Consider the following 54,194-nt stretch of genomic DNA (forward strand, 5'->3'; position numbering starts at 1 on the left):
CGCGGTGATCGGGAGCTTGATGGTCCTTAGGTCTAGGTTTACAGGTCGTTGGCTTTTCACGGCTTTTTTCACACTGAAGAGCCCCTAGCGAACAGGGCAAAGTTGTTGGTAAGTGTACTGGTCAGGTACCCACCACCCAGGGAACGGCGACCCCCAGCAGTTCGGGCTTGCAAGCCCCTGGCGGTCGGGTGCCGAGTATAGACAGTTAGGCTGCTTATGACAACGTGATGGGGTAGCCCAAATAGCGCATTGCCTTTAGCCAGCAAAAGGCGTAAATGGGCGACAATTTCGAGAAAAATCAGGCCTCGAAGCCCGTTTCAACCAGCCTTTAGGCAAATTGACATCTGAATTTATCCCTCTATAGTGGTGCGGGCCCTGCGTGGGGGGTCTGTCTGATGATTTCAAGCATTAATAGGAGGCCACATGGCTGACAAAAAAGCGCAGTTGGTCATCGAGGGCGCTGCCCCCGTCGAGCTGCCCATTTTAACCGGCACCGTTGGTCCTGATGTAATCGACGTCCGCGGGTTGGGGGCCACAGGTCACTTCACCTTCGACCCTGGTTTCATGGCGACCGCCTCGTGCGAGTCGAAGATCACCTACATCGACGGCGACAAGGGTATTCTGCTGCACCGCGGCTACCCGATCGAACAGCTCGCCGAGCAGTCGGACTACCTCGAAACCTGCTACCTGCTGCTCAACGGCGAATTGCCGAATGCCGAGCAGAAGGCTCAGTTCGTCAGCACCGTGAAGAACCACACCATGGTTCACGAGCAGCTGAAGTCCTTCTTCAACGGTTTCCGCCGCGACGCTCACCCGATGGCGGTGATGTGCGGTGTGGTCGGCGCCCTGTCGGCGTTCTACCACGACTCCCTGGACATCAATAACCCGCAACACCGCGAAATCTCCGCGGTGCGCCTGGTCGCCAAGATGCCGACCCTGGCCGCGATGGTTTACAAGTACTCCATGGGCCAGCCGATGATGTACCCGCGCAACGACCTGTCGTACGCGGAAAACTTCCTGCACATGATGTTCAACACCCCGTGCGAGATCAAACCGATCAGCCCGGTGCTGGCCAAGGCAATGGACCGGATCTTCATCCTCCACGCCGACCACGAGCAGAACGCCTCCACCTCCACCGTGCGCCTGGCCGGCTCGTCGGGTGCCAACCCGTTTGCCTGTATCGCCGCCGGTATCGCCGCACTGTGGGGCCCTGCCCACGGCGGTGCGAACGAAGCCGTACTGACCATGCTCGATGAAATCGGCGATGTCTCGAACATCGACACCTTCATCGCCAAGGCCAAGGACAAGAACGACCCGTTCAAGCTCATGGGCTTCGGTCACCGCGTGTACAAGAACCGCGACCCGCGCGCCACCGTGATGAAGCAGACCTGCGACGAAGTCCTGCGCGAGCTGGGCATCAAGAACGACCCGCAGCTGGAACTGGCCATGCGCCTGGAAGAGATCGCCCTGACCGATCCGTACTTCATCGAGCGCTCGCTGTACCCGAACGTCGACTTCTACTCGGGGATCATCCTCAAGGCGATCGGCATTCCGACCAGCATGTTCACCGTGATCTTCGCCCTGGCACGTACTGTAGGCTGGATCTCGCACTGGAAAGAAATGCTCTCCAGCCCGTACAAGATTGGCCGCCCGCGCCAGCTGTACACCGGCGAGCAGAAGCGCGACATCGCTGCACTGAAGGATCGCAAGTAAGCTCATCGAGCCGAACGCAAAAAGGCTGCCCTCGGGCAGCCTTTTTTATTGCCTCGCAGGCAACCCGACTCATTCAGTTTTTCTCAGCCCGCTCACGCAACGCTTTCAGGGTATTGAACGGCGCATCGACCACGAATTTGTTGGCCACCATCGCCGGCACACTGCCACCCGGCTCGGTGTGCACCTGATAGGTCACTTCCGTGCTGCCCCCCTTGGGTACCAACTTCCAGAAGCCCTCGACCTTTGCCACTCGCACAAAGCCCTTCTCTTCCGGGATATAGGTCGGCTCTCCCTTCAGGTTACGCGTCAGGCTGCCATCCGCACCCTTGACCGTGGTGACATGCAGCACCGAATCGCGCGGCGTCACCGGCCAGGGCGTATTGAACTGGGTGTAGGTCCAGCTCTGGTCGCCTTCGTGCTTGAGTAGCTTCTGCGACTTGCACTCGTGAATCCAGGCACAAGCCCCGACCACGTCTTCTTGCAGCGCCTGGACCTTGGCCAGTGGCGCTTTAATCACGGTGACACCGCGATAGGCCTTGTACTCGGAGCCCGCCACTTCACTGAGGGAGATCTTGATGCCCTCCTCGTCCTTGGCCACCTGCCAGTTCTCGGCCCAGGCGGCGGGCGCCAGCAACACACCCATGCCACACAGCAGTGCAATACGCTTGAACGATCTCATCATCTTTATCCTTGTTGTCGAAGATCCAGCCTGTCACGCCGCCGTCATCTGCTCCCACCAGCCGAGAATCCTGATTGCCTCATCGCGATCACTGCCGCACACCTCGACATCCGCCTTGAAACCGCCGCACACCGCCGGGCGTTCGGGCTTGCCGAACAGGTCGCAGAGGTTGTCGACAGTCAGGTGCAGGCAGCGCTCACCGGCCGGCTTGCCATGCGGCATGCGCGGCATGGCAGAGCTGATGGACGGGGCGATGCAGCAGGCACCACACCCCTCACGGCAATTCATGGCTATTCATCAAAATCAGGTCTCTGTGGAGCAAAACGGGACGAACGCCCCCGGATAGTAACCGCTCAAACGTGCGTTTGAAATTGCTGGCCCGATGAAATCTGCCGTGACCCGGCAGTCAGTTCACTGGCTACTGGCGGTACTCGAATTCGATCGCCGCCCCTTCAACATCGCGGCGGCTTTCATTGCGCAACTGCAGCTGCATTTCATTGCTGATCAATCGGCCATTGAGCTGGAACGGGCTTTCATGGCCCTGGTGTTTTTCGGTAAACATTGCGGGCAGCAACGGTTTGCGCCGCGTGGCCGAACTGCCGACATTCGGCTCAAGGTCATTGACCATTTCGACAGGCAGGCTCAGGTCGAGCTTAGGCTGGGGCAGCGGCTTGGCAACCGCCTTGCTGACCGGCTTGCGCGCAGGCTTTGGCTTGGGCTTAGGCTTGGCTTTGCTGACAGCCTGCTTCGACACAGGCTTGGCAGGGGCCTTCTGCGCAGGCTTGGCCTGGCGAGCCTGTGCCTCGGCAACAGGCTGAGCAGCCTGGGCCACTGCGCCAAAGTGGCAGAGCGGCACAAGGCAAAAACTAAGGGCGATACAGCGCAACAGTTTCATGGACATCGACAGTCAGGCTGGAAAAATGCATATGCTCCCTGTTCCGCCTGCGCCTGGCAAGCCTACAAAAGTGAACCCGTAGGCTCTCTGCACAATTGCTGAGCCAAAAGGCCAAGGGTGATTACCGCCCGCTCGGCCTCTTTATTCCACGGAATCCCGCAGTTAAGCCGGATGCAGTGGTTGAACTGCTCAGTGTTACTGAAGATCAACCCGGGCGCGATACTGATGCCCTGCTCCAGCGCCCGCACATGCAAGTCCTGGGTATTGACCCGCCCCGGCAGGCTCACCCAAAGGATGAAGCCACCGGTAGGCCGGGTCATCTGGGTGCCTTCAGGGAAGTGCTGTTGCACCGCCAACTGGTAGGCACTGAGGTTCTTGCGGTACTCCTGGCGGATGTAGCGCAGATGGCGGTCATAGCCGCCGTTCTCCAGATAGGCGGCCACCCCCATCTGCGTCACGCTGCACGCCGAATGGGTGGTGAACGTCTGCAGCCGCTGGATTTCATCCTGGTAGCGCCCCGCCACCATCCAGCCGACCCGCACACCCGGTGACAACGTCTTGGAAAAACTCGAGCAGTAGATCACCCGGTCGAGCCGATCGAATGCCTTGAGCGCCTTGGTCTTGCCCTGCTCGAACATCAGCTCGCCATAGATGTCGTCTTCGACGATCTGGATGTCGAAGTCCGAGGCCAGGCGTAGCAATTGCTTCTGGCGTTCTTCAGGGATGGTGCCACCCAACGGGTTGCTCAGGCGCGAGGTCAGTACCAGCGCCTTGATCGACCACTGGTTGGCGGCCAACTGCAAGGCCTCGAGGCTGATGCCCGTAGACGGGTCGCTGGGGATCTCGATCACCTTCAGGCCAAGCAAATCGGCCAACTGCAGCAGGCCGTAGTAGGTCGGCGACTCGGCGGCGATCAGGTCGCCTGGACGAGTCAGCACCCGCAGCGACATCTGCAGCGCATCGACACAGCCATGGGTCACGATGACTTCACGCGGGTCTACCAACACGCCGGCATCGCGCATGCGAATGGCAATCTGCCGGCGCAACGGCTCAAAGCCCGGGCTGAACATGTAACTGAACGCGCGCGGGCTGTGAAAGCGAGTTACCTTGGCAATCTGCTGATGCAGGGCGCGCACCGGCAGGTAGTCCACGTGGGGCACCGCTGCGCCGAACGGAAACACGCCATCGCGGCGCGCCTCGGTCAATACCTGCTGGATGATGCTTGCCCGAGTCACCAGGCCCGGGCGCTCCACCCGGGCGATATCCGGCGTTTGCGCGGTGAGGGCCGGGGTCTGGTGAACGTAATAGCCCGACTGGGGGCGCGCGCGGATCAGCCCCTGGTCTTCGAGATTGGCATAGGCCTGCAACACCGTGGCGTGGCTGACATTGAGCTGGGCGCTCATCTTGCGCACCGACGGCACGCGCTCGCCTGGCTGGTAGACACCGCGACGGATGTCATCGGCCAGTTGCTGGGCGATACGCTGATATAGCAGCAGGTTGGTCATGGCGATATCTCGACGCGCGGACGGGCTCGTTATTCTTGTGCGACACACTGACGGCAGAGAATACCGTAACAGTTGCGAAGTGTACGGGGACAGATTGCAGAATAGCCAACAATACAGTTGCGTGACAGCACCCGGCCAATTTCCCAGGATTGCGCGCTTGGTTGTAGGAGCGGCCTTGCGTCGCGAAAGGGCCGCAGCGCGGCCCCAGCGCTTTATGTGTCAGCGCAAAATCCGGAGCCTGCTTCGCCCCCCTTTTCGCGACGCAACGCCGCGCCTACAACTGTTCGCCGATCGTCAAGGGGATCAACGCGCTGGCGCGAGCTTGCCCTTGTCATCAGAGAAGACGATCTCGACCCGGCGATTCTGCGCCCTGCCCCGCTCCGACGCGTTGGCCTCGATCGGGTACTGGTCACCGTAGCCTTCAACCTGCAGACGCTTCTCGTCGATACCCAGGTCCGCCAGCATGTCGGCCACTGCCTGCGCGCGATCACGCGAAAGCTTCAGGTTGTCTTCCGGCGCACCGGTGCTGTCGGTGTACCCCTCGATACGCACCACCCGGCGCGGATTGAGCTGAAGGAACTGCACCAGCTTGAGCACGGTGCGGCTGGCCGAGTTTTTCAGGTCGGCACGCCCGGTATCGAACAGCACGTCACCCAGGGTCATCACCAGGCCACGGTCCGTCTGCTCCGAAGCCAGCGCGGCAATCTGCGATTCGACCCACTTGCCTTGCTGCTGGACGCTGGCCAGCTTCGCCTCACGCAGCGCCAGCTGCAGACGCTGACGCTCAAGGTCGAGCTTGGCCAGGCGCTCCTGGTTCAGCGCGAGCTTGGCGTGCTCGCTGGCGATTTCGCTGTAGCGCTGACTCAGGTAGGCGTAATGGCGTACATCGGTGCCGGTGCCGACATAACTGGAAAGGCGCTCGGCCCGCGCCAGTGATTCACCTGCGCGGATCACGTCGCGGGGCGCGCTGCGCAGCACGTCGGAATCGTCCTTGACCTTCTGGAAGGTTGCACTGGCCTCATCCAGTGCCGCCTCGCTGCGCTGGCTGGCGCAACCCTGCAAGCCTGCGGTCAACGCCAGCAATACCAGCGCGGCCATGGGTGTAGAACGCATCATGGCTGCACCTCCAGCTGTTTGCGCAGGCGCTTGACCCGCGACTGCAGCAGTTGCAGCTGCTCTTCACTCTTCTGGTTCAACACCTGCGCCTCGGCCAGGCGCGCATCCAGCTCAGCCTGCTCGGCACGCATGCGCGCATCGCGAAAGTCTTCGGTGAGCATGTTGGTCTTGGCCCGGGCAAGCTTGTCTTCGGCCAGCTTCAGCGCTTCGACCTGGTCGGTGGCGCCGACAGCCTTGGCCTGTTCCAGCGCCTGCTCGGAAATGCGCAGTTGCTCGTTCGGCGCCGGGTCGTTGGCGCAACCCGCCAGGCCGAGCACGGCCAGAGCAAGGATCAGTGGTTGGATTCTCACGCAATCTTCCTAGTGTTTGGGGGCGTCCAGCGGCACCTGCATCTGCGCCTTCCAGCGCTCGACATTACGTTGCAGCACAGCCTCGGACGCACCGGAGATCGGCAATTCTGTCAGTTTTTTCGCCAATTGCCCACGCAGCCAGCTGTCATTGCATGCCGAGTTGTGTGACACAGCCAGGTACAACCCAGGGCGATCTACCGGCAGGCCGCGGGCAATCAGGTCGTTGCTCATGCCCAGGCTCTGGGTCATGGCCATGCCGGAGTAGCGCCCGGCAAGCACATAGTCCACCTGCCCCAGCACCAGCTTCTGGAACGCCTGGGTCAGGTTCTGCGCCGGCTGCAACTTCAGGTGCGATTTGGCAAAGGCTTCAAAGGCGGGGGTCAGACGTGCGCGCTCGGACAAGCTGCCCTGGTAGTTGGCCAGGTCCGCCGGGCCATCGAAGGCCAGCTCAGCGTCATGACGGGTCCAGACCAGGTATTCGTTCAACTGCAAAGGTGGGTGGATATAGTCCAGCGCCGTCAGTTGCCCGACCTGCAGCGGGGTATCGAGCAGCAGGTCCATACGCCCGCTGCGAACCTCCTCAAGGGCCTGGTCGCGCCGACCGGCACTCAGCACGTCCACCTTGACCCCCAGCTCGCTGGCCACCTGCTGCAAAAGCTCGACATTGGCGCCAATCAGGTGCTTTGGGTCCTTCGGGTCCTGCCAGGAGTAGGGAGGCGCATCAGGGCTGCCGGTCGCCACCAGGCGCTCGCACTTGCCTGCTGCCATTGTCGCCGACGACAGCAACGCCGCCATGCACGCCAGCACCCCGCCTGCTTTGCCAAACCTCATGCTCACTCCTGGCTGTGACACTGAAATCCATAAAAAAACCCGGCCCTCAGTACGAGGGCCGGGCTTCTTTATAAGTGAAGCAGGCGGATCAGACCAGCTTTTCCAGCTCCGGAACCGCTTCGAACAGGTCAGCGACCAGGCCGTAATCGGCAACCTGGAAGATCGGCGCTTCTTCGTCCTTGTTGATCGCAACGATCACTTTGGAGTCTTTCATGCCCGCCAGGTGCTGGATCGCGCCGGAGATACCGACGGCGATGTACAGCTGCGGTGCGACGATCTTGCCGGTCTGGCCGACCTGCATGTCGTTGGGCACAAAACCTGCGTCGACCGCAGCGCGCGAGGCGCCCACAGCAGCGCCGAGCTTGTCGGCGAGGCTGTACAGGTGCTTGAAGTTGTCGCCGTTGCCCATGCCACGGCCGCCGGAAACGACGATCTTGGCTGCAGTCAGCTCTGGGCGGTCGGACTTGGCCAGCTCTTCACCCACGAAGGACGACTTGCCAGCGTCATGGGCGGCAGCGACGGTTTCAACCGAGGCAGAACCGCCTTCGGCCGCGACTGCGTCGAAACCGGTGGTACGCACGGTGATGACCTTGACCGCAGCGCTGGATTGCACAGTGGCAATGGCGTTACCGGCGTAGATCGGGCGCTTGAAGGTGTCGGCCGATTCGACCGCGATGATCTCGGAGATCTGGTCGACGTCCAGCAGTGCGGCAACGCGCGGCAGGATGTTCTTGCCGTTGGTGGTGGCCGGGGCCAGCACGTGGCTATAGCCCTTGGCCAGCTCGACGATCAGCGGCGCTGCGTTTTCTGGCAGCAGATGGGCATAGGCGGCGTTGTCAGCCACCAGCACCTTGGCAACACCGGCGATCTTGGCAGCGGCTTCGGCGACACCACCGACGTTCTGGCCTGCGACCAGCACGTGTACATCACCACCGATTTTGGTGGCAGCGGCGACAGTGTTCAGGGTGGCCGGGGCCACGGCGCCGTTTTCGTATTCAGCGATAACCAGGATAGTCATTTAGATTACCTTCGCCTCGTTCTTCAGTTTCTCGACCAGTTCTGCCACCGACTTGACCTTGATACCCGCGCTGCGTGCAGCAGGCGCTTCGACCTTGAGGGTCTTGTTGGTGGAGGCCAGGGAAACGCCCAGCGCGTCTGGCGTGACGGTTTCCAGCGGCTTTTTCTTGGCCTTCATGATGTTCGGCAGCGACGCGTAGCGCGGCTCGTTCAGGCGCAGGTCGGTGGTGACGATCGCTGGCAGGTTCAGCGATACGGTCTGCAGGCCGCCATCGATTTCACGGGTGACGTTCAGCTTGTCGCCAGCGACTTCCACCTTGGAGGCGAAGGTACCCTGGGCGTAACCGGTCAGCGCGGCCAGCATCTGGCCGGTCTGGTTGTTGTCGCTGTCGATGGCCTGCTTGCCGAGGATGACCAGCTGTGGCTGCTCTTTGTCGACGATAGCCTTGAGCGCCTTGGCCACGGCCAGGGAGTTCAGTTCGTCAGCGGCTTCTACCAGGATGGCGCGATCGGCACCCAGGGCCAGGGCGGTACGCAGTTGCTCCTGGGCGGTGGTCGGGCCGACGGAAACCACGACGATCTCGGTCGCAATACCCTTTTCTTTCAGGCGTACGGCTTCCTCAACGGCGATTTCGCAGAAGGGGTTCATGGACATCTTGACGTTTGCAAGGTCGACGCCGGAGTTGTCCGCTTTGACGCGAACCTTGACGTTGTAGTCGACCACTCGTTTGACAGCTACAAGAACCTTCATGGATTCCTCGTTACTCTCCGGTGAATAGAAAGTCGCCTGGGGACATGCCCGGCGATGCGCGTGGGTACAAGGGCACCTCTAAAAACGTACCGGGTAGAGCAAACTTCAAGGTGACCGAGCAGTCTTGTCATGACGCTTGCGGCAAATACCCGCGGGTCATTTTCTGTGGTGGCGTGTAAACTCCACTACAAACCGTGAATTGGCCGCAAAGCCTTACTCCACACCTGGTTTTTAGAGGTGTACCTGCGCCCGGCGACAAGCCTACGGCGAACGTAAAACCGCTCGTATCTTGACCGCAACACCCAATCCGGTCAATACGGCAAATCGGTCACCCTCCAGCCGCACTCCTGTGATTTTACTGGCCTGCGGCAAATTCAAACAAACGTTTGTATTGGACCCGCCAAGTGGTGTAGATATAATGCGCGGCCAAGACAAAACGGTGTAGTCCATCCTCTGCGCTGCTACAGCTCCGCGCCCGTGAAGCGCGGTGCGCATGATCACCCCACACCCATAAGACCAAGCAACAGCACGAGCCTTGATGAGTAGGAGAGAACCAGTGGAACGCGAATACATGGAATTCGACGTGGTCATCGTCGGCGCCGGCCCGGCGGGGCTGTCCGCCGCCTGCCGCCTGAAGCAGAAGGCCGCCGAAGCCGGTAGCGAGATCAGCGTCTGCGTGGTCGAGAAAGGCTCTGAAGTCGGTGCCCACATCCTCTCCGGCGCGGTATTCGAACCGCGCGCACTGAACGAGTTGTTCCCCGACTGGAAAGAACTCGGCGCACCGCTCAACACTGCGGTAAAGCGCGACGACATCTACGTGCTCAAGGATGGCGGCAGCTCGATCAAGGTCCCGGACCTGTTCGTGCCCAAGACCATGCACAACGAGGGCAACTACATCATCTCGCTGGGCAACCTGTGCCGCTGGCTGGCCCAGCAGGCCGAGAACCTGGGCGTGGAGATCTACCCAGGTTTCGCTGCCCAGGAAGCGCTATTCGATGAAAACGGCGTGGTGCGCGGTATCGTCACCGGCGACCTGGGTGTCGACCGCGAAGGCAACCCGAAAGACGGCCTGTACACCCCTGGCATGGAACTGCGCGCCAAGTACACGCTGTTCGCCGAAGGCTGCCGTGGGCACATCGGCAAGCAGCTGATCAAGCACTTCAACCTCGACAGTGAAGCCGACGTCCAGCATTACGGCATCGGCCTCAAGGAAATCTGGGAAATCGACCCGAGCAAGCACGAACAGGGCCTGGTGGTACACACTGCCGGCTGGCCGCTGGACGTGGTGAGCACCGAGAACACCGGTGGCTCGTTCTTGTATCACCTGGAAAACAACCAGGTGGTGGTCGGCCTGATCGTCGACCTGTCCTATGCCAACCCGTACCTGTCACCGTTCGACGAGTTCCAGCGCCTCAAGCACCACCCGGTGATCAGCCAGTACCTCGAAGGCGGCAAGCGCATCAGCTACGGCGCCCGCGCCCTGGCCAAGGGCGGGATCAACTCGCTGCCGAAGATGGTCTTCAACGGTGGCGCGCTGATCGGTTGCGACCTGGGCACCATGAACGTGGCCAAGATCAAGGGCAGCCACACGGCGATGAAGTCTGGCATGCTCGCCGCCGACGCAGTGGCCGACGCGTTGATTGCCGGCAGCGAGGGTGGCGACGCACTCACTACCTATGTCGACGCCTTCAAGGCCAGCTGGCTGCATGAAGAGCTGTTCGCCAGCCGCAACTTCGGCCCGGCCATGCACAAGTTCGGCCCGTTGTTCGGCGCAGCCTTCAACTATGTCGACCAGAACTGGTTCGGCGGCAAGCTGCCGTTCACCTTGCACGACACCAAGCCGGATTACGCCTGCCTCAAGCTCGCGGCCGATTCGAAAAAAATCGACTACCCGAAACCAGACGGCAAGCTCAGCTTCGACAAGCTCAGCTCGGTATTCCTCTCCAGCACCAACCATGAAGAGGAACAACCCTGCCACCTGAAGCTGACCGACCCGAACGTGCCGATCGCCAGCAACCTGCCACTGTACGACGAGCCGGCCCAACGCTACTGCCCGGCCGGCGTGTACGAAGTGGTCAGCCAGGAAGACGGCAGCAAGCGCTTCCAGATCAACGCGCAGAACTGCGTGCACTGCAAGACCTGCGACATCAAGGACCCGGCCCAGAACATCACCTGGGTTACCCCTGAAGGCGCCGGCGGGCCGAACTACCCGAACATGTAAGGCCATGCCCCTGCAGCAACAAAAGCCCCTGCCTCCGTGGAGTCAGGGGCTTTTTGTTGCCTGCTCGCATCAGGCTGTACGCACTTCCTCGAACAGTTCGGGGTGGCGATCCAGTAGCTTCAGCAGCTTTACCAGCGCCACGGGTGGCGTGGTCTTGCCATTTTCATAACGGGAGAACGCATTGACCCCGCCACCAAAAATTTCCCCCGCTTGCCGCTGATCGAGGTCGAACTTCCTGCGGATGGAGGCAATGAAAGAAGGGTCCACTACAGTTGCATTGACTTGGCGCTCGAATGCCGTCATCAGATCGCTGACACGCATGGCTTGATCATGGCTCAGCACGCACTCACCGCATGCGGAACAATAATCGCCACTTACGTCCGGGATCAGGGTCGTCTCTCCCTTGTAGCGATAAGGCATGCCCTGAGTGTCAGGTGCAAGCTCGGCACCCCCGCAAATTGGACATCTCATGATTACAACTCCTTGAAGGGCACGATAAGCACGTCGTTGACCACGGACACTTTCAGGTAAACGTAGCCAACCGCTGTAAACGGGCGGTACACGTCCTGCCAAACCCGGTGATCAATATGGCTGGTCATGCTTTTGTAGAAATCAGTGCGCTTCACGCTAGTGATTACCTCAAGCATGCCCGGAAAATCCATTCCTAGCGCCTTAGCATCTCTTAATGCAGTGCCCGTAGGGCTGACGCGCCTTGCCGCAGTCAGGGCTTTTATCCGCTCCAGCGGGCAATGAGGCGTTCTCTTTTCCATGAGAATTTAACCTTCCAGGTTAAATTTGGCTAATAGGTTATTCCAATAGCCCCCACCTGGAAGTCTGCCCCACCCCCCACCTGCCTCTAATGCCTCATTTGTCACCACACATGATTGGCATCCGCTCCGCCGCAAACGCCAAAGGCTCACGACGCCCGAAATACAGGGCCGTGAGCAGCCCCACCGCGCCCATGATCAGACAAAAGCCGACACACACCCACGGGCTCCACGGCATCAGAGCGATCAGCGCCAAGGGTGTGGTACTCGCCCACAGGGCATAGGCAATGTTGTAGGTGAAGGAGATGCCCGAAACCCGGATCTGCGCCGGGAACAGCCCGACCATCACCGACGGCACCACGCCCACCACGCCGCAGCACAGCCCCGCCAGCGCATAGGCCAGCCAGGTCGTGCCCCACTGCCCCACCAGGCTCGCATACAACGCCCCGATACCCAGCGGCAGCAGCAGGCTGTAGATCATCAGCGCACGCCAGGCGCCCAGGCGATCGACCAGCAGCCCGGCCAGCACACAGCCGATATTCAGGAACACGATACCTACGCTGCTCAAGGCAAAGGTGTGCGCAGCGGTCATGCCGAAGCGCTGCTGCATCACCGTCGGCGTGATCACCACCAACACCACCACTGCCGACGTCAGCACGCAGGTCAGCAGCGCTGCCGGGAGCAACGCCCCACGATGCTCGCCCAGCACCCGCCGCAGGGGGAACGCCACGGGTTGTTCCTTACGCTCGCGCAAGGCCATGAACACCGGTGTTTCACTTAGCCAGCGGCGCAACCACACGCCGATCACACCAAATACCCCCCCGAGCAGGAAGGGGTAACGCCAGGCGTAATCGAGAATTTCCTGCGCGGTAAACGCCTGGGCCAACAAGGTCGCGGTCAGCGCCCCCAGCAGGTAGCCAAAGGTCAACCCGGCTTGCAGGAAACCCAAGGCATAACCGCGCCGACCTTGCGGCGCGTGCTCGGCAACGAACGTCCAGGCGCTTGGCACCTCCCCGCCGACCGCAGCCCCCTGCAGAATGCGCAGTGCCAGCAAAATCAGTGGCGCCGCGTAGCCGATGTCGGCATAGGTTGGCATCACGCCGATCAGCAGGCACGGCAGGGCCATCATCAGGATGCTCAGGCTGAACACCCGCTTGCGCCCCAAGTGATCGGCGAAATGCGCCATGACGATGCCCCCCAGCGGCCGCGCCAGGTAGCCCGTCACGAATATCCCGAAGCTTTGCAGCAGGCGCAGCCATTCGGGCATTTCCGGCGGGAAGAACAACTTGCTCAGGGTCAGGGCGAAGAACACGAAGATGATGAAATCGTAGATTTCCAGCGCGCCACCCAGCGCCGCCAGGCCCAGGGTCCGGTGGTCGCCACGGCTGAACCGGGGCGGGCGAGCGGTATCGATGGCAGTCATGGCAGGGTCCGCAGATCGGCAAAGGGCAAGAGGATAGCAAATACCTGCCTTGCCCCGCCCGCCTTGGCGCTAGCGGCTGAACACCGTCTGCGCGAAGTTCACCCGCGGGCGCAGTGTGCTGGCCGGAGCTGCCACAGGCAGTGGCAGCTTGCCGACCAGCAGCGGCGCGTCGATGATCGCCATGAACGACTCGAGCGCCTCGTTATCCGGCGCCTGCGGCAGGCTCAGGCTGACGGACTGGCGTTCGGTCTGCGGCACGGCGGGCACTTTCAACTGCGAGGAGTGATAAAGCAGGGCATGCTGGATCTGCGTGCTGACCCGGCAGAAGCGCGCCAGGTCGACGCCAACATGGCTGGCCAGCTCGATGTTGCCCAACAGCAGGTGAAAGGGCTGCAAGGCGCACTGCACCAGGCGCTGCAGCTCCTCGAAGCTGTCCACGGGTGCAATCCGGTAATAGCCAAGGCCATTGAGCAGTTTCTCCAGCTGCAAACGCTGGCAAGGGTGCTCGTCGGCGATGAGGATGCGCAGGGTCTTGTTTGCCATTGTCGGACCTGGGCAGTAGGTGAAAAGGGACACTCCCTGACCATACTGCGCCAGTAACGGCAATCGCCAAAGCTATGCCTGGCTGGGGTCTCTCTTGATAGTTGTCGGGAAACCCGCAGAAATCAAGTGACGGGGTGACGGAATTTTCATCCGCCTTTCACCCGTTTTCAGGATTCCCACTCGCGCATGCGCACACGGCAGTGCTTCATGGCATTGACGATGTGCTTTTCAACCACACTGCGAGACACCCCCAGATGCTCGGCAATCTGCTGATGCGACAGGCCATCGAGCTTGCGCAGCAGGAAGCAGTCGCGACAAACCTTGCCCAGCTCATCCAGGGCGCGCTGCATCAGCGCCAGGCGCTGGTCGAGCTGCATGTCGTGGGTGAGTGCCGGGCTGTGCCAGCGCTCGTCGCTGTCGAGCACCTCCAGCGGTTCGGCCTGACGCACCTGGTGGCGCCGGTGACGATCGACCACCAGGTTGAGCGCTGTGCGGTAGAGAAAGGCACGCGGATGCTCGATCCGTTCGGCATCGGTACGTTCCAGTACCCGCAGATAGGCATCGTGCGCGACGTCTTCGGCAGCCTGACGACTGCCCAGGCGCGCGGAGAGGAAGCCCACCAGTTCGCGATAGTAATGTTCCACGACGTTACCTGAGGTCGTCCTGCCTGCCTTTGCCAGAAAGCCGTTTCGGGCAGCTACGCGGGACTGAGTGATGTCAACGTGCGATAGTACAAACTATAATTATTCTCAGCAACACGGCATCCTCCCCTCCGATCACGCTAAATCCGCACCGTCAGCCTTCGTCTAACTGGGACCTCAGTGCGCGCCGCTTTCTTGGCTGTGCGTGGCCATCACCCCTGGCTGGAAGTCTGCATGAGACGTTTACCCCACACCCGCCGTCGGATACTGCTCGGTGGCTTGGCCCTGCTAAGCCTGGGCAGCTTGCTGGCCTGGAAGACCCTGCCCTTCGGCGCGCAACCGTTCAGCACGGTCGCCGTCACCCGCACCGACATCGAAAGCAGCGTCACCGCCTTGGGCACCCTGCAGCCGCGGCGCTACGTCGACGTGGGTGCCCAGGCTTCCGGGCAGATCCATAAATTGCACGTCGAAGCCGGCGACCCGGTGCGCAAAGGCCAGTTGCTGGTCGAGATCGACCCCTCCACCCAGCAAGCCAGGCTCGACGCCGGGCGCTATTCGATCGACAACCTCAAGGCCCAACTGGCCGAGCAGCGCGCACAGTTTCAACTGGCCAAGCAGCAGCTCAAGCGTCAGCGCGACCTGGCCGCCGCCGGGGCAACCCGCGACGAAGACGTCCAGGCCGCCGATGCCCAACTCAAGGTGACCCAGGCACGCATCGAAATGTTCCAGGCGCAGATCCGCCAGGCCCAGGCCAACCTGCGCAGTGACGAGGCGGAGCTGGGCTATACGCGGATCTATGCGCCCATGGACGGCACCGTGGTGGCGGTCGATGCCCGTGAAGGCCAGACCCTCAACGCGCAACAGCAGACGCCGTTGATCCTGCGCATCGCCAAGCTTTCGCCCATGACCGTCTGGGCCCAGGTATCGGAAGCCGACATCGGCAAGGTCAAACCCGGCATGACCGCCTACTTCACCACCCTGGCCGGCGGCAAACGCCGCTGGACCAGCACGGTGCGGCAGATTCTGCCAATCCCGCCCAAGCCGCTGGACCAGACCAGCCAGGGCGGTGGCAGCCCGGCCAGCGCCGTCAATGGCACCACCGGCAGCCAAGTGGTGCAGTACACCGTGCTGCTGGACGTCGACAACCCGGACGGCGCCCTGATGGCCGAGATGACCACCCAGGTGTTCTTTGTCGCAGGCCAGGCCAGCCAGGTGCTGACCGTGCCACTTGCGGCGCTGGACGACAGCGAAGGCCTGCGCCTCGCCCGGGTACTCAACAGCAAAGGCGAAGTGGAACAGCGCCAGGTGCGTACCGGCCTGAGCGACCGCCTGCGGGTGCAGGTGCTCGACGGCCTCAGCGAAGGCGAACGCCTGGTCATCGGCGCCCCCAGCGTCAGCGGAGGTTGAATGACGACGCCCCTGATCGAACTGATCGACATCCGCAAGTCCTACGGCGGCGTCGATACCCCCAAGGTCGACATCCTCCAGGGCATCAGCCTGAGCATTCACCCTGGCGAATTCGTCGCCATCGTCGGCGCATCCGGTTCAGGCAAATCGACGCTGATGAACATCCTCGGCTGCCTCGACCGGCCAACCGCCGGCAGTTATCACTTTGCCGGCAAGGACGTGGCCGAGCTGGACAGCGACGAGCTGGCCTGGTTGCGCCGCGAAGCCTTTGGCTTCGTGTTCCAGGGCTACCACCTGATCCCCTCGGGCTCGGCGCAGGAGAACGTCGAGATGCCGGCCATTTACGCCGGCATCGCCGCCAGTGAGCGCCACGCGCGCGCAACCGCCCTGCTCACCCGCCTTGGCCTGGCAAGCCGCACCGGCAACCGCCCGCACCAGTTGTCCGGCGGCCAGCAACAACGGGTGTCAATTGCCCGGGCGCTGATGAACGGCGGCCACATCATCCTCGCCGACGAACCCACCGGCGCGCTCGACAGCCACAGCGGCACCGAAGTCATGGCGCTGCTCGACGAACTGGCCAGCCAGGGCCATGTAATCATCCTGATCACCCACGACCGCGAAGTGGCGGCGCGGGCGCAACGGGTCATCGAAATACGTGATGGCCTGATCATCAGCGATTCGGCCGCCGAGCATACCCCCGTCAACACCGACCAAGGGCTGCAGGCCGACGACCTGCGCCAGCGCCTGGACCGCGGCGCGACCCTGCGCGGGGCATGGAAAGGTGAACTGATCGAAGCCCTGCAGGCGGCCTGGCGGGTGATGTGGGTCAACCGCTTTCGCACCGCATTGACGCTGCTCGGCATTGTCATCGGGGTGGCCTCGGTGGTGGTCATGCTGGCCGTCGGCGAAGGCAGCAAGCGTCAGGTCATGGCGCAAATGGCGGCATTCGGCTCGAACATCCTCTACCTCAACGGCAAGCCGGCAACGCTTGGCGAGCAGGCCGGCACCATCACCCTCGACGACGTCGCCGCCATCGGCGAACTGCCCCAGGTCAAACACGTCATGCCTGTGATCGGCGAGAAGATGATGGTGCGCCACGGCAACAACAGCCAGCAGTTCTATGTCGGCGGCAACAACACCTGGTTCCCGGAGATCTTCAACTGGCCAGCGGTCGAGGGCGCCTTCTACACCGAGGCCGACGAAGCCAATGCGGCGGCCGTGGCAGTGATCGGCCAAAAGGTCCGGGAAAAGATGCTCGACCCCGGGCGCGACCCGTTGGGGCAGTACATCCTGATTGGCAACGTGCCGTTCCAGGTCGTCGGCATCCTCGCCGGCAAGGGCGCCAGTTCCGGCGACCAGGACAGCGACGGGCGCATCGCGGTGCCCTACTCCGCCGCGGCGATCCGCCTGTTTGGCCAGCGTGACCCGGACTACATCACCGTTGCCGCCCTCGACTCCACACGGGTCAACGAAGCCGAAGCGGCCATCGATCAGCTGCTGCGCCAGCGCCACCAAGGCCGTCAGGACTTCGAGCTGACCAACGATGCAGCATTGATCCAGGCCGAAGCACGCACGCAGAACAGCCTGTCGCTGATGCTGGGGGCGATCGCCGCAATTTCACTGCTGGTGGGTGGCATCGGAGTGATGAACATCATGCTCATGACCGTGCGCGAACGCACCCGTGAAATTGGCATCCGCATGGCCACCGGCGCGCGTCAGCGCGACATCCTGCGGCAGTTTCTGAGCGAGGCCGTGATGCTGTCGATGGTGGGCGGCATTGCCGGCATCGTCCTGGCCCTGGCCATTGGCGGCGGCCTGATGCTGGCCGAGATCGCCGTGGCCTTTGCCCTGCCTGCCATATTCGGCGCGTTCGCCTGCGCTGTCGTCACCGGCATCGTGTTCGGCTTCATGCCGGCCCGCAAGGCCGCCCGACTCGACCCGGTCAAAGCCCTTACCAGCGAATAACCCATGACTCTGCCAAGCCGTATCAGCCTGTTGACCTTGTGCCTGAGCCTCGCCGCTTGCAGCACGCCCCCTACTCCCGAAAGCGGCATCACTGCACCGCAAGCCTGGCAAGGCGAGGTCGAGCCGTCATCTGCCCAACTGCCGTCAGCACAATGGTGGCGTGCATTCGCCAGTAGCGAGCTGGACCGCCTGGTCGAGCGCGCCCGGCTCAACGCCCACGACCTGGCGGCTGCCACGGCACGGGTGCGCCAAGCCCAGGCCCAGGCTGTTATCGCTGGCGCGCCGTTGCTGCCCGAACTGAACCTGGGCCTGGATGGCAGCCGCCAACGCCTGTTGCATGGCAAAGGCAACGACCAGCTGGACGTCAGCAGCAACGAGCGCACCAGTACCTCCTTCGACCTGAAACTCAGTGCCAGCTACGAGATCGATTTCTGGGGCGGCCTGCGCGCCGCCCGCACCAGCGCGATGCACAGCCTCGACGCCAGCCGCTTCGATCGGCAAACCGTCGAACTGACCCTGGTCAGCGCCGTGGCCGACAGCTATCTGCAAGGCCTTGCCCTGGCAGAACAGTTGAACATCGCCCGGCTCAACCTGCGCAATGCGCGTGATGTACTGGGCCTGGTCGAAGCCCGCCAGCGCGCAGGTTCGGCCACGCGCCTGGAGCTGGCCCAGCAGCGCAGCCTGGTGGCCGCCCAGGAGCGACAGGTGCCGTTGCTTGAACAGAAATGGCAAGACAGCCAGGTCACCTTGGCCACGCTGCTGGGCGACCCGGTCCAGGCCCTGCCGCCCAGCCGTGAAGCGATCGATGCCCTGCAGTGGCCAGCCATTGGCAGTGGCATCCCCAGCGAGCTGCTAAGCCGTCGCCCGGACATCGCCGCAGCCGAAGCACGGCTGGCAGCGGCAAGCGCCGACGTACAGGTGGCCAGGGCCGCCATGCTGCCGAAGCTGACCCTGGGGGCCAATCTGGGCAGCGGCGCCAATACCTTTGCGCGTGTCTTCGACAGCTCGTTCTACACCCTCACTGCGGGGCTGGTCGCGCCGGTCTTCAACAACGGCCGGTTAAGGGCCTCGCGCGACCTGGCGGAAGCCGAACAGGTCGAACTGTTGGAGACTTACCGGGGCAGCATCCTGGCGGGTTTCGCCGATGTCGAAAAAGCGCTCAACGCTATTCATGGCGTGGACCGCCAGCGCCAGTGGCAGGACGAGGAGGTGCAGCAGGCGCGCCTGGCTTTTGACCTGGCCCAGCAGCGTTATGGTGCAGGCGCCGAGACCCTGCTCAGCGTGCTGGAAACCCAGCGCACGTTGTACCTGGCGCAAGATCAGCAGGCGCAGTTACGGCTGGCACGGTTGCAAGGGAGTGTGGCGCTGTACAAGGCGTTGGGGGGTGGGTGGAAGGTTGGGCAGTAGCTGGGCGTAGGGCGCTACAAAATTACCGCCTACGCCCCGAGGCTACCCCCAACCGATATCAACGCCCCCGCACGCCCACCTTCAGATTCCGCGCATACCAAGGCCGCTGTGGCACCTTGGGCCGCAACGTGCCAAACAGGTCCTCATCACTATAGATAATGCGCAAGGCCAGCTTCATCGTTTCCGGGTCCATCTCCACACTGCGCCCCGGCCGCAACCCCGGCACCGTAGAGCACCCGTGCGTATCAGGCCCCAACCAAGGGTCGGCCACTTCAACCCAGCGCCCTGGCGCAAACCAAGGCACACCATTGATCTCAAGGCGCCGCACCTCACCGGGGTGAACCCGCTCATGGGCCCGAAACCAGTCCTCGATGCGGTCGTCGATCCAGCCATGAAACTGCCAGAACACCGGGTTCACGTGGGATGAAAACGGGTCGCCAAGAAAGTCGTTCTCCGCCGCGAACCAGCGCAAGGCGAAATCGTCAGGCGTGCGCGCCGTCGGCACCGGCATGCCGTTGCCAGGGTCACGCGGCACCGAAGCCCAACGCATGTGCAGCCAGTCATGCAGGCCCAGCTCCACTTCCGAACCGAACTGGCCCAAGGTCAACGTGCTCAGGTATTCAGGGTCACTGTAACGCGACTCCCAGACCTGGAAGTTGCCATGGTAGGTATCCGGGCTCTTGATGTCGCGCACCCACTGGGTGTATTGCGCGTCGCCGCTCGCCAGCCAGGTGGGCGGCAAGGCATTGCCGTCGTGGTTGTCGAAATAGCGGGCGAAGCCTGCGCGGTCGCGCTCAAGCTCCGGCTGTGGCTGCGGAAACCGCGCCCATGAAGGCAGGTCCTGCAAGGCTCGCGCGCTGCCGAGCATATGCCGGTGCATGAAAAAGAAGTCTTCGCCCGAGCCGTTGCGGTCCTTGTGCCGGCCACGCGCGTCACGCTCCCGCTCACGCGGCCCCGGCTGCCAGCCCAAGCCGCGCAGGGCGGCATGTTTGTCCTTGTCCAGCTTGTGCCATTTGTCACGCGAGGCATGCCACAACTGGTGAAACAGACGGTGCTCCGGGGTGATCAGCCAGGCCAGCAACTGCGGGCTCAGTGGCGTGCGCTCACGCGCCTCGGGGAAGGTGTGCTTGAGCGCCAGAAAGTGGTTGTCCTGCACTGGCAACGCCAGCGCACGGTCCAGTTGCGCAATGCGCCCATTGAGGGTCGCTGGCCCGGCATTGCCGAAGCGGCCCCAGACCTCGTCGATGACGATATGGCATTCATAGCGGGCCTGCGTTTCACCTGGCTGGGTCGAGAACAAGCGCCAGCGCAAGGTGCCTGGTTTGTCTGCCAGCAGGTCGCCCACCACCCGGTAGCGCGGCTGTTCATCACTGCGCAGACGCTCGGGGGTGTCCAGATAACCACGCAGCGCCCGCCCACTGGGTGCAACATCCAGGAACAACTCCAGTTCGCCGTCAGGCAAGCCTTGCAGGCCCGCGTCCTTACCCTGCAAGGTCCAGCGCCAGATCCCGCGCAAGGTGTCACCCAACTGCTGCAACGGTGTATCGGCCAGTTCGACGACCGCCTCGCCGGGGGTTTCCGGGAACGCTTCGGCGGCCCATTGGCGCTGGGCATACCACGCACCGGGCACCACCGCGCCCGTCAATGCCACACCGGCGATGAACCCACGTCGAGAAATCGTCATTGCAACTACCTGTGCATTGATTGCGGCCATGGAGCACGGCCCGTCCAAGGCTAGAACGTTGTACACAGCGCAAAATTTACCGTTGCTGGCGCAGACGAGCCGCCGTGGCTGGCTAAATTTCCACACGGCAGGCTCGTTCACTCCAGGTAGCGGCGGCCACTGTGCCCATCCCTCGACGGTGAACCTACTGAGACCAAGATGACGACTCCACGCTGGAAGAAAGCCCTGTTTATCAGCCTGGCCGCGGCCGTGACCGCAGGTGCCGGTTTTGCCGCCTGGCACTACTTCAAAACGCCGGCAGGCTACTCCAGAGAAGTGGTGCGCCAGGCCAACGACCTGCAGGAACGCATCATCTCGTTCGACAGCCATGTCACCCTGCCGCTGACCTTCGGCACCGAAGGCAGCGAGGCTGACAAAGACGGCAACGGCCGCTTCGACCTCGCCAAGGCCGCCCGCGGGCGGTTGTCCGGCGCCGCACTGACCATCTTCGCCTGGCCCGAATCCTGGACCGGCGACGATGGCCCGCACCGGCCGACCGCAGGCTTCGTCGAAGCCGCGCGCCACACCCAGGAAGTGCGCTACAACGCCATCGACGCCATGGTCCGCGACTTCCCCGAGCAGGTCGGTATCGCCTACACCCCACAAGACATGCGGCGCCTGCATGGCGAGGGCAAGTTCGCAGTGTTCCTCAGCATGCTCAATGCCTATGCCCTGGGCGACGACATTGATCAGCTGGACCGCTGGGCCGCACGCGGCGTGCGCATGTTCGGCTTCAGCTATGTGGGCAACAACAGCTGGGCCGACTCTTCGCGCCCGCTGCCGTTCTTCAATGACACCGCCGATGCCCTGGACGGCCTTTCGCCGGTCGGCAAACGTGCCGTGCAGCGGCTCAACGACCTGGGCGTGATCATCGATGTGTCGCAGATGTCGAGCAAGGCGCTGGCCCAGGCCATCAGCCTCAGCCGCGCGCCCGTGGTGGCTTCGCATTCGGCCCCGCGGGCCATGGTCGATATCGCCCGTAACCTGTCCGACAAGGAGATGCAACTGATCAAGGACAGCGGTGGCGTGATCCAGCTGGTGGCGTTTTCAACCTATCTCAAGCCGCTGAGCCCCAAGACCCAGGGCAAACTCAACGACCTGCGCGCCCGCTACGACCTGCCGCCACTGGCCAACCTCAACTACGCGTTGATGCCGGGCGACCCGGTCATCGCCGGCTGGCCCGAACAGAAAGTGGGCCAGTACGCCAACGCGCTATACGGGATCCTCGACGAAGAACCACCGGCCACGCTCAAGGACTTTGGCGACGCCATCGACTACACGGTGCGCAAGGTCGGCATCGACCATGTAGGCCTGAGCTCGGACTTCAACGAAGGCGGCGGCATCGACGGCTGGCACGACGCCAGCGAAGCGCGCAACGTGACCGCCGAGCTGATCAGCCGCGGTTATTCCGAGGCCGATATCGCCAAGCTCTGGGGCGGCAACTTCCTGCGCGTGTGGGAACAGGTGCAGCACGCCGCACAACCCGCCACCACCTCGTCCCGATAAGCCTGCGAGTGCCTTCATGAACCATCGCCGTACCTTTCTCAAGCAGGCAGGCCTCCTGGCCGCCGCCCTGCCCTTGGCCAGCCAGTGGCTGCCGGGCGCACACGCCGCCTCGCCAGCTGCAGGTGGCGACGCCTGGGCAGGCTTTCGCAGCCTGTTCGAGCTGGACCCGGAGTACGCGCACTTCGCCAACTTCCTGATCACCTCACACCCAAAGCCCGTGCGCGAAGCCATCGAAGCCCTGCGCGCGAGCTTCGACCGGCACCCGGCACGCATGGTCGACTGGGACAGCCAGTCGGAGTGGAAGCACGAAGCCGCCGTGCGCGAGTGGGCGGGCCGCTACCTGGAAGTGAACCCTCGGCAGATCGCCCTGACCGGCAGCACCACAGAAGGCCTGGGCCTGATCTATGGCGGCCTGAAGCTTGCGCCGGGGCAGGAGATCCTCACCACCGTGCACGAGCATTCGGCGGCGCGCCATACCCTTGGCTTTCGCACCGCGCGCGATGGCACGCCGGTGCGCAGGTTGCGCCTGTTCGAAAACCCCGCGTTGATCAGCACTGACCAGGTACTGGGCACCCTCGCTGCGGCCATCAGCCCCAAGACCCGCGTGCTGGGCATGACCTGGGTGCATTCGGGCAGCGGTGTGAAGCTGCCTGTCGGCGAGATCGGCGCACTGGTGCGCGAGGTCAATCGGCAGCGCGACGAGCGCGATCAAATTATCTATGTGATCGACGGCGTGCATGGCTTCGGCGTCGAGGACATGCGCTTTGCCGACCTGAACTGCGACTACTTCATCGCTGGCACCCACAAGTGGATGTTCGGGCCACGCGGCACCGGGATCATCTGCGCGGCCTCCACCGAGCTCAAGCACCTGAACCCGACCATCGCCACGTTTTCCGAGAATGAAGACTTCGCCACCGTGATGACCCCCGGCGGCTACCATGCCTTCGAGCACCGCTGGGCGCTGGGCAAGGCGTTCGAACTGCACCTGCAGCAGGGTAAGGCGAAGGTCCAGGCGCGTATTCATGGGCTCAACGACTACCTGAAGCAACGCCTTGAGGCGCTTGAGGCGGTCGAGCTGGTGACGCCCCGTAGTGCTCATTACTCGGCAGGTTTCACCTTCTTCAGGGTCAAGGGTCAGGAGGCAGATGACGTGGCTGGGCACCTGAACAGCCAGCGCATTGTCGTCGATGCCGTGTCGCGTGATGCCGGGCCGGTGGTGCGTACCGCGCCTGGGTTGCTCAATACAGAAGCCGAGATCGACCGGCTAGTCGATGTGCTGGGACGGCGGGTGCGCTGAGCTGCAGGAAGGGGCGCAAAGCGCCCCCGGCAATCTCAAGCCTTATCCCCAACCCCCTCCAGCCAACGCCCCACATCCTGGTAGATATCGCCCACCTGCCCAACAATCCCCGACATGCGCAAAAAGTCATGGGTCAGCCCCTCGACCCGGGCAAACGTCACCTCGGTCCCGCCCGCCACCAACCAATCACGGTAGGCAATCCCTTCGTCATGCAACGGATCGTACTCGGCGACGAACAGATAAGCCGGCGCCAACGGCGCGCGCAGCGTCGACAGCAAGGGCGACACGCGCCAGTCCAGGCGCTGCTCTGGCTGCGGCGCATAGTGCTGGTAGAACCACTCCAGGGTAGGCGTTTCCAGCAGGTAGCCCTCGGCATGTTGGCGATGGGACTCGCGCTGGCAGGAAATATCGGTCACCGGGTAGAACAGCAACTGTGCCAGCGGCTTGAACGCCAACGCCTCAGGCTGTTCGACCGCGGTGATGGCCAGTACCGCAGCCAGGCTGGCGCCGACGCTGTCCCCCGCCAGCACCACTCGGCGAGTGTCCAGCCCCAGCGCTGGCGCCTGTTCGGCCAGCCAGTTGGCGGCATCCAGCACATCGTGCAGCGCCACCGGAAACGGCTGTTCCGGTGCCAGTCGGTAGTCCGCCGCCAGCACTGCGAACGCGCCCATGGCTGCCAGACGGCGGCACACCGAATCATGCGAGTCGAGGCTGCCTACAACGTAGCCGCCACCGTGCAGGTAGAAAATAACCGGCTGCAAAGCACCGCCCGCGTCGTCCGCGCGGTACAGCCGTGCTGGCAGGCTGGCGCCATCACGCGCCGGGACGTTCAGCTCGCTCACCTGCAGGCTGCCGGGCGGGCTGGGGTCGAGCACTTGCGAGCTGCCCTCGAACTCCGCCCGGGCCTGGGCCACGTCCATCGCGTGCATGGGCAGGCTTCTGCCCGTCAACCGGCCAAATTCGACCAGCTCCAGAAAACCCGCCAGATCAGGGTGCAATGCCATGTTGGATCCTTGCTTGAACAATGTGACTCGGCTATCCCTACGGAACGTAGAAGGCCCCGCGAAAATTAGCGGCAGGCACGGCTAAATCGACGACGGACACACTCGTTATCCCTTCACAACGAAACCCCGTCAGAGGCTAACCGTGGACCTTCAGAGCATCCTCAGCAAACTGTTCGCCAACGCCCATGCCGTCGGCATCGAAGGCGTGTTCCAGTTCGTCTTCGGCCAGGACCGGGCCTTCTGGTCGGAAGTGCGCGACACCAGCCGCACGGGCGCGGGCCGGCACAGCACCCCGGATGTCACCATCGAAGTGGCCGAGCGCGACTTCCTCGGCATCATGGGCGGCACGGCCAATGTCGAGGAACTGTTCGCCAGCGCACGCCTGAAAATCACCGGCAACATGGGCCTGGCTACCTTGCTGCCGCAGATCATCAACAACGCCCGCAAAGGTGCGGCGCCGGCCAAGGTGGCAATGAACCAGCGCTACCCCACGCCGGCACGCCTCAGCGAACGGGTTTCGGCGGCGCTGCCAGTGCAGCGCGAGGTGCTGCGCATAGCCCGGGCCGACATGCCGCTGTCGCGCTTTCAAAGCGAGTTTCTGCTGCATGGCACCCCTGTGGTACTCGGCGACGCCCTGCAGGACTGGCCACTGTTCAGCATGGGCCGCGAGGCTTCGCTCGAGCATTTCGCCGAGCTGCAGGGCATTACCCGGCATGGTGACTACGTCAAGAAAACCTTCTCCACCGACCGCGACTTCCGCTCGACCTCCATGGCCGACTTCATCGCTTCGCTGGACAAACCGGCCAAGCCTGGCGAGACACCGGCCTACATGGGCAACAACATCGTCCCGGAAAAACTCCTGACACTGATCCGCTTTCCGGATTACTTCGAGCGCCAGCGCTTCATCTCGCCCCGTATCTGGATCGGCCCCAAGGGCACCCTGACGCCCCTGCATCGCGACGACACCGACAACCTGTTCGCCCAGGTCTGGGGCCAGAAGTCGTTCATCCTCGCCGCACCTCACCATCGGGCAGCGCTGGGCACCTGGTCGACCAGCCCCAAAGGGGGCCTGGACGGCTGTGACTTCAACCCCGACGCGCCAGACTACCAACGCTTCCCGGCGGCGCGCGAGGTGCCCTTCCTGCGCGTGGTGCTGCAGGCCGGTGACCTGTTGTTCCTGCCAGAAGGCTGGTTCCATCAGGTGGAGTCGGTGTCCACCTCGTTGTCGGTGAACTTCTGGGTGAACTCCGGGCGCGGCTGGTAGCCGCCCTTGCGGGGGTTACTTTGCGGTGGCGTCGGCTCGCTTCTAGAGAAACCCGCTTGCAAGAGTACGCCCGCATGGCCACCCCCACCCGCCTGCCCTTTCACGCTGCAGGGTGTCAACGGCCCCACCTTGGCCGGGGCCGCAACGCGGCCCCGGCATGTGTCAGACCGCTGCTTTCAGGGCCTCGGCAAACCGCTGCGCCACCTCGTCGATCTGCTCGCCACTGATAATCAGCGGTGGCAGGAAGCGCACCACTGCACCGTGGCGCCCACCCAACTCCAGGATCAGGCCACGCTTGAGGCATTCACGCTGAACCTTGGGCGCCAACGCGCGGTTGGCCACAGGGTGCCCCAGGGCATCGCGTAGGCCGTGCGGGTCGACCAGCTCTACCCCGAGCATCAGCCCACGGCCCCGGATATCGCCCAACTGCGGATAATCCCGCTGCAGGTGCAGCAAGTGCTGGCGCAGGCGCTGGCCCATGGCCTCGGCGTGCTCGGCCAGGCGATGTTCGACCAGGTAATGGATCACCGCCGAGCCTGCGGCCATGGCCATCTGGTTGCCACGGAAGGTGCCGGCATGGGCGCCTGGCTTCCAGGTGTCCAGCCAGTCGCGGTACACCACCACCGCCAGCGGCAGGCTGCCGCCGATGGCCTTGGACAAGGTCACCACGTCCGGCACGATACCGGCGTGCTCGAAGGCGAACATCCGCCCGGTGCGGGCGAAGCCACTCTGGATCTCGTCGACGATCAGCGCCACGCCGGCTTGCTCGGTGATCCGTCGCACGCCCTTGAGCCACGCGATATCGGCGGGCACCACGCCACCTTCGCCCTGCACCACTTCGAGGATCACCGCTGCCGGCAGAGGCACGCCGCTTTCAGGGTCGAGCAGCAGGTTCTCCAGGTAATGCAGGTTGGCCTTGACCCCGGCTTCGCCCCCCAGGCCGAACGGGCAACGGTAGTCGTAGGGGTACGGCATGAACTGCACCCCGTTGCCCAGCAGGGCACCCAGCGGCTGTTTCGGCCCGTGGCTGCCCATCAGGCTCAGCGCGCCCTGGCTCATGCCATGGTAGGCGCCCTGGAAGGCCAGCACGGTGCTGCGGCCGGTGGCGCCACGCACCAGTTTGAGCGCCGCTTCAACAGCATCGGTGCCGGTCGGGCCGCAGAACTGCACCTTGGCTTCCCGGCGCAGCGCCTCGGGCAGTACGCCGAACAGGTCCTGGACAAAGCGGTCCTTGACCGGCGTGGTCAGGTCGAGGGTGTGCAGCGGCAGTTCGTCGGCCAGCACTTGCTGGATCGCCTCGATTACCACCGGGTGGTTATGGCCCAGGGCCAAAGTGCCGGCGCCGGCCAGGCAGTCGATGAACTGGCGGCCTTCGACATCCTCGACATGGATGCCACGGGCGCGCTTGAGCGCCAGTGGAATGCGCCGTGGGTAGCTGCGGGCGTTGGATTCCTGTTGCTGCTGGCGTTGCAGCAGCGGCGAATCGGTGAACTCGTACAGGGGTTGCGGCGCACTGGCCGGCAAGACCTGGGCAAGGCGGGTAGCGGTCGACATGGTAGATCCTCGCAAGCAAGCGAAAGTGCCCCGCCACGCCCCTGTAAGCAGATGTGTGCGGGTAGTTGTCGCTTGGGAAACGCTTAAGCGCCGGGAGGATTTAGCGGTTGCTGCGGGATTTTTGTACAGGGTTGTGATGCCTGGGCATTGTATCTGGTTCACCAAGCCAGGAAAATCAACGACCCGGGCGCGCCGGCACCTGCAACAGCACACGCAAGCCATCGCTGCGGCTGTCGAAACGCAAGCTACCGGCGCAACGCTGGACAATCGCCTGGACGATCGCCAAGCCCAGCCCACACCCGCCACTCTGGCCATTGCGCCAGAACCGCTCGGTCAGGTGCTGCAAGTCGTCGTCGGCAATCCCCGGCCCGTGGTCACGCACCATGAAGCCCACCTGGCCATCAGCCATCTGCACTTCCAGCTCCACCGCGCTTTCGCCACCGTGGCGCAAGGCGTTGTCCAGCAGGTTGCGCAAGGCCGCGACCGCCAGCGGCGCGGGCATGCCCAGGTAGATCTGCGTGGCCTGCTCGGGCAGGCGCAGCACGATCCGCCGGTTGTCGCCGCCACCGGCATCCTGCACCGCCTGCCGGGCGACCTGCTCGGCGCTGCACTGCACGCCATCCTCGAACGACAGGCTGCCCTCGACACGCGCCAGCATCAGCAGTTGCTCGAGCGTGCGGTGCATGCGGTCGGCACCTTCTTCGGCATGCTCCAGCGCCTGCTCGCGCACCGCGCCATCGGTCATGCGCGCCACCTGCAGGTGGGTCTTGATCGCCGTCAGCGGGCTGCGCAATTCATGCGCGGCGTCATCGGTCAGGCGCCGCTCGCGTTCGAGGGTCTGGGCAATGCGCAGGAACAACTGGTTCTGGGTTTCCAGCAGCGGTTGCAGCTCGCTGGGCATGCCGGCCACCTGCAACGGCTCGACACTGTCGGCACGCCGCCGACGCAGGGCGTCGCGCATTCTATTGAGCGGCTCCAGGCCCTTGCCCAGGCCGATCCACAACAGGCCGAGGCTGCCGAGCAACGCCATCAGCACCGGTGCCGAGGCTGCCAGCAGGATCGACTGGTTCAGGGCCTCGCGCTCCATGTGGCGGTCGGCGGTGGTGATGCGCACATCACCGTGGTTGTAGGTAAACGTACGCCACAACGCATCGTCGATGGTCTGGTCACGGAAGCCGCTGCGCTGATCATCCATGGCCCCGTCATGCTTGTGGTTGCTGGCCAGGATCTCGCCCCGCAGTGAACTCACCTGGCAGGCCATGCCGTCCGGCACGCTGAACTGGTCGGCGGAAAAATGCGCATCCTCGCCCTTGGCCGCCAAGGGTTGCGGCAACTGGTCGATCAGCCCGGCAACCATGCGCGCCGAAGCCACCAAGCGCTGGTCGAGGGAAAACATCATCTGCTGGCGCAGGTCGCGCAGCATCCATGCGGCAGCCAGCACCCAGATGATCACGAAGGCACTGCCCAGGATCAGGCTCAGGCGTACCCGCAGGCTCATGGCACGACCTCCTTCGGTGCCTGCGCAGGGCCAAGCCGGTAGCCCAGGCCACGCACGGTTTCGACGATGCTGTTACCGAGCTTGCGGCGCAAATGGTGAATATGCACATTGAGGGCGTTACTCTCGACCTCGTCACTGAAGCCGTACACGCAATCTTTCAACTGTTCGCTGGACAGCACCCGCCCTGGGTTCTGCAGCAGGGCCTGGAGCAGCGCCTGCTCACGGCGGGAAAGGTCGACCGGCTGGCCGGCCAGGGTCGCTTCGCAGCTGCTGGGGTCATAACGCAGCGGGCCGTGCTCGATGGCATTCACCGCCCGCCCGGCCACACGGCGCAGCAAGGTGTGCAGGCGCGCCGCCAGCTCCCGCAGGTCGAACGGCTTGAGCAGGTAGTCGTCGGCGCCGGCCTGCAGGCCATCGACCCGGTCGGTGACCGCATCGCGTGCCGTGAGCACCAGCACCGGCAGGCTCTCGCCCTGCTGACGCAGGCGCCGCAGCAGCTTGAGGCCGTCTTCATCGGGCAGGCCGAGGTCGAGGATCATCACATCGAACTGCGCCGCCTGGAGCATCGCCCGTGCACCCGCAGCATTGGCGACCCGGTCCACGGTCAAGCCCTGGGCGGTGAGGCCGGCGCAGATGCCGCTGGCGATCAGGTCATCGTCCTCGCAGAGCAGAACGTGCATGGTGGAGCTCCGGGTTAGGTGAGGCAGATACTGCACCACGGGTGGATTAAGTGAAGATTATGGACCTGGCGCGTGCGTTTGGGGGGATGTAGGACCGGGTTAACCTTGGGTTAATCGACCCAGGCCAGCATGGCCCACTTCAACGTACTGCCAAGGCGAAGACATGCGTGCCCTCTTTCTGTTCCTGACACTGCTGCTGGCCGGCCCCCTGCAAGCCAATCCGTTCGACGTCAAACCCGACTTCCTGCCGGTCAACCAGGCCTTTGTGCTGAGCCATGACCGCCAGGCCGATGGCCAGATGCGTCTGTTCTTCCAGATCAAGCAAGGCTACTACCTCTACCAGAAGCGCCTGAAGTTCGACGGCCTGCCCGCCGAGCAGCAGCCGCAGTTGCCGCCGGCACTCAACCACCATGACGAATTCTTCGGCGACAGTGCGGTGTACCGCGACCAGCTCGAACTGCTGATCCCTGCCAACGCAAAAGGCCAGTTGCACCTGGGCTGGCAGGGCTGTGCCGACGCCGGCCTGTGCTACCCGCCGCAGACCACCGCCATCGACCTGGGTGGCAGCGTGGCCCCTGCCGCCGATCAGGCCAGCGACCAGGCCCTGGCCAGCAACCTGCAGCAGGGCAACCTGGCGTGGGGCCTGCTGGCCTTCTTCGGCCTTGGCCTGCTGCTGGCCTTCACCCCCTGCTCGCTGCCGATGCTGCCGATTCTCGCCGGGCTGGTGCTCGGCAATGGCGCCAGCGCCCGACGCGGCTGGTTGCTGGCCGGGGTGTACGTGCTGAGCATGGCCTTGGTATATGCCGCCCTGGGCGTGGTGGCGGCGCTGCTCGGCGCCAGCCTGCAGGCCTGGTTGCAGCAACCCTGGCTGCTGGGCAGCCTGGCGGCATTGTTCGTGGTGCTGGCGCTGCCGATGTTCGGCGCCTTCGAGTTGCAACTGCCCGCCGCCCTGCGCGACCGTCTCGACCGCGCCGGGCAAGGTACCCGTGGCGGCAACCTGTACGGTGCCGCGCTGCTCGGGGCGCTCTCCGGCCTGCTGCTCGGCCCGTGCATGACCGCACCGCTGGCCGGGGCGCTGCTGTACATCGCCCAGAGCGGCGACGTGCTGCAGGGCGCGCTGGTGCTGTTCAGCCTTGGCCTGGGGATGGGCGTGCCGCTGCTGTTGCTGGTCACGCTGGGCAATCGCTACCTGCCGCGCCCAGGTGCGTGGATGAACCTGGTCAAGGGCGTGTTCGGCTTCGTGTTCCTGGCCATGGCCCTGTATACCCTGCGCAGCCTGCTGCCACAGGCCCTGCTGCTGGCCCTGAGCGGCGCCTGGCTGATCGCCTTGGCCTGGGCCGCGTGGCCGGCCCTGCAGCGTATGCCTGCGCTGCGCGCGCTGCCTTTGCTGGGCGCGCTGTGGGGCGGGCTGTTGCTGGTCGGTGCAGCGGCCGGGGGCGATGACCTCTGGCAACCCTTGCGGCCGTTCGCCGGGGGTAGCGGGCCTGCGGCGGTGCAACCGGCAGAGGATGCATTCGTGACCGTCAGCCGCCCCGAAGACCTGCAACGAGAGCTGGACGCCGCCAAGGCCCGTGGCCAATGGGTGATGCTCGACTACTATGCCGACTGGTGCGTGTCGTGCAAGGTCATGGAAAAAAAGGTCTTCGCCCGTGCCGACGTACACGCCAGCCTGGCGGGCGTGCACCTGCTGCGCCTGGACGTCACTGCCAACACCCCGGCCAGCCAGGCACTGCTGCAACGCTACCAGGTACCCGGCCCGCCCAGCATCATCTGGGTCGGCCCGGAAGGCGACGAACGCCGTGCGCGACGCATCACCGGTGAAGTGGATGCTGCCGCGTTCCTGCAACACTGGACCCAGACCAGGAGCCAAGGCTGATGCTGACCGTAACCCTCGGGCCATTGACCATGGCCCTCAACCACCTGCTGATGCTCACTGCCCTGGTGATCGCCAGTGTGGTCGGCTGGTGGGTCGCCCGCCGCGGCGGCGAAAGCCCGGAGTCGGCACTCTTCAACCTGTTTCTGATTGGCGTGCTGTGCGCGCGCCTGGGCTTCGTCGTAGCCTACTGGCCGATGTACCGCGATGACCTGGTGCAAGTCATCGACATCCGCGACGGCGGCTTCCTGTTCTGGTCCGGCCTTGCCGGCATCGTGCTCGGTGCGCTCTGGCAAGGCTGGCGACACCCGGGCCTGCGCCGTCCTCTGGGTTGGGCCTTGTTCAGCGGTGCGCTGTTCTGGGGCCTCAGCAGCCTGGGCGGCCACCTGTACAGCAAAGGCACCGAGCTGCCTGAGCTGAGCCTGCGCAACGCCGGCGGGCAGCCCGTGGCGCTGCACAGCTATCGTGGCAAGCCACTGGTCATCAACATCTGGGCCACCTGGTGCCCGCCCTGCCGGCGCGAAATGCCGGTGCTGCAACAGGCCCAAGGTGACTACCCCCACGTAACCTTCCTCTTCGTCAACCAGGGTGAGACGCCCGAGAACGTCAGCACTTTCCTCGCCACCACCGGCCTGAGCCTGACCCACGTGCTGTTCGACGGCGCCGGCCAACTGGCCCAGCGGGTCGGCTCGATGGCCCTGCCTACCACGCTGTTCTACGACAGTAACGGGCGGCTGATCGGCAGCCACCTAGGCGAGCTGTCACGGGCCAGCCTGCGCCACGCCCTGGAACCTTTCGACCGGGCCGCCGCGCCCACCCCTGCCGCACAAGGAAACTGACATGCGATTGACTGCACTGCTGCCCCTGTCCCTGGCCCTGCTGGCCACCCCGCCGCTGCACGCCGAAGAAGCGCTGCCCAAGGCGATCCAGCAACTGCAAGCCAAGGGCGCCGCGATCAAGGGCAGCTTCGATGCCCCCGATGGCCTGCGCGGTTATGCCGCCGAGTACCAGAACAACGGCATCGCCCTGTACCTGACACCTGACGGCAAGCATGTGCTGGTCGGCAGCCTGTTCGACGAACAAGGCCAGGACCTCAGCGCCGCTCCGTTGGACAAGCTGGTCTACGGGCCGATGAGCAAGGCCATCTGGGCGAAGATGGAAAAAACCGCCTGGATCGCCGATGGCAAGGCCGATGCGCCGCGCATCGTCTACCTGTTCAGCGACCCCAACTGCCCGTACTGCAATATGTTCTGGCAGCAGGCGCGGCCATGGGTGGAATCGGGCAAGGTGCAATTGCGCCATATCATGGTCGGCATCATTCGCGAGGACAGCCCGGGCAAGTCGGCGGCGTTGCTGGCGGCCAAGGACCCGGCCAAGGCGCTGGCACAGCACGAGAAGGCCGGCAAGGCCAGTTCGCTCAAGGCGCTGGAGAAGGTGCCAGAGGCGGTGCAGAAGCAGCTGGAAGGGAACATGGCGTTGATGGAGGAAATGGGGTTGCAAGCAACCCCGGCGATCTTCTATCAGGATGAGCAGGGCAACCTGCAGAGCCAGCAAGGGGCGCCGCGCCCGGAGATGCTTGGGAAGATTCTCGGGAAGCGGTAGTGCATGCCGTGGGTATAAGGTGGCGGCGCAGATCGAGCGCCGCGCGGGCGGCGCTCGATCTGCGCCGCCCAACAAAACTCACGGCCTACCCAAAACCCCTACAACCCCTCCAGCTCCGCCATCAGGTCACTAAGCCGGTCAACCTTGTCATCATCCAGCGCACTGCCCTGCAGCCCCTGCACGTACACCGCCAACTCCGCCACGGTGCTGCACTCGAACATCGCCCGCAGCGGCACATTGAGCTGCAATTGCTTCTGCACCCGCGAGGCAATCTGCGTCGCCAGCAATGAATGCCCACCCAACTCGAAGAAGTTGTCGTGCACCCCCACCCGTTCGGCCTTGAGCACGTCGGCCCAGATGCCTGCCAGCACCGTTTCCAGCTCGTCACGCGGCGCCTCATAGGCCTGGCTGTGCTGGCCACCGATGTCAATGGCCGGCAGCGCCTTGCGGTCGAGCTTGCCGTTTGCGTTGTGCGGCAGGCTGTCGAACCAGCCCAAGTGCAAGGGCACCATGTACTCCGGCAGCACAGCGCGCAGGCGCTGCTTGACCTGTTCGAGTAACGCCGCATCGGCGCTGACGCCCTGATGCGCCACCAGGTAGCCGACCAGGTGCTTGCCGTTGACGCCCTCCTGCACGCCCACCGCGGCATCGCGCAACTCTGGCTGCTCGTGAAGGCGCGCTTCGATCTCGCCCAGCTCGATACGGTAGCCACGGATCTTCACCTGGTGATCGATGCGGCCCACGTATTCCAGCACACCGTCCGGACGTTGCCGCGCCAGGTCGCCAGTGCGGTACAGGCGCTCGCCCGGTGCGCCATGCGGGTGCGGGATGAAGGCCATGGCCGTCCGCACAGGGTCACCGACATAACCACGGCCCACACCGGTGCCGGCGACACACAGCTCGCCGACCGCACCCAATGGCACCAAGGTCTGGTCTTCGCCGAACAGGTACAGGCGGTTGTTGTCGGTCGGCGTACCAATCGGCAGGTAGCTGCCGCGGGTCGACTCGACATCGACGCGGAAGAACGCAACATCGTCCGAACACTCCGCCGGGCCGTAGGCATTGACCAGGCCGATCGCCGGGTAACGCTGCAGCCATTGCGCGGCCAGCTCCGGCGGCATCGCCTCGCCAGTTGGCAGCATCCAGCGCAGGCCATCAAGGCTTTGATGATCGTTGGCCAGCATGCCCTGGATCAGCGACGGGACGCTCTCCAGCACGGTGATGCCGGTGGCCTGCACATGCGCCAGCAGGCCCTGCGGATCATGGGCGATGGCATTGGGCACGATCTCCAGCCTGGCGCCGAACAACGGTGCGGCAAGGAACTGCCAGACCGAAATATCGAAGCTCTGCGACGCGGTCTGGGCAATCACGTCCTGTTCGCTCAGGGCCAGGTAAGGCACCTTGCTCAGCTGGTTGTTGAGCATGCCGCGCTGCTCGACCATTACCCCTTTTGGCTGGCCGGTCGAGCCCGAGGTATAGATCACATAGGCAAGGTTGTCCGGGCCACTGTGGATGCCTGGGTTGTGGCTGGCAACCTGGCTGGCCTGGATGTCTTCCCACACCAGCAATTGTGGTCGTGCCGCAACGTCCAACTCACCCAGCAACTGCTGACCTTGCTCGGCACAGGCCGCGCTGCACACAAGCACCGGCGTACGGCTGAGCTGGATGATGCTTTGCAGGCGCGCAGCCGGCAGCGCCGGGTCCAGCGGCAGGTAGCCGGCGCCCGCCTTGAAGCTGCCGACTATCATGCCCAGCAGCGGCAACCCTCGCTCGGCCAGCAGCGCCACCGGCTGGTCCACCTTTACACCGGCCGAAATCAAGGCATGACCCAGGCGGTTAGCCGCCAGGTTCAGCCCGGCGTAGTCGTAGGAGGCCTCCAGGCAGCGGGCCACAGTACGTTCCGGGTGCGCCGCAACCTGTGCTTCGAACTGCGTGACGTAGCTCTGCTGCAGCGGATAAGCCCGCTCGGTACGGTTGCAGTCGTCCAGCAAAAAGCGTTGCTCCTCGGCGCCCAGCAACGGTAGCTCGCTCACCTCCCCTTCAAAGCCTTGTACCAGCGCCAGTAACAGGCGCTTGAACTCGGCCAGCAGACGCTCGACGGTCGGGTAGTCGAAGTAGCGCTGGTCGAACGACAGGTGCAGGCCCAGGTCATCACCCGGATAGCACACTGCCGTCAACGGGAAGTTGGTGTGGGTACGGCCCGAGTCCGAGCTGGCGTTGAGGTGCTGGGCATGGTCGAGCACCGCAGTTTCCACCGGCGCGTTCTCGAACACGAACAGGCTGTTGAACAGCGGCTGGCCCTTGGGCAGCTCGCTGCATTCCTGAATCGCCACCAACGGCAGGTACTCATATTCGCGCACTTGCATGTTGTGCTCGAGCAAGCCTTGCAGCCAGCTGCGTACACTGCGGCGCTCGCCTGCCGCCGGCAGTTGCACGCGCAAGGCGATGCTGTTGATGAACAGCCCGACGGTGCGCTGCATCTGCGGCATGCTCACCGGGCGCCCGGCCACAGTGACCCCGAAGGCCACGTCGCGGTCGCCGCTGTAGCGCGCCAGCACCAGGGCCCAGGCCGCCTGGGCGAAGGTGTTGATGGTCAGCTGATGGGCCTGGGCCAGTTCACGCAAGCGCACCCCGTCACTGACCTGCAGGCGGGTGTAGCAGTCGCCGACGACCATCCCGTCACCGGCGTGGTCGTGACGCAACGGGCGGTCACTGGGGACCGCGGTGGCCCGCTCGAAGCCGGCCAGGTTGGCCCGCCACCACTGGCGTGCCTCGTCCAGGTCCTGGCGTTGCAGCCAGCTGATGTAGTCGCGGTAACGGGGCGGCACCGGCAGCTGGGCCTGGCGGCCTTCGCCAAGGGCCTGGTAGACCTCGAAGAAGTCGTTCATCAGCAACGAGCGGCACCAGGCATCGATCAGGATGTGGTGATTGCTCATCATGAACCAGTAGCGCGCATCGGCAACCCGCACCAGGCGCAGGTGGAAGGGTGCTTCACAGAGCAGGTCAAAACCGGCCTCGCGCTCCTGTTTGTGCAGGCTTTGCAGGCGCGCTTCCTGGGCGCTGTCGTCGAGGCCGCGCCAGTCCTGATAATCCACGGCAGTCTTGCCTGGCTTGTGGATGATCTGCAGCATCGCCTCGCCGGCGTTCCAGCTGAACGATGCGCGCAGTGCCTCATGCCGCGCCACCACCGCCTGCCAGGCCTGGGCGAAGCGGTCGGGGTCGAGCGCACTGTTGATGCGGTAACGGTCCTGCATGTAGTAGATGCCGGTGCCCGGCTCCAGCAGGGTGTGCAGCAGCATGCCTTCCTGCATCGGCGTCAGCGGGTAGACGTCGTCGATCTCGGCGGCGGCGACCGGCAAACTGTCGATCTGCTCCTGGGTCAGGTGCGCCAACGGGAAGTCAGACGGCGTGAAGCTGCCGCTGCCGTCGGCCAGGCAATGGCCGACCAGCGCCAGCAGCTCCCGGCGGTAGCCTTCGGCCAGGGTGGCGATGGTCTGCTCATCGTAGCGTTCGCTGCTGTAGGTCCAGCGCAACTGCAGGGCGCCGGCATAGACCTGGCCGTCGACACTCAGCCAGTTGGGCAGCGCTGCATCGAGGTCATGGGCCAGGCCCGCCGCTGCATCCAGCGGCTGGAACAGCGCGTCGGCGTCAAACTGCTGGTCGAACTGCCCCAGGTAGTTGAAGGTGATGCGTGCCTGCGGCAGCGCGGCCATGCGTTCACGCCCGGCCTCGTCGGCCAGGTAGCGCAGCACGCCATAGCCCTGGCCTTTGTGCGGCACCTGGCGCAGTTGCTCCTTGACCCGTTTGATCGAGCTGGCGCGCGCGGCCTCGTCTTCACCCAGCACCGGGCGCAGGCTCAACGGGTAGGCATTGGTGAACCAGCCCACGCTGCGGGTCAGGTCCATGTCTTCGAACAGCCCGTCGCGGCCGTGGCCTTCAAGCTGCACCAGCACTTCAGCGTCACCACTCCAGCGGCACAAGGTACGGGCCAGGGCCGTCAGCAGCAGGTCGTTGACCTGGGTGTGGTAGGCCGCCGGCGCCTGTTGCAGCAACTGGCGGGTCTGCTCTGCATCGAGGCCGATGGCCAGGGTCCGGGCGTGGCGGTGCAGGTTGCCACCCTGCGGGTGATCACACGGCAGTTCGTGGCGCACAGCGCCAAGCTGGCCGTGCCACCAGTCCAGTTCGTCGCGCAGCGAGTCGCTGCCGGCATAGCTGGCCAGGCGCGCAGCCCAGTCGTCCATGGCATGGGTCTTGGCCGCCAGCGGCTGGCCACGGTACAGCGCCTGCAAGTCTTCGAGCAGCACACGCCACGACACACCGTCGACCACCAGGTGATGGATGGCCAGCAGCAGGCGTTGGCTGCCCTGCCCGTCCGTCACCAGCAAGGCGCGCAGCAGCGGGCCTTGTTCCAGGTCGAGGCTGCGCTGCAGGTCGGTGTACAACGCCTGGCAGTCATCGAAGTCGGCGACTGTCGCGGCCCACAGCAACTGCTGAGGGGCAGGCTGGGCGTACTCGGCCTGCCAGCGGCCACTGGCCTGGCTGAAACGCAGGCGCAGGCTGTCGTGGTGCTGCACCAGCGCGGCCAGGGCCTGCTCCAGTGCCACAGCGTCCAGTGGCTGGCGCGCCTGCAGCAGCACTGCCTGGTTCCAGTGCTGAGGCTGGGCCACCTCGCTGTCGAAGAACCAGTGCTGGATCGGCGTCAGGCCGCTGTGCCCCTGGCGCAGGCCTTGCTCGATGCCAGTTGGCGCGGCGCTCAGGCTGGCCACGGTGGCCAAGGTCTGGATGGTCTGGTGCTGGAACAGATCGCGCGGGGTGAACTGCAGGCCCAACTGGCGGGCACGGCTGACCACCTGGATCGACAGGATCGAGTCGCCACCCAGTTCGAAGAAATTGTCCTGCACACCGACGCGGGGAAGGTTGAGCACATCGCACCACACCTGCGCCAGCTGCGCTTCCACCTCATTGCTCGGCGCCTGGTAATGCTGGCGCGCCTGCTCCAGGTCCGGCAACGGCAGTGCGCGGCGGTCGAGTTTGCCGTTGCCCATCAGCGGCAAGCTGTCGAGCAGGACCAGGTGAGCGGGCACCATGTAGTCCGGCAGGTGCTGGCGGGCATCGGCCTTGACCGCTTCGCGCAACACGGCCTGAGCCTCACTGCTGGCACCGGCCTGCTTGCACACCAGGTAGCCAACCAGTTGCTTGCCACCCGGCAGGTCGAGGGCCAGCACCACGGCCTCGTCGACCTCGGCATGCGCCTGCAGGCGGCTTTCGATTTCGCCCAGCTCGATACGGAAGCCGCGAATTTTCACCTGCTGGTCGGCACGGCCGACGTACTCGACCAAGCCATCGGTGCCCAGGCGGACCAGGTCACCGGTGCGGTACAGCCGGCCACCCTCGGCACAGAACGGGTCGGCGACGAAGCGCTCGGCGCTCAGCCCCGGGCGGTCGTGATACCCCTGGGCCAGGCCGGCACCACCGACATACAGCTCGCCGATACCGCCTTGTGGCAACAGGGCCAGGTCTTCGTCGAGGATGTAGGCGCTGCGGGCGCCAATCACCCGGCCGATCGGCACGCTGCCCATGTCGGCCGACAGCGTTTGCGGGGCCAGGCAGGCCAGCGGCATGACCACGGTTTCGGTCGGGCCGTAGGCATTGAAGAACTGCTGCGGCGCGAACGCCTGGCGAATGCGCTGCAGGTGCTCGCCGGTCAACGCTTCACCGCCGGTGATCACCAGGCGCACCGGCAACTGCTCGCCCTGCCCCGCCAGGTACTGGGCCAACTGGCTGCCGTAGCTTGGGGTGAAGCCAAGAATACTCACCTGCTGCTCACGCACCAGTTGGCAGATCTCTTCAGCGCCCCACTGGCCTTGGGCGCGGATCACCACGCGGGCACCGCACAGCAGCGGCGTCAGCAAGCGCTCGCTGGCGGCGTCGAAGTTGATCGAATAGAAGTGCAGCTCGCAGTCGTCGCTGCGCATGCCGAAGGCCTCGATCACGGCCTGGCAATGCATGGCGATTTCACCGTGGCTGACCACTACGCCCTTGGGCTTGCCGGTCGAGCCCGAGGTGTAGATCAGGTAGGCCTGATGTTGCGGCAGGTTGAGGTTATCCAGCGCGGCATCGCTGAAGGCCGACAAGCTGGACGCATCGTCCTCCAGGCTCCAGCGGGCCACACCTTCAGGCAGCTCGCCGAGGGTTTCGAGCAGCGCGCGCTGGCCGAGCAGCAGGCCAATACGGCTGTCTTCGATCATGTAGCGCAAGCGGTCGAGCGGGTACTCCGGGTCGAGCGGCACATAGGCACCGCCCGCCTTGAGGATCGCCAGCAAGCCGATGACCATTTCCAGCGAACGTTCCAGGGCCAGGCCGACGCGCACCTGCGGGCCGACCCCGCGCTCGCGCAGGGCGCGGGCCAGGCGGTTGGCCTGCTGGTCCAGCTCGGCGTAGCTCAGGTGCTGGCCGGCGAAGGTCAGCGCCAGCGCGTGCGGCGTGCGTGAAGCTTGGGCGGCGAACAGGCCGTGCAAGGTCTGGTCGAGCGCGCCATGCTGCGCGCCCTGCAACTGGCCAACCAGCACCTGCTGCTCGCTGGCACTCAGCATCGGCAGCTCGCACAGCCGCTGTTGCGGGTCGTCCAGCAGGCCGGCCAGCAGTTGCTGCCAGTGTTCAGCCATGCGCGCGATGCGCGGCACGTCGAACAGGTCACGGCTGTAGGTCAGGCAGCAGCCCAGGCGGCCATCGAGGTCAGTGACTTCCAAGTACAGGTCGAACTTGGTGGCGCTGGCGTCGTTGACCAGGTAGTCGACCTGCATGCCGGCCAGCTCCCGGCTTTGCTGGAACGCCCAGCGCTGGACGTTGCACATGACCTGGAACAGCGGGTTGTAGGCGCTGCTGCGCGGCGGTTGCAGGGCTTCGACCAACTGGTCGAACGGCAGGTCCTGGTGCGACTGGCCTTCGATGGCGGCCTGGCGCATCTGCTCCAGCAGTGCGGCGGCGGTCATCTGGCCATCCAGCTCGCAACGCAGTACCTGGGTGTTGAGGAAGGCGCCGATCAGCCCCTCGCTTTCCGGGCGGATGCGGTTGGCCACCGGGGCACCGATGCGCAGGTCACGCTGGCCGCTGTAGCGGTGCAGCAAGGCCGCCAGGGTGGCCGTCATGGTCATGAACAGGGTCAGCCCACGCTGGCTGTTGAAGGCATGCACACGGGCCACCAGCGCCGGGTCGAGCTCGAAGCGGTACAGCTCGCCACGGTGGCTCTGCACTGCCGGGCGCGGGCGATCGGTGGGCAATGCCAGCACCGGGTGCTCATCGCCCAGGCGGGCTTTCCAGTAGGCCAACTGGCGCGCGCCTTCGCCGCTTTCCAGCCAGTGCCGTTGCCACACGCTGTAGTCCAGGTATTGCACCGGCAGCGGCGCCAGGGGCGACGCGCGATCATCGACGAAGGCTTCGTACAGCTCGCCCAGCTCGCGGGCGAAGATGTCCATGGCCCAGCCTTCGGTGACGATGTGGTGCAAGGTCAGCACAAAGTAGTGCTCACGCTCCTGGGCCTTGACCAGGCAGGCGCGCAGCAGTGGCCCGCGCTCCAGGTCGAACGGCTGGTGCGCCTGGTCGTCTGCCAGCTGTTGCAGGCGTTGCTCGCGGGCCTCGGCGGGCAAGGCGCTGAAGTCGTGCCAGCCAAGCTGCAAGCCGCTGTCTTCGGCCACGCACTGGTACGCTGCGCCGTCGATGCTGGGGAAGGTGGTGCGCAGGGTTTCGTGGCGCACGATCAGGGCCTGCAACGCCCGCTCGAAGGCGTCCACGTGCAGGGTGCCACGCAGGCGCGCCATGCCGCCGACGTTGTAGGCGGGGCTGTCTGGCTCCATCTGCCAGAGGAACCACATGCGCTGTTGCGAGTACGACAACGGCACGGCCTGGCGGCGGTCGACGTGGGCGATCTCGCCTTGCAGGTTACGCTCGCCGGCATCTCGGATGCGCGCGATCTCGGCGCAGAAGGCGCCCAGCTCGCTGGCTTCGAACAGGACTTTGAGCGGCAGTTCGACATCGCACGCCTGGCGGGTTCGCGAAACGATCTGGGTGGCGAGCAGCGAATGGCCGCCGAGGGCGAAGAAGTCGTCCTGCAGGCCGACACGCGGCAGGTTCAAGACCTCACACCAGATCGCCGCCACCTGTTGCTGCAACGCACTCTGCGGCGCCACATGCTCGCGCTGCTGCCACACAGGGGCTGGCAGCGCCTTGCGATCGACCTTGCCGCTCGGGCCCAAGGGCATGTGCGCCAGCGCGATCAGCTGCGCCGGCACCATGTAGGCCGGCAGTTGCTCGGCCAGAGCGGCCAACAGGGTGGCAGGCTCGGCCGCGCCGCTGTAGTAGCCGACCAGCTGTGCACCCAGCGCATCCTTGTGGATCAGCACCAGCGCCTGCTCGACACCAGGCTGCGCCAACAGGCACGCCTGAACCTCTTCAGGCTCGACGCGAAAACCGCGAACCTTCACCTGCTGGTCGAGGCGTCCGAGGTATTCCAGCGCCTGGAGCTGGGTTTGCCAGCGGGCACGGTCGCCACTGCGGTACAGGCGCTGGCCGTCACCGTCGGCCTGGGGCACGAAGCGCTCGGCGGTGAGGCCCGGGCGGCCCAGGTAGCCACGGGCCAGGCCCGCGCCGCCCAGGTACAACTCACCCGGCACGCCCGGGGCAGTCAGTTCCAGCTCATCGTCCAGCACGCGGCAGAGCACGTTGCCCAGCGGGCGGCCAATCGGCGAACGCTCGCCGTCTCCGGCCTGGCAGTGCCAGTGGGTGACGTTGATGGCGGTTTCGGTCGGGCCGTAGCGGTTGTGCAACTGCACCTGGGGCAGCACTTGCAGCACACGGTCACGCAGGGTCGCGGACAATGCCTCACCCCCGGAGAACAGCCGGCGCAGGCTGGTGCAGGCTGCGGCCTGCGGCTCCTGCACGAACACTTGCAACAACGGCGGCACGAAATGCAGCGTAGTCACGCCATGCTGTTGCACCAGCGCAGCGATGCACTGGGGGTCACGGTGTTCGCCGGGGCCAGCCAGCACCAGCTTGCAGCCGGTGATCAGCGGCCAGAAGCACTCCCACACCGAGACGTCGAAGCTGATAGGCGCTTTTTGCATCAGCACATCAGCGTCGTTCAGCGTATAGGTGGCTTGCATCCACTGCAGGCGTTCGGCCAGGGCGGCATGGGTATTACCCACGCCCTTGGGCTGGCCGGTGGAACCCGAGGTGTAGATCACATAGGCCAGGTTGTCGCCGTGCAGGTGCAGGCCTGGGGCATGGCTGGGCCAGCTGTCCAGGTGCAGCTGGTCCAGGGCGATGGCGCTGACACCTTCGACCTGCGGCAGCTTGCCCAGCAAGGCGCTGTGGCTCAGCAGCAGGCTGGCGTTGCAGTCGCCGAGCATGTAGGCCAGGCGCTCGGCCGGGTAGTCCACGTCCAGCGGCACGTAGGCGCCGCCGGCCTTGAGGATGGCCAGCAGGCCGACCAGCAACTGCGGCGACCGCTCGACGGCGATGGCCACGCAGGTGTCGGGGCCAACGCCTTTGTCACGCAGGTAATGGGCAAGGCGGTTGGCCTGCTGGTGCAGCTCGGCATAGTCGAGGCTGCCACCCTGCCAGGCCAGCGCAATGCGCTGCGGGGTCAGCCGAGCCTGCTCGTTGAGCTGTTCGACCAGCAGGCGCTCGGGCGCCGCGGCGGCTGCCTGGCCCCAGCCGAGCACCTGCGCACGGCTGTGCTCATCGAGCAGTTGCACCTCGCCCAGCGCCAAGTGCGGCTGGGCGCAGACCTGCTCCAGCAACGCCAGCAGGTGCGCGGCCAGGCGCTTGACGGTACTGGCCTCGAACAGCTCGGCGGCATAGTCGAAGGCCAGCGTCAGGCGGCCTTGATGGTCCTCTTCGCTGTGCAACTGCAGGTCGAACTTGGCTTCGCGGCTGTGCCAGGGCAGCTCTTCGGCAAGCAGGCCAGGCAAGCGGCGCAAGGCCGAAAGGTCGCGCTGCTGATGGTTGAACATGACCTGGAACAGGCCCTGTTCGCGGGCTTCTGGCAGGGCTTCGAGGAGCTGCTCGAAAGGCAGGTCCTGGTTGGCCTGGGCCTCGAGGGTGGTTTGGCGTGCCTGGGCCAGCAGTTGCTCGAAGGGCAAGCGGCCATGCAGCTGCGCACGCAGCACCTGGCTGTTGATGAAGAAGCCGACCAGGCCCTGGGTTTCCAGGCGCGGGCGGTTGGCATTGGGCACGCCGACACGGATGTCTGCCTGGCCGCTGTAGCGGTGCAGCACACCTTGCCAGCCGGCCAGCAGCACCATGAACAGGCTCGCCTGCTGCTCGCGGGCCAGGCCCTTGAGCGCCTCGGTCAGTTTGGCCGGCACTTTCAGGTTGTAACGTGCCGCACGTTTGTCACGCTGGCTGGCGCGGGGCTGGTCGGTGCACAGGTCGAGCACCGGCAGCGCATCGCCCAGCTTGGCCTTCCAGTAGTGCAACTGGCGTTCGGCTTCACCGTCGGCCAGCCATTGCCGCTGCCAGGTGCCGTAGTCGGCGTAACCCAGCGGCAGGGGCGCCAGGTCGGCTGCATGGCCTTGGCAGTGCGCAGCGTACAGCCTGGCGAATTCGTCGAGCAGAATGTTCAGCGACCAACCATCGGCGACGATGTGGTGCAGGGTCACCCACAGCTGATGCTCGTCATCGTCCAGGCGCGCCAGGGTCACGCGCAGCAAGGGGCCTTGGCCAAGGTCGAACGGCTGCTGGGCCTCTTCCTCGCGGCATGCTGCAACCTGCGCGGGCGCCTGGCCTTCGAGGTCCAGGCGATGCAGGCTGAACGGCTGCTGTGCCAGGATCCGCTGCCGGGCCTGGCCGTCCTCTTCGCTGAAGACCGTGCGCAAGGATTCATGGCGCGCGACCAGGGCCTGGAAGGTCGCCTCCAGTGCAACGACGTCCAGCTCACCGCGCAGGTGCAGGCCGGCCGGAATGTTGTAGGCCGCCGATTGCGGCTCGAGTTGCCAGAGCAGCCACAGGCGGTTCTGTGCCAGTGATTGCGGCAGCGACTGGTCACGCTCGAGGGTGGCGATGCCGGCCGATTGTGCCCCGCCTTCGGCAACGATCGCCGCCACAGTGGCGCTGTACTCACCCAGCAGCGGGGCTTCGAACAGGGTGCGCAGGCTCAGGTTGATGCCCAGTTCATCGGCCAGGCGCGCCGTGGCCTGGGTGGCCGCGATGGAGTTGCCGCCCAGCAACAGGAAGTGATCGTCCGCCGCCACGGCTTCGACCTTGAGCACATCACGCCACACAGCGGCGATGCGCGCCTGCAGGTCGCCGGCCGGCGCGCCGCTTGGGTGCTGCTCGCTGGCCTCCGGGAAGCGCGCGTAACAGTCCAGGCTGCCATCGTCCATGCGCTGGCGGCAGGCCGAGCGCTGGAGCTTGCCGCTGGAGGTCTTGGGCAGTGCGCCCGGGTTGAGTAACAGGACCACGGCCGGCGCCTGGCGGCAGGCGTCGGCGATGACCTGGCGCAAGGTCTTGATCAGCGCCTGAGGCTCGACGGCTTTTTGCACATTGCGGCTGACTTCCACCGCCACGCCGATGCCCTCCTCGCCCTGATGGTCCACGGCAAACACCGCTACGCGGCCTTTGCGCAGCACATCGACTTCGCGCTCCAGGGTTTTTTCCAGGTCTTGCGGGTAGAGGTTCTGGCCGCGGACGATGAGCATGTCTTTCAAGCGCCCGGTAACGAACACTTCGCCATCGCGCATGAAACCCAGGTCGCCGGTGCGCAGCCAGGTCTGGCCGTCCATTTCGACGAAAGTGCGGGCGCTGGCCTCGGGGTTGCGCCAGTAGCCCAAGGCGATGCTCGGGCCGCCCGCCCAGACCTCACCAACCAAGTTGTCGCCCAGCACTTCCAGGCGCTGCGGCTCGACAATGCGCACCGCATGCCCTGGCTGCGGGTAGCCACAGCTCATCAGCACACTGCCGCTACCAGGTTCGGCGCGGTTGGCGGCGAAGGCCTCGGCATCCACCTCCAGCGCGCCGATGCCCTGGCCGCGGCGGCTGCCGCTGACGAACAGGGTCGCCTCGGCAAGGCCGTAACTGGCGAAGAAGCTGTGCGGGTCGAAGCCACAGGCCTGGAACTTGTCGGCGAAGGTCGCCAGGCTGTCCTGGCGGATCGGTTCGGAGCCGGAATAGGCCACGCGCCAGCGGCGCAGGTCAAGCCCCGCCAGGGAGGCCTCGCTGACCCGCTCGCTGCACAGGCGGTAGGCGAAGTCGGGGCCGCCGCTGATGGTGCCGCCGTATTCGCTGATTGCCTGCAGCCAGCGCAGTGGCCGGGCGAGGAAGTAGCCGGGCGACATCAGCACGCAGGGCACGCCGCTGAAGATCGGCTGCAGCAGGCCGCCGATCAGGCCCATGTCGTGGTACAGCGGCAGCCAGCTGACGATGACGTCGTCGGGGTTCACATCGATGCCGAAACCGTGACGGATCAACTGCTCGTTGGCCACCAGGTTGCCATGGCTGACCTGCACGCCCTTGGGCAGCGCGGTGGAACCTGAGGTGTACTGGAGGAAGGCGATGTCATCGCCGGCCAGGGCAGGCTCTTGCCAGGCATCGGCCAGGGCCGGGTCAAGGCCATCCACCGCCAGCAGCGCGGGGGCATTGGCCGCCGCCAGCGCGTCCAAGCCCTGCAAGCTGTCGTGCAGCGCGACCACGGTCAGCAGCAGGCGCGGCTCGGCATCGTCGATGATCGACAGCAGGCGTTGCTGGTGATGGTGGCGCGTGGACTCTGGGGGATACGCCGGCACGGCGATGACGCCGGCATACAGGCAGCCAAAGAACGCCGCGACATAGTCCGGGCCGCTGGGGAACAGCAGCACCGCACGGTCGCCGAACCCTGCGCGGGCCTGCAAGGCAGCGGCGATGGTGCGCGCGCGGCGGTCCAGGTCCCGGTAGCTGAGCACGGCCTGCTCGCCGGGAGCATCGGCCAGAAAGCGCAGGGCTATCTTGTCCGGGGTCTGCGCGGCGCGTTGCGCGAGGGCCTGGACCAGCGAGAGCGGGAGTTCGAAGGCGTCCGTCATGGGGTGTTCCTGCCAGTGTCTGGTGAAGTCGGGCCGGCTGCTCCGCGAACGTCGGCGGGCAGCGCACGGCGGCCGGATGTACACAGGGGAACGGATGGGCAGGGGAAGAAATTAACCGGATTGCGCGGTGGCAGGCACGGCGAAAGGTGAACTGTTTCACGCGGGCTGCTTAGAACCGAAACTTACAGATACTAATTACGTTTCGTATTTGACAATCATTATCATTCTGAATAGCTTGTCGCACGTCTCAGGAAGCTTCCCAACGTTGGGTGCCTCCCCCCCCTCTCTGTGACAAGGTGATTTCCATGGCGGAACAACTATCCACAAGTAAGTGCGATTCACCATTACTCCAGGCCTTCGTCGACAATCGCAGCATTCTGGTCAAGATTGCTGCGCGCATCACCGGCTGCCGCTCACGCGCGGAAGACGTGGTGCAGGATGCATTCTTCCGGCTCAGTGCCGCCCCGCAGATCACCTCGTCATTCAAGGCGCAGCTGAGCTACCTGTTCCAGATCGTGCGCAACCTGGCCATCGACCACTACCGCAAACAGGCGATGGAGCTGAAGTACTCCGGCAGCGAAGAGGAAGGCCTGAACGTGGTCATCCAGAACGCCTCGCCCGAAGCCACGCACATCAACCTTGCCGCCCTCGATGACATTGCCGAAGCATTGAACGAGCTGCCACAGCGCACCCGTTACGCGTTCGAGATGTACCGTTTGCACGGCGTGCCGCAGAAAGACATCGCCAAGGAACTGGGCGTGTCGCCGACCTTGGTCAACTTCATGATCCGCGACGCCTTGGTGCATTGCCGCAAGACGGCTAACCGTCAGGTTTGAATTTTTGCGTGTTGGGGGCGCAGTGCCCCCCAGCACTTTCAGACCAGCGTGCACCGATCGAAAAACCGCTCCCGCCCCAGAATCATCAGCGCCGCGCGCTTGTGCGGGAAATCGAATTCCTTCTCGCAATGGAAGCTCTGGTCGTGCATGTAGCCGATCATCTTGCCGTTGTCCGCACGCGGCTCGGCCACCACCCGCTGAGTGCGCGGGTCATCGAGGAACAGGTAGTGCACCAGCGCCGATAACCAGCTGGCCACCTTGTGCGGCCCACGGTGCGCCTCCTCCCCCACCAGCATGTGGATGCCGCGGTCGTAATTATCGGCCGCGTAGAACGGCGCAATGCGATCTTCCTTGGCCCAGTACGCTTCGAAGTAGGCGAACGGCTCGTCGTCGAAACAGCCGATCAAGGTGAGGGTATGCGGGTCGGCTTGCAGCTTTGCCAGGTATTCATGGTGCTGCTGCAAGGTGCCGCCCTCCTGCCAGAACTTGTCGACCCGCGGGGTGTTCTGCCAGCGATTGAAGCGTTCCAGGTCCTGATCGATCTCCAGGGTACGCAGCGATACCCAGCTGCCCAGGCGTGCATCGAAACGTCGGTACACTTCGCCACGCGGCTTGGGCGCCCGGCGCGGGTGGCGCTTGCCGTTGCTGATCTGCATCTGCTGGGGGTACACCCCGGCGATCGACTCGCCAAGCCAGGGTTGGGGCAACTGCCAGAACAACGTACGTTCGCACAGGTACACGCCCGCCTGTTCGCCGGGCACCAACAGGCCGCTGACGAGGGCTTCGGACAGCACCTCGGGCAAGTGCCAGGCCAGGCGCTGGCGGGCGACATCGCGTGCCAGCAGCCAATAGCAGGCAGCCCACAACGCCTGGTAAGGGCGCTCTGGGCAAAGGCTTTCAAGGTGCACCTCAAGGGCCGCGCCCTGGGCCAGGCGCAGCTGGATCAACGGGCGACCGGCAAGGGTCAGGCTCAGCCAGCTCTCGCCCTCATCGGCGCTGAGGGTGCGCCAGCGTGGCGCTGACAGTGGCTGCGAAGCGGCATCGAACGGCATGGTCTTGGCTCACGAAAATGAAGAGAAGGCACACTGTTGAAAACGTTGTCGCTGCACGGGAATTTAGTCGCGCGGTGCCTGTACCGTGATCCGGTAGGGCTGAAAGATACGCGTCAGCTCACCGTTCTCGCGCAGGGCACGCATCAAGGCCGCAAATGATTGTTCACCGATGGGCGCGCCGGGGCGCAGCAAGGCGTAGTGGTGATAGACCTGGTCAATACGCTGCGAGGCAACCAGTTGCGCCTGGCTGCCCGGGTTACGGTCGAGAAAGTCGCTGAGGTAAGAGCGGGTGACCAGGGCGATGTCGGCGCGGCCGGCCTGCACCATCAGCAGGTTGCTGTCGTGGGAATAGGTCAGCGTCGCATTGAAGGCTTTGCGCAGGTAGTCCGGGTCGGCGTTGAAGCTGGCGAACGCATAGTGGTAACCGTTGAACAGCGCCAGGCGCTTGCCGCGCAGCTCATCGAAGTAATGCGGGTCGCGGCCATTGGCCTTGGCGGCGACGAACACTTCGGCATCTTCCAGGCCCATGTCCACTGTCTGGTGGGCAATCTGCTGCCAGCCCCACTGTGGGTTCTCGAAGACCGCCATGTCGGTGCGGCCCTGCTGCAAATCACCAAAGCGCCGCTGAATGGAGGTGGGCACCAAGACAAAGTGGTAGCCCTGCTGGGAGCGGTTAAGGGCGTCGATCAATTGTGGCAACAGACCCGTATCGGCCCCCTGTTCGGGGCGAACGGTGTAAGGCGGGAAATGCGCGGCACCAATCTTCACTTCGATCGCGTCGCCAGCCCAGCCTGGTACCGCCAACCAGAAAGCGGCCAGCAACAGCAGAGTGGACAAGGCCTTTGGGCCGGACGCTGAAGTCAAGACGTACACTCATCAAGGTTCGTACCTGGTTGCGCCTAAGCTAGGCGTTTTCCGGGCAGGGCACAACAGCTGGTCGCTGGCCTTTGCGCCAAAGCAGGCGGCAAATTGCCAGGGGGTGCCGTAAGGCCCGACATTGGCTACGCTCTAGCAGGATCTGCAAGGGAGCCTGGTATGGGCCATTGGTTGGTGATCGACCTGGAAGCCACCACCGACGATGGTGGATGGCCGGTCACAGAGATGGAAATCATAGAAATCGGCGCAAGCCTGGTGACCCGCGAAGGCCGCGAAGTCGACCACTTCCAGCGCTTCGTGCGGCCCAGGCGACGGCCGCAACTGACGCCGTTCTGCCGTGAACTGACGCACATCAGCCAGGCCAGCGTCGACAGCGCTGCGGCCTTCCCCGAGGTGTGGGCGCGGTTCGAGCACTGGCTGGGGCACCACCGCGGGCAGTTGCAGGCGTGGGTCAGCTGGGGTGACTACGACCGCCAGCAACTGCTTCAGGAATGGCAGCAGCACGGGCTCGACAGCCTGCTGCGCAGCGTGCCGCACATCAACCTCAAGCAGCGCTTCGCCAAGGCCCGCCACCTGCAGCGGCCGACGGGCCTCAATGGTGCCTTGCAACTGGCTGGCATGCACTTCTGCGGGCAGCAGCACCGGGCCCTGGAAGATGCGCGCAACACGGCGCGGCTGCTGCCCTTGAGCCTGCCGGCCAAGGGCACCTGAAAGCAGATGACGACGGGGATGGCCTTGGGCATACTGGCCAGCGCTTTTTCATCCCCTCTTTTCAGGAGTCGCCCATGTTCCAGGTCAACGAGTACTTCAACGGCACCGTCAAGTCGATCGCATTCGCGGGCGAAGAAGGCCCGGCCACCGTGGGTGTGATGGCACCGGGCGAATACGAGTTCGGCACTGCCAAGCGCGAAATCATGCATGTGGTTTCCGGCGCATTGACCGTCAAGCTGCCGGGTAGCGACAACTGGGAAACCTTCAACGCGGGCGACAAATTCAATGTTGCCGCTGACAGCAAGTTCCAGCTGAAGGTAGCGGTGGACACTGCTTACCTGTGCGAGTACCGCGACTAAGCGATAGCCTGCATCGACCTCTTCGCGGGGCCGCGCCCACAAGTACCCCACTGTACTCAGGCTCAGTCAGGTATCTGTGGGAGCGGGCTTGCCCCGCGAAGAGGCCAGCACTATCTCAACAAGAATTCCGCCACCTGCTCGGCCGCCGCCTGCATATGCTGGGCATGGCTGAACCCCGAAGCCTTCAACGGCTTCAGGTCATGATCCCCCGCCACCCGCCAGCTCACCTCGATCGCTGGTGACAGCGCATACCCCGCCACCGCCTCACGATTACCCAACGCATCGCGCTCGCCCTGCACGATCAAGGTCGGCGTCTTCAGCCCCGCCAGGTGCTCGACCCTGGGTTTCTCCGGTTTGCCCACCGCATAGAACGGATACCCCAGGCAAACCAGTGCGTCCACCCCAAGCTCGTCCGCCACCAGGCTGGCCATGCGCCCGCCCATGGACTTGCCGCCAATGGCCAATGTGCCCGCGACCAAAGGTCGCACCTGCCGGTATACCTCGCGCCAGCACTCCAGCAGAACCTTCTGCGGATTGGGCGGCCGCTTGCCACCGTTCACACGGCGTTCGGCCATGTACGGGAACTCGAAGCGAATCACCCCCACCCCAAGCGCCGCAAGCCTTTGCGCCATCTCGTTCATGAACCCGCTGTCCATCGGCGCACCGGCGCCGTGGGCCAGGATCAGGCAGCCTTTGTAGCCCTCATCCCCTTGAATTTGCGGAGGATCGCAGCGCAAGCCTGGGACATTTCCGACCTTCGCCCATTGATCCCCGTCAATACCGGCACTTTGCCCATTAATCATGCTTGCCTCGCTCTATAGCCTGCCAATAACCGTGGATGGGAACCCATACATGAACACAACCAGCAGTACCGCCTACAACTACAAGGTGGTCCGCCAATTCGCCATCATGACGGTGGTGTGGGGAATCGTCGGGATGGGGCTCGGCGTCTTCATCGCCGCCCAGCTCGCCTGGCCGTCCCTCAACTTCGACCTCCCCTGGACCAGCTTTGGCCGCCTGCGCCCCCTGCATACCAATGCGGTGATCTTCGCCTTCGGCGGCTGTGCGCTGTTCGCCACCTCGTATTATTCGGTGCAACGCACCTGCCAGACCACCCTGTTCTCACCAAAACTGGCCGCGTTCACCTTCTGGGGCTGGCAACTGGTGATCCTGCTCGCAGCCATCAGCCTGCCGCTGGGCTACACCAGCTCCAAGGAATACGCCGAGCTGGAATGGCCGATCGACATCCTGATCACCATCGTCTGGGTCTGCTACGCCATCGTGTTCTTCGGCACGCTGATGAAGCGCAACACCAAGCATATCTACGTCGGCAACTGGTTCTTCGGGGCATTCATCCTGACCGTGGCGATGCTGCACATCATCAACAACCTCGAGCTGCCGGTCAGCCTGACCAAGTCGTACTCGGTCTATGCCGGCGCCACCGATGCCATGGTCCAGTGGTGGTACGGCCACAACGCGGTGGGCTTCTTCCTGACCGCAGGCTTCCTGGGAATGATGTACTACTACGTGCCCAAGCAAGCCGAGCGCCCGGTGTATTCCTATCGCCTGTCGATCGTGCACTTCTGGGCACTGATCACCCTGTACATCTGGGCCGGCCCGCACCACCTGCACTACACCGCGCTGCCCGACTGGGCGCAGTCGCTGGGCATGGTGATGTCGCTGATCCTCCTGGCACCGAGCTGGGGCGGCATGATCAACGGCATGATGACCCTCTCCGGGGCTTGGCATAAGTTGCGCAGCGACCCGATCCTGCGCTTCCTGGTGGTGTCGCTGGCGTTCTACGGCATGTCCACCTTCGAAGGCCCGATGATGGCCATCAAGACGGTCAACGCCCTGTCGCACTACACCGACTGGACCATCGGCCACGTCCACGCGGGCGCCCTCGGCTGGGTGGCGATGATCTCGATCGGCGCGCTGTACCACACCATCCCGAAAGTGTTCGGCAAAGAGCAGATGCACAGCATCGGCCTGATCAACGCGCACTTCTGGCTGGCGACCATCGGCACCGTGCTGTACATCGCCTCGATGTGGGTCAACGGCATCGCCCAGGGCCTGATGTGGCGCGCGGTCAACAGCGACGGCACGCTCACCTACTCGTTCGTCGAAACCCTGGTGGCCAGCCACCCTGGCTTCATCGTGCGCTTCGTCGGCGGTGCGATCTTCCTCAGTGGCATGTTCCTGATGGCCTGGAACACCTGGCGCACGGTACGCGCGCCGGCCACTGACGCCGCCCCTGCGAACGCCCAGCTGGCCTGAGGAGACACGCCTGATGAAACACGAAGTCATCGAGAAAAACATCGGCCTGATGGCGCTGCTGATGGTGTTTGCCGTCAGCATCGGCGGGCTGACCCAGATCGTCCCGCTGTTCTTCCAGGACGTTACCAACAAGCCGGTCGAAGGCATGAAGCCCTACACCGCGCTGCAGTTGGAAGGCCGCGATATCTATATCCGCGAAGGCTGCGTGGGCTGCCACTCGCAGATGATCCGCCCGTTCCGTGCCGAGACCGAACGCTATGGCCACTACTCGGTAGCCGGTGAAAGCGTGTGGGACCACCCGTTCCTGTGGGGCTCCAAGCGCACCGGCCCGGACCTGGCCCGCGTGGGCGGGCGCTACTCCGACGACTGGCACCGCGCGCACTTGTACAACCCGCGCAACGTGGTGCCTGAGTCGAAGATGCCGTCCTACCCGTGGCTGGTCGCCGAACAGGTCGACAACAGCCACACCGAAACCAAGATGCGCACCCTGCGCACCCTCGGCGTGCCGTACACCGACGAGGACATCGCCGGTGCCCGTGACGCAGTCAAGGGCAAGACCGAGATGGACGCGCTGGTCGCCTACCTGCAGGTGCTCGGCACCGCGATCAAGAACAAGAGGTAACTGCGATGGACATGGACATCGGCATGATCCGTGGCCTGGGTACCCTGGTGGTGATGATCGCCTTCATCGGCCTCTCACTCTGGGTATTCAACCGCCGCCGCGACCGTGATTTCGCCGAAGCGCGCCTGCTGCCCTTCGTCGACGACCACCTGCCCCCTGCCGGGCAGGCACCTGCTGCCAAGAGGAGTTCCGGGCAATGACCACGTTCTGGAGTACGTACATCAGCGTACTGACCATCGGCAGCTTGATCGGCCTCACCTGGCTGTTGCTGTCGACCCGCAAGGGCCAGGCCAACGACACCACCGACCAGACCATGGGGCACAGCTTCGATGGCATCGAGGAATACGACAACCCGCTGCCCAAGTGGTGGTTCTGGCTGTTCGTCGGCACCTTGGTGTTCTCGGTGGGCTACCTGATCCTCTATCCGGGCCTGGGCAACTGGAAAGGCATCCTGCCGGGCTATGACAACGGCTGGACCGGGGTCAATGAGTGGCAGAAGGAAATGGACAAGGCCGACGCCAGGTTCGGCCCGATCTTCGCCAAGTACGCGGCCATGCCAGTGGAAGAAGTGGCCAAGGACCCGCAAGCATTGAAAATGGGCAGCCGCCTGTTTGCCTCCAACTGCTCGGTGTGCCACGGCTCGGACGCCAAGGGCGCCTATGGCTTCCCCAACCTGACCGACCAGGACTGGCGCTGGGGTGGCGAGCCGGAGACCATCAAGGCTTCGATCATGAACGGCCGGCACGGCGTGATGCCAGCCTGGGCCGAGGTGATTGGCGAGCAGGGCGTGGCCGATGTGGCCGCGTTCGTGCTGACCAACCTCGATGGCCGCAGCCTGCCGGAAGGGGTCAAGGCTGACGCGGCCAAGGGCAAGGAGATCTTCGCCGGCAACTGCGTGGCCTGCCACGGGCCCGAGGCCAAGGGTACCCCCGCCATGGGCGCGCCTGACCTGACCCATCCGCAGGCGTTCATCTACGGGTCGAGTTTTGCCCAGTTGCAGCAGACCATCCGCTATGGTCGCCAGGGTCAGATGCCAGCGCAGGCAGAGATCCAGGGCAATGACAAGGTGCACCTGCTGGCGGCTTACGTGTATAGCCTGTCGCAGGATAGCGCTGCTGAAACCGTGACCTCCAAGTAGTACCCCCGGGGCTGCTCTGCAGCCCCAACCCTCCCCCGC

Annotated in this window: 42 protein-coding genes (1 of these 42 only partly in view); 18 read left to right on the top strand and 24 right to left on the bottom strand. The window is 64.5% G+C overall.

Going from position 1 to position 54,194, the window contains the following annotated elements; genetic code table 11:
- A protein-coding gene (gene sdhC / locus HU770_RS05940) for a succinate dehydrogenase, cytochrome b556 subunit (RefSeq protein WP_077068487.1) crosses the window boundary here: on the bottom strand, positions 1-72 show its 5' end (the start). Its footprint begins 315 nt before the window's first position; only the first 72 of its 387 coding nucleotides appear in the window; the start codon lies at positions 70-72; its stop codon lies off the left edge, out of view.
- Between the two features lie 351 nt (positions 73-423).
- On the opposite strand from sdhC, the gene gltA reads away from it, so the two are divergent.
- A complete protein-coding gene (gene gltA, locus HU770_RS05945) occupies positions 424-1,713 on the top strand; it encodes a citrate synthase (RefSeq protein ID WP_019472041.1) in 1,290 nt (429 codons plus the stop codon).
- A 73-nt stretch (positions 1,714-1,786) separates the two neighbouring features.
- Here gltA and HU770_RS05950 read toward each other — a convergent pair whose 3' ends face one another.
- From HU770_RS05950 to HU770_RS05990, 9 genes are all read right to left on the bottom strand, one after another.
- The gene (locus tag HU770_RS05950; RefSeq protein ID WP_186657253.1) at positions 1,787-2,392 is read right to left on the bottom strand and encodes an START domain-containing protein; all 606 of its coding nucleotides are present in this window, start codon (positions 2,390-2,392) and stop codon (positions 1,787-1,789) included.
- Between the two features lie 33 nt (positions 2,393-2,425).
- A complete protein-coding gene (locus HU770_RS05955; RefSeq protein WP_033699278.1) occupies positions 2,426-2,680 on the bottom strand; it encodes a YkgJ family cysteine cluster protein in 255 nt (84 codons plus the stop codon).
- 130 nt (positions 2,681-2,810) lie between these two features.
- A complete protein-coding gene (locus tag HU770_RS05960; RefSeq protein ID WP_186663316.1) occupies positions 2,811-3,287 on the bottom strand; it encodes a hypothetical protein in 477 nt (158 codons plus the stop codon).
- A gap of 62 nt (positions 3,288-3,349) precedes the next feature.
- Positions 3,350-4,792, bottom strand: a complete 1,443-nt coding sequence (locus HU770_RS05965; protein WP_033699281.1) for a PLP-dependent aminotransferase family protein — start codon at positions 4,790-4,792, stop codon at positions 3,350-3,352.
- A 303-nt stretch (positions 4,793-5,095) separates the two neighbouring features.
- On the bottom strand, positions 5,096-5,908 hold the full coding sequence (locus tag HU770_RS05970; RefSeq protein WP_186657251.1) for an OmpA family protein: 813 nt from the start codon (positions 5,906-5,908) through the stop codon (positions 5,096-5,098).
- Complete coding sequence (locus HU770_RS05975; RefSeq protein ID WP_033699285.1) at positions 5,905-6,258, bottom strand: DUF4398 domain-containing protein; 354 nt, start codon at positions 6,256-6,258, stop codon at positions 5,905-5,907. Before HU770_RS05975 ends, HU770_RS05970 begins: the two co-directional genes overlap by 4 nt.
- 9 nt (positions 6,259-6,267) lie before the next feature.
- On the bottom strand, positions 6,268-7,089 hold the full coding sequence (locus HU770_RS05980) for a transporter substrate-binding domain-containing protein (protein WP_186657249.1): 822 nt from the start codon (positions 7,087-7,089) through the stop codon (positions 6,268-6,270).
- Positions 7,090-7,177: 88 nt separating this feature from the next.
- Positions 7,178-8,107 carry an FAD-binding protein gene (locus HU770_RS05985; protein ID WP_186663284.1) on the bottom strand — a complete coding sequence of 310 codons (930 nt, stop codon included), beginning with the start codon at positions 8,105-8,107 and terminating at the stop codon, positions 7,178-7,180.
- Positions 8,108-8,857 (bottom strand): electron transfer flavoprotein subunit beta/FixA family protein, encoded by a 750-nt coding sequence (locus HU770_RS05990; protein ID WP_033699291.1) that lies wholly within the window; start codon positions 8,855-8,857, stop codon positions 8,108-8,110.
- A gap of 538 nt (positions 8,858-9,395) precedes the next feature.
- Here HU770_RS05990 and HU770_RS05995 point away from each other — a divergent pair.
- Entirely contained in the window at positions 9,396-11,078 is a 1,683-nt protein-coding gene (locus HU770_RS05995) for an electron transfer flavoprotein-ubiquinone oxidoreductase (RefSeq protein ID WP_186663286.1), read from the top strand.
- Positions 11,079-11,147: 69 nt separating this feature from the next.
- Here HU770_RS05995 and HU770_RS06000 read toward each other — a convergent pair whose 3' ends face one another.
- The 5 genes from HU770_RS06000 to HU770_RS06020 form a co-directional block, all read right to left on the bottom strand.
- Positions 11,148-11,549, bottom strand: coding sequence for a type II TA system antitoxin MqsA family protein (locus HU770_RS06000; RefSeq protein ID WP_033699296.1), 402 nt, complete (start codon positions 11,547-11,549; stop codon positions 11,148-11,150).
- Between the two features lie 2 nt (positions 11,550-11,551).
- Positions 11,552-11,848: a type II toxin-antitoxin system MqsR family toxin gene (locus HU770_RS06005; protein ID WP_186663287.1), complete on the bottom strand. Its 297-nt coding sequence runs from the start codon at positions 11,846-11,848 to the stop codon at positions 11,552-11,554.
- A 94-nt stretch (positions 11,849-11,942) separates the two neighbouring features.
- Positions 11,943-13,268 carry an MFS transporter gene (locus tag HU770_RS06010; protein ID WP_156310931.1) on the bottom strand — a complete coding sequence of 442 codons (1,326 nt, stop codon included), beginning with the start codon at positions 13,266-13,268 and terminating at the stop codon, positions 11,943-11,945.
- Between the two features lie 69 nt (positions 13,269-13,337).
- Positions 13,338-13,811: a response regulator gene (locus HU770_RS06015; protein ID WP_033699301.1), complete on the bottom strand. Its 474-nt coding sequence runs from the start codon at positions 13,809-13,811 to the stop codon at positions 13,338-13,340.
- A gap of 167 nt (positions 13,812-13,978) precedes the next feature.
- Positions 13,979-14,455: a sigma-70 family RNA polymerase sigma factor gene (locus HU770_RS06020; protein WP_033699303.1), complete on the bottom strand. Its 477-nt coding sequence runs from the start codon at positions 14,453-14,455 to the stop codon at positions 13,979-13,981.
- Positions 14,456-14,686: 231 nt separating this feature from the next.
- Here HU770_RS06020 and HU770_RS06025 point away from each other — a divergent pair, with 231 nt between their 5' ends.
- Genes HU770_RS06025 through HU770_RS06035 form a run of 3 tightly spaced genes read left to right on the top strand, consistent with a single transcriptional unit; the run spans position 14,687 to position 19,231 of the window.
- On the top strand, positions 14,687-15,859 hold the full coding sequence (locus tag HU770_RS06025) for an efflux RND transporter periplasmic adaptor subunit (protein WP_186663289.1): 1,173 nt from the start codon (positions 14,687-14,689) through the stop codon (positions 15,857-15,859).
- Entirely contained in the window at positions 15,860-17,824 is a 1,965-nt protein-coding gene (locus HU770_RS06030; RefSeq protein WP_033699307.1) for a MacB family efflux pump subunit, read from the top strand.
- 3 nt (positions 17,825-17,827) lie between these two features.
- Positions 17,828-19,231: an efflux transporter outer membrane subunit gene (locus tag HU770_RS06035; protein ID WP_186663291.1), complete on the top strand. Its 1,404-nt coding sequence runs from the start codon at positions 17,828-17,830 to the stop codon at positions 19,229-19,231.
- Positions 19,232-19,289: 58 nt separating this feature from the next.
- Here HU770_RS06035 and HU770_RS06040 read toward each other — a convergent pair whose 3' ends face one another.
- Entirely contained in the window at positions 19,290-20,915 is a 1,626-nt protein-coding gene (locus tag HU770_RS06040; protein ID WP_186663293.1) for a PvdJ/PvdD/PvdP-like protein, read from the bottom strand.
- A 198-nt stretch (positions 20,916-21,113) separates the two neighbouring features.
- On the opposite strand from HU770_RS06040, the gene HU770_RS06045 reads away from it, so the two are divergent.
- Positions 21,114-22,460 carry a dipeptidase gene (locus HU770_RS06045; protein WP_186663294.1) on the top strand — a complete coding sequence of 449 codons (1,347 nt, stop codon included), beginning with the start codon at positions 21,114-21,116 and terminating at the stop codon, positions 22,458-22,460.
- 16 nt (positions 22,461-22,476) lie between these two features.
- Complete coding sequence (locus HU770_RS06050) at positions 22,477-23,757, top strand: aminotransferase class V-fold PLP-dependent enzyme (RefSeq protein WP_186663296.1); 1,281 nt, start codon at positions 22,477-22,479, stop codon at positions 23,755-23,757.
- A 35-nt stretch (positions 23,758-23,792) separates the two neighbouring features.
- Here the strand turns inward: HU770_RS06050 and HU770_RS06055 are convergent, their stop codons facing one another.
- Positions 23,793-24,761: an alpha/beta hydrolase gene (locus tag HU770_RS06055; protein WP_186663298.1), complete on the bottom strand. Its 969-nt coding sequence runs from the start codon at positions 24,759-24,761 to the stop codon at positions 23,793-23,795.
- Positions 24,762-24,903: 142 nt separating this feature from the next.
- Between HU770_RS06055 and HU770_RS06060 the strand changes: the two genes are divergently transcribed.
- A complete protein-coding gene (locus HU770_RS06060) occupies positions 24,904-26,025 on the top strand; it encodes a cupin-like domain-containing protein (protein WP_186657206.1) in 1,122 nt (373 codons plus the stop codon).
- Between the two features lie 162 nt (positions 26,026-26,187).
- On the opposite strand, the gene HU770_RS06065 is transcribed toward HU770_RS06060, so the two are convergent.
- From HU770_RS06065 to HU770_RS06075, 3 genes are all read right to left on the bottom strand, one after another.
- Positions 26,188-27,579 carry an aspartate aminotransferase family protein gene (locus tag HU770_RS06065; RefSeq protein ID WP_186657204.1) on the bottom strand — a complete coding sequence of 464 codons (1,392 nt, stop codon included), beginning with the start codon at positions 27,577-27,579 and terminating at the stop codon, positions 26,188-26,190.
- Between the two features lie 175 nt (positions 27,580-27,754).
- Positions 27,755-29,077 (bottom strand): ATP-binding protein, encoded by a 1,323-nt coding sequence (locus HU770_RS06070; protein ID WP_186663300.1) that lies wholly within the window; start codon positions 29,075-29,077, stop codon positions 27,755-27,757.
- On the bottom strand, positions 29,074-29,757 hold the full coding sequence (locus HU770_RS06075) for a response regulator transcription factor (protein WP_186663301.1): 684 nt from the start codon (positions 29,755-29,757) through the stop codon (positions 29,074-29,076). The genes HU770_RS06070 and HU770_RS06075 overlap by 4 nt, the downstream gene beginning before the upstream one ends.
- Positions 29,758-29,920: 163 nt before the next feature.
- On the opposite strand from HU770_RS06075, the gene dsbD reads away from it, so the two are divergent.
- Genes dsbD through dsbG form a run of 3 tightly spaced genes read left to right on the top strand, consistent with a single transcriptional unit; the run spans position 29,921 to position 33,232 of the window.
- Entirely contained in the window at positions 29,921-31,633 is a 1,713-nt protein-coding gene (gene dsbD / locus HU770_RS06080) for a protein-disulfide reductase DsbD (RefSeq protein WP_186663302.1), read from the top strand.
- Positions 31,633-32,469, top strand: coding sequence for a TlpA family protein disulfide reductase (locus HU770_RS06085; RefSeq protein ID WP_033699325.1), 837 nt, complete (start codon positions 31,633-31,635; stop codon positions 32,467-32,469). The genes dsbD and HU770_RS06085 overlap by 1 nt, the downstream gene beginning before the upstream one ends.
- Before the next feature lies 1 nt (position 32,470).
- Positions 32,471-33,232, top strand: a complete 762-nt coding sequence (gene dsbG, locus HU770_RS06090) for a thiol:disulfide interchange protein DsbG (protein WP_186663303.1) — start codon at positions 32,471-32,473, stop codon at positions 33,230-33,232.
- A 98-nt stretch (positions 33,233-33,330) separates the two neighbouring features.
- On the opposite strand, the gene HU770_RS06095 is transcribed toward dsbG, so the two are convergent.
- On the bottom strand, positions 33,331-46,284 hold the full coding sequence (locus tag HU770_RS06095; protein ID WP_186663304.1) for a non-ribosomal peptide synthetase: 12,954 nt from the start codon (positions 46,282-46,284) through the stop codon (positions 33,331-33,333).
- Positions 46,285-46,589: 305 nt separating this feature from the next.
- Between HU770_RS06095 and HU770_RS06100 the strand changes: the two genes are divergently transcribed.
- Positions 46,590-47,120, top strand: a complete 531-nt coding sequence (locus HU770_RS06100) for an RNA polymerase factor sigma-70 (protein WP_033699331.1) — start codon at positions 46,590-46,592, stop codon at positions 47,118-47,120.
- A gap of 38 nt (positions 47,121-47,158) precedes the next feature.
- On the opposite strand, the gene HU770_RS06105 is transcribed toward HU770_RS06100, so the two are convergent.
- Both HU770_RS06105 and HU770_RS06110 read right to left on the bottom strand, forming a co-directional pair.
- Positions 47,159-48,172, bottom strand: a complete 1,014-nt coding sequence (locus HU770_RS06105) for a GNAT family N-acetyltransferase (protein WP_186663305.1) — start codon at positions 48,170-48,172, stop codon at positions 47,159-47,161.
- Positions 48,173-48,235: 63 nt separating this feature from the next.
- On the bottom strand, positions 48,236-49,036 hold the full coding sequence (locus HU770_RS06110) for a transporter substrate-binding domain-containing protein (RefSeq protein WP_186657186.1): 801 nt from the start codon (positions 49,034-49,036) through the stop codon (positions 48,236-48,238).
- Between the two features lie 171 nt (positions 49,037-49,207).
- Between HU770_RS06110 and HU770_RS06115 the strand changes: the two genes are divergently transcribed.
- Entirely contained in the window at positions 49,208-49,759 is a 552-nt protein-coding gene (locus tag HU770_RS06115; RefSeq protein WP_186657185.1) for an exonuclease domain-containing protein, read from the top strand.
- A 74-nt stretch (positions 49,760-49,833) separates the two neighbouring features.
- Positions 49,834-50,118, top strand: a complete 285-nt coding sequence (locus HU770_RS06120) for a pyrimidine/purine nucleoside phosphorylase (RefSeq protein ID WP_033699336.1) — start codon at positions 49,834-49,836, stop codon at positions 50,116-50,118.
- 110 nt (positions 50,119-50,228) lie between these two features.
- On the opposite strand, the gene HU770_RS06125 is transcribed toward HU770_RS06120, so the two are convergent.
- On the bottom strand, positions 50,229-50,921 hold the full coding sequence (locus tag HU770_RS06125) for an alpha/beta family hydrolase (protein WP_186663306.1): 693 nt from the start codon (positions 50,919-50,921) through the stop codon (positions 50,229-50,231).
- Positions 50,922-50,970: 49 nt separating this feature from the next.
- Here HU770_RS06125 and ccoN point away from each other — a divergent pair, with 49 nt between their 5' ends.
- The 4 genes from ccoN to ccoP are packed head-to-tail and all read left to right on the top strand — an operon-like array spanning position 50,971 to position 54,155.
- Positions 50,971-52,395: a cytochrome-c oxidase, cbb3-type subunit I gene (gene ccoN / locus HU770_RS06130; RefSeq protein ID WP_027592920.1), complete on the top strand. Its 1,425-nt coding sequence runs from the start codon at positions 50,971-50,973 to the stop codon at positions 52,393-52,395.
- A gap of 13 nt (positions 52,396-52,408) precedes the next feature.
- Positions 52,409-53,017: a cytochrome-c oxidase, cbb3-type subunit II gene (gene ccoO / locus HU770_RS06135; protein ID WP_033699340.1), complete on the top strand. Its 609-nt coding sequence runs from the start codon at positions 52,409-52,411 to the stop codon at positions 53,015-53,017.
- 5 nt (positions 53,018-53,022) lie between these two features.
- Entirely contained in the window at positions 53,023-53,217 is a 195-nt protein-coding gene (locus tag HU770_RS06140) for a cbb3-type cytochrome c oxidase subunit 3 (RefSeq protein WP_033699341.1), read from the top strand.
- Positions 53,214-54,155, top strand: coding sequence for a cytochrome-c oxidase, cbb3-type subunit III (gene ccoP / locus HU770_RS06145; protein ID WP_033699343.1), 942 nt, complete (start codon positions 53,214-53,216; stop codon positions 54,153-54,155). Before HU770_RS06140 ends, ccoP begins: the two co-directional genes overlap by 4 nt.
- Positions 54,156-54,194 lie beyond the last annotated feature (39 nt).

This window comes from Pseudomonas sp. SWRI68 (genome assembly GCF_014269165.1).
GTDB lineage: Bacteria > Pseudomonadota > Gammaproteobacteria > Pseudomonadales > Pseudomonadaceae > Aquipseudomonas > Aquipseudomonas capeferrum.

Excerpts from the sequence above, each read along its gene's own strand:
- gltA (WP_019472041.1), top strand. The coding sequence starts at position 424 with ATGGCTGACAAAAAAGCGCAGTTGGTCATCGAGGGCGCTGCCCCCGTC.
- HU770_RS05950 (WP_186657253.1), bottom strand. The coding sequence starts at position 2,392 with ATGAGATCGTTCAAGCGTATTGCACTGCTGTGTGGCATGGGTGTGTTG.
- HU770_RS05955 (WP_033699278.1), bottom strand. The coding sequence starts at position 2,680 with ATGAATTGCCGTGAGGGGTGTGGTGCCTGCTGCATCGCCCCGTCCATC.
- HU770_RS05960 (WP_186663316.1), bottom strand. The coding sequence starts at position 3,287 with ATGAAACTGTTGCGCTGTATCGCCCTTAGTTTTTGCCTTGTGCCGCTC.
- HU770_RS05965 (WP_033699281.1), bottom strand. The coding sequence starts at position 4,792 with ATGACCAACCTGCTGCTATATCAGCGTATCGCCCAGCAACTGGCCGAT.
- HU770_RS05970 (WP_186657251.1), bottom strand. The coding sequence starts at position 5,908 with ATGATGCGTTCTACACCCATGGCCGCGCTGGTATTGCTGGCGTTGACC.
- HU770_RS05980 (WP_186657249.1), bottom strand. The coding sequence starts at position 7,089 with ATGAGGTTTGGCAAAGCAGGCGGGGTGCTGGCGTGCATGGCGGCGTTG.
- HU770_RS05985 (WP_186663284.1), bottom strand. The coding sequence starts at position 8,107 with ATGACTATCCTGGTTATCGCTGAATACGAAAACGGCGCCGTGGCCCCG.
- HU770_RS05990 (WP_033699291.1), bottom strand. The coding sequence starts at position 8,857 with ATGAAGGTTCTTGTAGCTGTCAAACGAGTGGTCGACTACAACGTCAAG.
- HU770_RS05995 (WP_186663286.1), top strand. The coding sequence starts at position 9,396 with ATGAGTAGGAGAGAACCAGTGGAACGCGAATACATGGAATTCGACGTG.
- HU770_RS06000 (WP_033699296.1), bottom strand. The coding sequence starts at position 11,549 with ATGAGATGTCCAATTTGCGGGGGTGCCGAGCTTGCACCTGACACTCAG.
- HU770_RS06005 (WP_186663287.1), bottom strand. The coding sequence starts at position 11,848 with ATGGAAAAGAGAACGCCTCATTGCCCGCTGGAGCGGATAAAAGCCCTG.
- HU770_RS06010 (WP_156310931.1), bottom strand. The coding sequence starts at position 13,268 with ATGACTGCCATCGATACCGCTCGCCCGCCCCGGTTCAGCCGTGGCGAC.
- HU770_RS06015 (WP_033699301.1), bottom strand. The coding sequence starts at position 13,811 with ATGGCAAACAAGACCCTGCGCATCCTCATCGCCGACGAGCACCCTTGC.
- HU770_RS06025 (WP_186663289.1), top strand. The coding sequence starts at position 14,687 with ATGAGACGTTTACCCCACACCCGCCGTCGGATACTGCTCGGTGGCTTG.
- HU770_RS06030 (WP_033699307.1), top strand. The coding sequence starts at position 15,860 with ATGACGACGCCCCTGATCGAACTGATCGACATCCGCAAGTCCTACGGC.
- HU770_RS06035 (WP_186663291.1), top strand. The coding sequence starts at position 17,828 with ATGACTCTGCCAAGCCGTATCAGCCTGTTGACCTTGTGCCTGAGCCTC.
- HU770_RS06040 (WP_186663293.1), bottom strand. The coding sequence starts at position 20,915 with ATGACGATTTCTCGACGTGGGTTCATCGCCGGTGTGGCATTGACGGGC.
- HU770_RS06045 (WP_186663294.1), top strand. The coding sequence starts at position 21,114 with ATGACGACTCCACGCTGGAAGAAAGCCCTGTTTATCAGCCTGGCCGCG.
- HU770_RS06050 (WP_186663296.1), top strand. The coding sequence starts at position 22,477 with ATGAACCATCGCCGTACCTTTCTCAAGCAGGCAGGCCTCCTGGCCGCC.
- HU770_RS06055 (WP_186663298.1), bottom strand. The coding sequence starts at position 24,761 with ATGGCATTGCACCCTGATCTGGCGGGTTTTCTGGAGCTGGTCGAATTT.
- HU770_RS06065 (WP_186657204.1), bottom strand. The coding sequence starts at position 27,579 with ATGTCGACCGCTACCCGCCTTGCCCAGGTCTTGCCGGCCAGTGCGCCG.
- HU770_RS06070 (WP_186663300.1), bottom strand. The coding sequence starts at position 29,077 with ATGAGCCTGCGGGTACGCCTGAGCCTGATCCTGGGCAGTGCCTTCGTG.
- HU770_RS06075 (WP_186663301.1), bottom strand. The coding sequence starts at position 29,757 with ATGCACGTTCTGCTCTGCGAGGACGATGACCTGATCGCCAGCGGCATC.
- dsbD (WP_186663302.1), top strand. The coding sequence starts at position 29,921 with ATGCGTGCCCTCTTTCTGTTCCTGACACTGCTGCTGGCCGGCCCCCTG.
- HU770_RS06085 (WP_033699325.1), top strand. The coding sequence starts at position 31,633 with ATGCTGACCGTAACCCTCGGGCCATTGACCATGGCCCTCAACCACCTG.
- dsbG (WP_186663303.1), top strand. The coding sequence starts at position 32,471 with ATGCGATTGACTGCACTGCTGCCCCTGTCCCTGGCCCTGCTGGCCACC.
- HU770_RS06095 (WP_186663304.1), bottom strand. The coding sequence starts at position 46,284 with ATGACGGACGCCTTCGAACTCCCGCTCTCGCTGGTCCAGGCCCTCGCG.
- HU770_RS06100 (WP_033699331.1), top strand. The coding sequence starts at position 46,590 with ATGGCGGAACAACTATCCACAAGTAAGTGCGATTCACCATTACTCCAG.
- HU770_RS06105 (WP_186663305.1), bottom strand. The coding sequence starts at position 48,172 with ATGCCGTTCGATGCCGCTTCGCAGCCACTGTCAGCGCCACGCTGGCGC.
- HU770_RS06115 (WP_186657185.1), top strand. The coding sequence starts at position 49,208 with ATGGGCCATTGGTTGGTGATCGACCTGGAAGCCACCACCGACGATGGT.
- HU770_RS06120 (WP_033699336.1), top strand. The coding sequence starts at position 49,834 with ATGTTCCAGGTCAACGAGTACTTCAACGGCACCGTCAAGTCGATCGCA.
- HU770_RS06125 (WP_186663306.1), bottom strand. The coding sequence starts at position 50,921 with ATGATTAATGGGCAAAGTGCCGGTATTGACGGGGATCAATGGGCGAAG.
- ccoN (WP_027592920.1), top strand. The coding sequence starts at position 50,971 with ATGAACACAACCAGCAGTACCGCCTACAACTACAAGGTGGTCCGCCAA.
- ccoO (WP_033699340.1), top strand. The coding sequence starts at position 52,409 with ATGAAACACGAAGTCATCGAGAAAAACATCGGCCTGATGGCGCTGCTG.
- HU770_RS06140 (WP_033699341.1), top strand. The coding sequence starts at position 53,023 with ATGGACATGGACATCGGCATGATCCGTGGCCTGGGTACCCTGGTGGTG.
- ccoP (WP_033699343.1), top strand. The coding sequence starts at position 53,214 with ATGACCACGTTCTGGAGTACGTACATCAGCGTACTGACCATCGGCAGC.